The sequence below is a fragment of the Saccharospirillum sp. genome (assembly GCF_039982735.1).
Classification (GTDB): domain Bacteria; phylum Pseudomonadota; class Gammaproteobacteria; order Pseudomonadales; family Natronospirillaceae; genus Saccharospirillum.
Window position 1 is genome coordinate 1 of the sequence record NZ_JBDWXV010000001.1, and the last position, 57,671, is coordinate 57,671.

Below are 57,671 nucleotides of genomic sequence, written 5' to 3' on the forward strand. Positions count from 1 at the left end.
GTCAGGTTGGTAGCTCATTTTGACAGCCCGGACTTTGAACTCAGTTGAATACTGCCACGTTTTACGTGGATTAGTGTACTTTGCCATAACCACCTCTAGATGTGTTATCTAGAGGTGTCCACTAAAGTGGGTGAAGTTCACCGAACACTGGAGAACGTAGTTAGCTCAGTTACTGCCTGAACTGGAATTAGCTAGGTTAAGTCCCCCCGATACTGGTAATCTGGCATTTTCTATTTGCATGCAATCAAGCGAGTTTGATAGCTTATACAAGTCTGGGTGGCCTAAAAACTAGGCATGGCATAGTAAAATCAAACATGTTTCAAGTTCATGTGGTTAAGGGAATAACGATAATGAAAAATGGCTTATTCAGTGCTCGGCAATTTGCTAAGCAAGTATTTAGGTTCAAGTGCTTCCTATTTCTAATTTTTTTTTCCGTATTCAGCAATGCTGTCTTTGCTGATATTGAAGAAGCCGAGAATGCAATAGAGCAAGGGGACTATCCTGAAGCATTTCGCCTGCTTTCTTCAGAGACTGAACCAAGCGCAAGAGTCAATTATTATCTTGGGTTGCTAACGTACTTAGGGCTAGGTGTTGAACAGGATACTCAGCGTGGCCTAGAATTGCTGGAAATGTCAGGCTCCGCAGGGTTTAAACCGGCGATGATTAAGCTTGTTGAGATATATCGAGAATCTTATCAAGCAGGCAACCCCAGTGAAATACAAATAGCCATTTGGGTTTCGAATTTGGCCAACACGGAGGATCCTTACTGGCAGCGAGAACTTGGAGCACTCTATCGGCTAGGAATAGGAGTTCAGCAAGATGAAACAGCATCATTCTTGATGCTAGTCCAGTCAGCGCTGAATGGTTATGGGCCAGCAATGCTGGATCTGTATCATGCCTACAACCATGGAATTGGTACTGAAATGGACAAAACGCAGGCTTTGAAATGGTTAAGGGGTGCCTCCAGTAAAGGCGTAGAAGGAGCGCAAGAGTTAGTTGAATATGAAAGGGATATTATCAATTATCAAACACTGGTCTCAAAGAGTCCTTTTGTTCCGAAGGTCATCATTAATTACTCTCTAGCCTGTAACCATTGCGTGGATTTCTTTTACAGCGACTTAACTTACTATTTAGACCAGGCCGAGCAAAGTCGTTTGAGCATCATTCTGCGCGAAATGCCGTTTCGCTTGCAAACCAATAGGCCGGATGAATTTGGCGATCCGTTGCCGGATGTAGTAACCCCATCTTACTATATTCACTGCATACGTTCCTTAAAGGGCACTGAAGTCGCAGCAGAGGCATTGGTGGCGCTATCAACAATTGCTAGAGACAATATTTCACCAACACAAGATGGCTCCCATGTTTTTGACTGGCGTTATCTAGGTCACCCTACAGACGGCTCAGCTATAAAGAATTTCCAATCTAAACAAGTGATGTATGAATCGCTACTAAGTGCTTACTCGGTTGATGTTTCAGAATGTAGCCAGCTGCATTATGCAGATTATGTCGAAAATATTGCAAACGTAAATGTAGGCATATCGGCAAATACATTTGAATTCAATGATCAGAGCTATTCTCCCGGCATACTTGAACTGCCTTCGATGTTGGAATCCGAGAGGCTGCGAGTTGATGTTGAGCACTATTTGTCCAACATCTGAAGCAGTCCGATCTGGAAAAGCACACTCAAGTTAGTGGGCTTTAGAGAACTGGGTTGTTCACCACATGGGTCTTCGTCTACTACGTACCCGAGGCTGAGCAATCTAGTACGCCACACCCCTCGAAGGCTGCGGACCTAACATGGACCCCCACACTGGGCGGCTATGAAGGTCCTGCTTTAAATGCTGATTGGCTATGGTCAACAGTGGGTGATGAGATGGGCGCCCTGACCAAACGGCGTCAATGCGCCAATCTGGTTTTGCCAACTCAGTTAATGGAGGGCGCCCGCATGAAGCCTCTCAGTTCGAGAGGCCGACGCTTTCGGCTCTGTTAAAGCCTTATTCTCAGTACGTGCTTTTGGTTGCAGACCGAGCACTCGGTTTGCGCAGGTAGAGCAATATGCCACCCAGCAGCATCACTCCCCAGCCGGGCAAGCTGCCACAACCCCCGCTACTGGTCGCTGATGTCTCATTGATCCGCTCGTAAGCGCCAATATCACAGTTAAATCCGTTCTACTGGCGAGCGGTGCCGCGTTGATCGGTCAACGGGCAGTATTGGTTGTCAGCTGCGTTGTCTGCCAGGCTACCGGAGGACCTAATTGTGTAGACACCCACTGTTACAGTTTGTAATTGTGGTGGGTGTCCGCTGAATCCCTCTGCGTTATTCCGCTTTCCAGAACACGTATTCTCCGGTATAAGCGACCAACACCTTCTTGCCGATATCGTCGGCTCTGCAGCCGGTATTCGGCGCCGCGCCACCATCCAGATTCAAGCGTTGGATGTAGGTTGTGCCTTTCAGCCAGCCGTCTTTTTCAGAAGGGTTGGCTTCGACCAGCTGATAAGGAATGTTGCCATCACCGGCCGGCGCCGTGGCTAGTTGGGTGCCGGTCACCTTACTGCCATCCATGGCCTCCCAGGTTGCAGGAGGGCCGTAATATGAGATTACCGGTTCGCCATCCTCATCGGATAGCACAGCAGCGGGGCCTGCAAAATTCCAGGCTGCGCCCATGTCACTGTCTTTGCAAACCCAGGCTACTGTGCCCTGAGCCATGGTGGTTAGTGCTTTCTGATTGCCGTCAGGTACTGCCACCGCATCCGGTACCATATGACTGCCAGCCATGGCCGTTCCGACCATCAACGACATCGATACTGCAAACGCTCCAGGGGCATTAAATACTGATAGCTTCATGTTAATTTCTCCTTTATTTGCTTCACAGAGACAGTCTCTGTAAGGAGTAAACTCCTGAGTGGTCGGATTGGATGCAGCAAAACTGTAAATTTTTATGCGTGACCGTATGAAAGCTGGGCGCATTTACTTTTATTACTAGCTGGACTAAGTAGACACCCGCCTTTACAGTTTGTAATTGCGATGAGTGTCCAGTTAGTTGGCAAGTAATGCAGCCAGCCGCAAGTAAAGCACCTACATTGCTGCTATATTTAAATCTTCCCGAATAACGCAGGATGAAGCCCCCATTGGAAAGCCAGCTGTTCGACTACATTGCTCAATACATCACCCTCACTGAGGAAGAGCGGAACGCCATTCATGCGTTGAACCTGTTCAGGCGCTACCCGAAAAACACACTGTTGCTAAAGCAGGGGGAGCGATCGAACAAGAGTTACTTTGTACTGAAGGGCTGTCTCCGTTGCTTCTACCTCCTTGAGGGTGAGGAGAAAACGACTGAGTTCTATACCGAGTCGCAATCCCTCTCCCCCGTCTGCGCTGTCAACAACGAGCCATCGGAGTACTACATTGAGTGTGTAGAAGAGTGCATTCTCAGCATCGGCACACCAGATATTGAGAAGGGCGCCTTTGAACAGTTTCCCCGGCTCAAGACACTGTGCTTGAGCATCAGTGAAGAGAAGCTGGCTGATAACCAGGCATCCTATTCCCGTTTTAAAAATTCCACAGCCGAGCAACGGTATCTGCACCTTGTTGAACACCGGGCTGAGCTTATGAACCGAGTGCCTCAACATCAGATCGCAAGTTACCTGGGTGTTCAACCGGAATCGCTGAGCAGAATACGCAAACGGCTGGCAGGTAAAAAAACAGCCTGAGTTTGTCCTTCACGATCAGGTGAGCCGGACGTCAAAATCTAACACCAAGATTCAAACCGGGTTCAAATAGGAAATAGCGGGGCCATTGATCGTCACGCGCTTCGAATGCGTCAGGTACGTGGGTTCGAACAGGCCAACTCGTCGCGGCGATGCTGGGCTCAATGAAAAATCGATCCTGCGACCAAGACCAGTTGTACCCCAGCCGAGCTGCTGTAAAGAGCTGAAAGCCCTGCTGTATTAGTTCCCCTGCTTCGTCGGTATAGAACTGAACCAGCGGTGTCGCATGCAGTTTGACAAACAGTCTGTGGGTAAAAAAGTGCTTGAAGGTCAGCCCGATACCAAGGTCCCGAACCCGACCCGGGTAGTTCTCGCTGGTGTCTCCAAAAGAGTCACCATAGGGAATGCCAAGGGGCGCTTCATAGGTCCATGTAATGAACTCCAACCCGAGGTACTGGTGGTCGTTCAGTTTCCTGGAGAGCTCCAGGTGCCCATACTCTGGTGAGTCGTCGGTAAAATTGGCCAGGGTAAACAACGAAATATTCACTTCGTTGTCAAACCCCTTTGCTATTGCGGTGGGTTGGAGGCAGACAAGTGCTGCGCTGATCAAAACGATCGTGACGTAAGTTGCTAAACTCAGGTTCATGTCAGTGTCCTTGGTGGTCATTCAAGGAGACCATATCCAAGGAGATGAGTGGTTCGCATTGACTTAGGTTAAGTGGCACTCAGCATTGTTAGCTGGCGAACGGGTCTAATAGCAGCCTGACCGTTTCGTACCCCGGGGCGAGCTAATATGGATTGCCATTCTATTGGGCTATAAAGGGCGTTGATTCTATAGCTTAATGCTATTACAGGTGGTGGGTATCCAGGCTGGACTGCTCTGTTAATATCTCTTAGGGGCAAGTCTTGTGGGGCAATCGGAATGGGCCTTTATTGGCGTTACCTGATTGATCAAGGTAGATGTCTTGTTAAGCAGTGGAGACGAGGGACCTGGCAGGTACTCTTTATTCGGTATGGCATAGGTTGGGTATACTCGGTAATAACCCCTTATTATTGGAGAAGAAATGCGATACGTGATCGGAATTTTGCTGCCCGTTTTGGCTCAAGCCCTATTTGTGATGATTGTCATAGCGATGAACACGGGCAATGGCTCCTGGGCTGGCTTAGCGGCATTGCTGCTTGGTATGTTTGCAATACCAGCAACGGGGCTGGCCAATTTTATATATTTGAGATCGCGCAGAGACCGTCCCATCCTATCTGTTATCGTACCTTGTTTCTTAATAGCGTTCGTCATGCCGTTCTTATTAATTATTCTACTAATGGTAGGTTGACCAGGCTCGCTAGAGTTATGAGTAGAGAGCCGAGCGGCTATTTACAGACTCACTGTAGTGGCTCGGTTGTAGAATCAACTGGTCAGTCGAGGGTGCAGCAGTAACAAATGGTAGATATATGGGCCTGCGTGGAATGGACGCCATGCGTTCCTGTGTGTAATTGCATTGGGTATTCAGAGAAGAGCATTTATTCTTATCGCATCGAACCGGCGATGACCTGCAACGAGTACGAGTCATGGCGTGAGCAATCTGACGGCTTCCCGTCCCTGCGGGGTGTTCTTGTTTATAAACACCGTAAACGGAAGCATCGCGAGTTGAACCGACATATGCAGTGCTTCGGGGTTTTGTGCACCTATGGCAACGCCATCTATTCCGACACCCAACACGGCGTCTACGCGCCCTGCTCGAATCATACGATACCCCTGATTTAATGAATCGACTTCAACGATAACCGCGCCCGCCATTTCCATTTCTCTGTGAAAACCGCTGCGCGAATTGGTGCGAATTGTAGCGATTTTCAGGTTACGTAGCGACGTCATGGACGCGTCGTTTGTGAACACGCCATAGCTTACTTCCGAGTTGCTGTATTCTATGACGGCAACGTTTGGTGTTAGGGGTATCGATACGAGTGTTGCTTGCCAGTTATCGCTGTCGACTTGCGAGAAGATACGGGCGGTGGGTCGGTAAACGGGGCTCACTTGAACGCCCTTGGCGGAGGCAAAGTCAGACAGGGCAGACCAGGCGATACCGCCGTCTTCTGCGTTGGCGTCCACAAACAGCGGGAACGACGTTACCAGTACTTCCAGGTTTTGCGCAACGCTTTGGGTACTGGTCGATATGAATAACGCCAGTACACAGCATAACAATGGTCTCATCTGTCCTCCTTGGACCCGTTCAATACAAGTACTGTAGTTGAACAAGGCGCAATGCTTGGCCCAATAACTACGAAACGAAGAGGACAAGTGGTTCTTTATTGTCTACCAATCAAATAAAACTATTGCCAGACAATACCTGATAGGTTCAGGGAAGTGTAATCTTGCCCGGTTTGGTCAGCTCGTCAGGCAAGCCACCTCAGTGTCAATTCCGCACTGGGTACTGTGTAATCACCCATCGTTACAGTGTGTAATTTAAATGGGTATCCATCTGGCCCTGCTAGCCCTTTTGTTGGCAGGGTTTTCCCATCACTCGCATTGTGTCCGGTGTTTTAAACACCAGTTTGAAATAGCTCCCGAGCGCACAGGAGTACAGGTGACGGTAGCCTGCGTTAGCAGTTATGGGTACGCCCAATCCAGTGATGGTTCGTGTCCGAGTTGAAATATGACCTACGTCGCCTAGACTGCGTGAAGCACGAGTAGGCGTTAAAAAGGGAATTGAGTATGCCATGTGAATTGAGCATCACTGCTGCTTTCCGTACGAAGTTGATGAGCGCGCTTTGGCTGGCATTGGCTTCCGTCATACTGTTGTCCGGTTGCGAGCCGAGCGAATCCAACAGCAGTGACACGACAGACGCGTCTGATGACGACAATTCAACGAGTTTGACGAGCGAGGTCACGCTCTCTTCTAACAGTCTGGATTTCGGCACCGTTGCCTCTGGTCTGATGTCCGAGAGAACCGTGTGGGTGACCAATACCGGAACTGAGGAGGTTACCGGCTTTACCGGCGGAATACCCAACAGTGGTCGATATTCCCTTGATCAAACCTGTAGCCCATTGTTACCGGGTGCGAGTTGTGCGCTTACTTACACCTATTCACCGGCCCTGAATGGCCGTAACGATGCTGAGTCCACCCTGGATAGCAGCGCAGGCGCCGTTGTCGTAACGTTAACGGGCGCAGCCGTTGGCTCGCCACTGTGGGTAGATACACAGCAATTGAACTTCGGCCCCCAGGGTGTGGGGAGTATGAGTGATGTTCTGAGTATTACGCTGACTAACCAGGGTAACGAGGTCATTGACTCATTTGCGGGCGGTGGTCCGTCTAATCGTCATTTCACTGGCAGCCAGGATTGTGCAGGAGGATTAGCACCGGGTAACAGTTGCTCGTTCAACTATCGGTTTACACCTGAGAGTGTCGGTGAAATAGAAGGCTTCACCAGTATTTCAACGTCGGTTGGCAGTATTTCACTGGACTTCAGAGGTACCGGTGTTGGGCCTGAATTATGGGTTACTCCCAGAGTTATCGACTTTGGACCGGTCGAAGTTGGAGCCACGCTGACTCGAGAGGTTGCAATTAGCAACGTAGGAGCGGCAGACCTGTCAGATTTTGCAGGGGGCGGTTTTGTAAGCTCAGCTCCGTTCTCGGCCACTCAAAATTGCGCCGGGGGTGTTTTGCCGGATAGTAGTTGCCAGTACCAATTTACCTTTGAACCCACCGAGATCGGCGAGGTTATTGCTACGTCCAACTCGTCAACCAATGCCGGATCCTTTTCCATTGAGGTGAGAGGTGAAGGCGTGCCTGCGGGCAGTCTCCCCACGGAGGGAGCTGACATGCAGGCTTCTCCCCTGGTGTTGGATTTCGGGCCGGTTCCGGTTGGCGATGTAAGCCCAGCGCAGAGCGTGAGCATAGAAAATATGGGGGATGCGATTTTGTCCAACTTCGCCGGCGGCGGAGTCAGCGGAGCAAACTTCAATGGCTTTCAGAACTGTGCGGGTGGCTTAGCACCGGGTAACACCTGTGAATTCACTTATACTTTCCTACCCGATGAGGAAGGCGAGTTTTCCGGTTCTACGTCGATCTCAACCGACGCTGGTACTGTAACCATCGAAATGAGTGGGCGTGGTATCGGGCCTGAACTGCGGGCGTCTCCCTCGGTGTTAAATTTTGGCACAGTGTCTCCGAATAGCACCAGCGACACGCTATCAGTCGTTATCACAAACGTGGGCGCGACTACGTTGAATGACTTCGCCGGTGGAGGTGTCTCTGACAGCAATTTCTCTGGCAGTCAAAACTGCGCAGCGGGGATTGAACCCGGGATGAGCTGTCAGTTTAACTACACCTATTCGCCTTCGTCTCCCGGTTTTCATGAAGCCTCTACGAGTATTTCCACCAACGGTGGCAGTGTATCCATTAGTTTAAGTGGTGGCGCAGTCGGGCCTTAGCACAGTGTTTGATTTCAGGAGTTGACCTGGGTATCCGAAAACAGTGTCTACACTTTCTCCAGGGCTTTCGATGTGCCAATTCGGAGGTGAAGAAACGATCAGCATCATACAGTGGGTTGAGCCTTGAACTTTTTTGATGTGGTTCCTGGGTATTAGTGATTTACTTTGGAACGTTTAGTTTTTTGTTCAATGTATATCTGAATGGGCTTTCAGGGACGAGGTAAGAGGGGCTCTTTAAAGCGCGAACCTGTAAAGGGCGCTTTGCAGGTTACCGATTCCTCGATAGAGGTGAAAGATGACATATTTCAAGAAATCTCAGTCGATTGTCAGGTGCGGCAGGGAATTAAGGCATCTGAGTTTTGCGATTTTGCTCAGCATGCTTTTGGTCAGCTGCGGTAGTGAGGGAGACGAGAACAATAACAGCTCGCAGACAGATGGGGAAGCCGCTGTTTGGGGGGAAAGCAATTGGGGAGAAACCCGGTGGCAGTAGCCATCGTAGCGAATGTTCAGCATTCAAGGAGTTAATATGCCTATACGTATTCTACTGCTGTTTTCCTTTTTTCTAACTACGGTCAGCTTTGCAACCGACCTGACGATTCCACATGAGTTTGTAAGCGGTGAACCTGCACTAGCGTCAGAAGTGAATGAAAACTTTTCGGCCACAGCCTCAGCAGTCAGTGATAATGATGCGCGCCTTGATTCACTGGAAGCCGCTGTTACTGCATTAACGACACGCGTCGATGAGATCGGGCCCAGCGTTGTTGGGTACTCAAAACATTACGCGACGGATCTGATATTCCTTAGAGATGACGGTGTGTTCGTTATTCCCTATACCGGTGAGCCAGGACAACAGAGCGTACCGACCCCCGGTGATGCGGTAGTAGAGGATGTCAATTACGAGTTCACTGCCATCCCGGGCCTGGACACCGTGTCGTTCGAGGTTTCAAACGATAATTCCTTAATTATCTTCCAAGCCAATGGCCGCGCATATAATTCTGAGTTTTCTGCAAAAACAAGTGTGGAGGTCGCTCTGTATATAAATGGGCTAAAGCCTGAAACTGGAGCCAGTCAGCGATTGTCTATTATCGGAGACGACACCCTTTCAGGAGATAGTCATGATTGGAATATATTTTATACGACAGAATTAGACGCAGGTACGCACAACTTTTCGGTCATGGTGAAGGCGTTTAATCAGAATGAAGCAAACGTAGGTATTGACGGACGGTCGACTGAAGGGTTTGAAGGTAGAGTGAAAGTTGACATTATTGAACTTAAGTTACCTGACTAGCGAGGGCAATAAGGACACTCAAGTTAGTGAACTTGAGTGTCCTTATTGGGAGGGCTGCGGGCAAACAAAGGCATTTCGCCTCAGTGTTATCTCACGTTGGCTTTCGCGATAGCAGATGCGCTACCTCGCAGAGCGGTCTGGCTCTGTATCCAGGTATCTTGCTCAATGGCAGAACTAACATGGACATCTATACCAATGATCACACCCCCGTTTCGCTCATTGCCCCCCGGAACGGCTTGCCCGATAAAACCACCAGTACCCCCATCATGATTAACGACACGAGTACAACGGTTGACGAAAATGCCAGAACCGGCTCCAGTGTTTCTGGGGGAACCAGCCCCTGGTACATGAAGAAAAGGCCGCTGAGCATGCCCAGCGTTCCAAGGTGGTGCAGTATGAACTGCCATTGGCTGAGGCTTGTTGCGCTGCCGGGTAACCAGAGTTTGTGGATTATGGCGTAGATGACCGACAGGAGAAAGCCGACCAGCATGATGTGCGCATGAGTCACGTGTTGCACATGGATGTGGCTGGCCGCCATATACAGGCCGAGGCACATTCCGAGTGTGCCGTACACCAGTCCGCTGAGTAGAAAGGATCGGTCAAGCTGTTTCATGTCGTGCTCCTTGTTACGTTTTAAAGGGGTTTTCACCTGATTTTGAGGGCTCTAGGGCAGTAACATTGCTAACCGGAGCCTTGCGCTATACTGACCTAAAGGTCATTGCAGCGCTGGTCAAAACTGGCATTGAGTTTGTGGTAAATGTGCACGGAGGCTTTACAGTGACGACACTGGAGTGGATAAATTCGGCGGATATTCCGTCGAAAGATCGTTTCGATTATGTTCGGGAAGAAATTTGGCTCAAGCGCAATGGTATGGATGTTGCGGTCGCGGCTCCCGAACAGATTGACTTTCAATGCCTTGCGCTGGCTTTGCCCGGCCTGCATGTGCAGCGAGTTGCCATGAGTGCCGCTGAAATCTACCGAACCCGATCTCAGGCCATTCAAAGCCACGATTCCATGGCACTGGTTTCCTGGAATGTTGGTCCGGTACTCATTGAATGCGATGACAGCCAGGCCCGGTTGCAGAAAGGCCAGGCCATGTTGCTGGCCTCTACGGTTCGCAGCCGGTCGGTTATGCCAGCCTCGGAATTCGTTTGCCTCAGCCTGGATACAGAACGGCTCTGGCGCTTGTTACCACGGCCGCCATTGCCCGGCGTCGTGGCATTGGAAACCTCTCCTCTGTTCTGCTTGCTAACACAGTACCTCGGCGGTTTGCTGAACAACGACTCATTGATGCAATGCCTCGAGACCCTGGAGCAGGACATGGTTGCTGCGCAGGTGTTTGAGTTGGCGGCAGCCTGCCTTAGCCGGGGGACGCGAGATTGGCATGAGCGATTCAGCGACGCCATGCACCTGGAGCACTATCAGCTCGCACGCCGGTTGATTGAGCAACGGCTGGCCGAATCGGAATTGACGGTGGCTGACATTGCTAGGCAATTGGGGGTGTCGTTGCGTTATCTGCAAGGGGTGTTTCAGGAGCGCGGAGAGACGTGTCGGGGCGTCATTCGTCGAACTCGGCTAGCGCGTGCTTGTGAACGACTGCACATGGCCGAGTGGCAGTCTGCTTCGATCACCCGCATTGCCCTGTCGGTTGGCTTTTCTGATCACTCACACTTTACCAAATGTTTTAAGCACCAGTTTGGGCTCTCTCCGCGAGAGTTTAGGGAAAGACATAAAGAATGAATAAAAAGAATGAGCAGAGATAAGGACATCCAACTTAGTAAGAATTGACAGTGCTCTTGCGGCACCCACATTTAAAGCCTATTAGCGCATCGCTTTTGATAGCTTAGATTAATGAGCGTGGGCCCAGTTATCGCTTGGCCAGGGCGTCCACCCCATCACCCAAGTAAATGAACTTTAGTGTTCAAGTGGGTTTCCTGACAGATGCCTCAGTCCAGCCATCGTCGGTGAATAGGCTGTCGCCTCCAGGGCCTAGTCTCCATGTGAGCGCCCTGGTCAAATACAGAAAGACCCATCAATGACGCTTTAAAGATACCCGGCCCCTACATCTGTAGGGTTGTCCGGTCGGTCAGCTAAATCTACTGTCTCTCTCCAACTGACGAATGAACCGAAACCTGTTTTTGCCCCCTTTTTGGGGGCTCAGCAGAACCATCTGCCGCATCGGTGCTCTTTTTATTAATAAATGAAGGGTTTGCATCCAAACCCCATGGCTCTTTCGTCACCCAGTAGCCAATACTCATTGCAGAGAGACCAGCATGGAACCCATAAAACGGATTCAAATAAAGAATCTTGTCCAACTCGTGTTTATTTTAAGCGGCAGCATAGCCTTATATGCCTGCAGCTCCGGAGGCAGCAGCACCTCCGATGGCGATAACACGCCGTCAACGGGTTCATTGCCACCCCCATTATTTCAGGAGCTGGAAGATCTGACACTGATCCGGGGGCAGATCGTAGAGGCCGAGCTGTTCAACATTGGTGGTGGAAGCCTTACGAGTTGTCTGTCCGATCTGCCACAGGGCTTTACCGTCTCTGTTTCAGCCAATGGTAATACCTGTGTCATTAATGGCACCGCCATCGAAGCTACCGATTTAGAAAGTGTCCAGATAACGGCCAGGAACAGAGCCGGCGAAGACACCATCACGGTGACCTATCAGGTTGAAGAACCAACAGCCTTTGTGACCACCTGGGATACCGAGCAGGTATCGGGCCTCAGCGCCAACGATGAGATCACTCTACAGACCAACCCAGACCTCGACTACAGCTTCACCGTGGACTGGGGCGATGGTGAGACCGACGAAGGCGTCACCGGGGATATTACGCACCAGTATGTTCAACCCGGCACGTACACAGTCACCATCACCGGGGTGTATCCGGCGCCATACTTTGACTATGACTTTGATGCCTTTGAAGATAACTCCGACGCTACCAAATTGCTCAGTGTTGAGCAGTGGGGTAATCGCTTCTGGTCTTCTATGGAGAACGCCTTTGTCAACGCTGACAACCTGGCGATCAACGATCTGAGCACACCCAGCTTTTCGCAGGTGACCAGCTTTCGCATGATGTTCCTGCTGAACGACGCCTTTGACAGTGATGTCAGTACCTGGGATACCTCGGCTGTGACCGACATGACGTATGCGTTTGCCGGTTCTGTGTTCGATCAGGACGTGAGCAACTGGAGTATTGACAAAGTCACTGACATGACCGGGCTGTTTCTAAAAGGTAGTTTGTCGATCGACAACTACGATCGGTTGTTGCTCAGCTGGTCGCAACAATCGGTTCAACCCAACGTGACTCTCGACGTGTCCTCTCGTTTTAACCCAAGTGCAGAATCCGCCAGATCCACCCTGATTGACCAACATGGCTGGGTTATTAGCGATCTGAACTCGACTGTCGAACTGATTCCAAAGGTCGACGATCAGGCCATTGAGTTTTATACCGGGCAGACCTTCGAGTCCTTTTTGAAAAATAGCGGCGGCGAAATTGATGAGTGCATAGCATCGGGGTTGCCTGAAGGCATAACCGTGTCGCTTTCTGGCAATAGTATGACCTGTAAGCTCAATGGCGTTCCGACAACGGTGGGTTTCTCACAATCCGTCGTTACGGCGACAAACAGCTTTGGTGAAGACAGCGCGATCATCGATTTTACCATCGCTCAGGAAACGCCTTATGTCACCACATGGAAGACCGACAATCAGGGTTCAAGTGAGAATGACCAGATCACACTGAGTACATCTGATGGTACTACCTACAACTTCACCGTAGATTGGGGTGATGGTTCAATTGATGACAATGTCTCGGAGACAATCACGCACACTTACAGCACACCTGGCACCTACACCTTGTCGATAACTGGAGATTACCCGCGCCCATCCAACAGCGACAGTAAGAAGTTACTGACCGTCGAACAATGGGGCCAACGGTCTTGGGAATCCATGGACTATGCTTTCTTTAATACCGACAATCTGGAAATACTCGCCACTGATAACCCAGACCTGTCACGCGTAGACTCCATGGAAGGGATGTTCAGAAATGCCAAAAACTTTAACAGCGATATTTCAACCTGGGATGTTTCTAGCGTGACAAGTTTTAATGAAACGTTTATGGGAGCTAACGCGTTTAACCAGCCGATTGGTCTGTGGGACGTCAGCAGTGCAACCAACATGCGAAAAATGTTCCAAAACGCGAGTGCCTTTAACCAGGATATCGGTGATTGGGATGTTTCCAGCGTCATCAACATGAGAACCCTGTTTTTCTTGGCAGGGCAGTTTAATCAGGACATTGGTGACTGGGATGTCTCCAAAGTTCGGGATATGAATGCGGTGTTTAAAAATTCGTCATTCAACCAAGACATCAGTCAATGGAATATAAAGAGTGCGCAAATTGCCACCAATTTTTTTGAAAACAATAATGATTTCTCAACCGAAAACTATGACAAGCTGCTCATCGCCTGGAGCCAGAACCCGGATCTGGTGGAAGACCTGGAAATTGAGTTTGGCGCGGTTCAGTTTTCCGCTGACAGTAAAGTGGCCCGTGATATCCTGATAAATGACTTCAATTGGAGCATTAATGATGGGGGTGAACTGCCGAACTGACCGGATATTGAGTCACCATGAAAGAGACAGTTCAGTGAGCTGAGCTCTCTCAGCATACGTTTACATAAGAGCTCGTTAGAGCTCTCCCAGACGTGGCCGGTGCACATACCTTAGGCGTTGGCCTGACGCGTCAGTCTGTACATCGGCGACCTCCCTGTAGCCGGTGTGCCAAGTTCAGCCGATGTCGACCAGGACCTCACCAGGGGTCACCCGGTCGCCCTTGGCGACATACACCCCCTTAACGGTGCCAGCGACACTGGCGTTGATCTCGGTTTCCATTTTCATGGCTTCGGTGATCAGCACCGCCTGGCCTGCTTCGACCACATCGCCTTCGCTGATGAGCACCTCCACAATGTTGCCCGGCATTGCGGCTGTTACATGCCCGGGCTCGGAGGCTTTTTGTCGGCCGCTGCTTCGTCCATCGGCGACGTATTCGTTCAGGCTTTCGAAGACGACCTCCTCTGGCATTCCATCCAGCGATATATAGAGTTTGCGTTTACCGCTGCCAAAGTCACCCACCCCGGTCACGGCCACTTCGTACGTCTCGCCGTGAACGTCCACCTTGAATTCCGTGGGCGTAGCGCCTGAGGGTTTGTGTGCCGCCGCTGATTCTGGTGGCAGCAGCGGTTCGGGAACCAGTGTGCCTTCGGCGCGCTGCTTCAGGAAGTCGCGCCCCATGTCCGGGAACATGGCGAAGGTTAAAACATCTTCCTTGCTCTTTGCGAGGTCGCCAATGTCTCGGGTTAGCTTTTCCAGTTCCGGTTTCAGCGCATCGGCTGGACGAGCGTCCGAGACGCTTTCGTTGCCGATGGCTTTTTTCAGTACCTGGGCATTGACCTCCGCCGGAGGCTTCCCGTAACCGCCCATAAAGTAGCGCTTTACTTCATTGGTGATGGTTTTATAGCGTTCACCGGCCAAGACGTTGTAGACCGCCTGGGTGCCTACGATCTGGGACGTCGGCGTCACCAACGGTGGGAACCCCAGGTCTTCGCGTACGCGTGGAATTTCATTGAACACGTCACGAATGCGATCGAGTGCGTTCTGTTCTTTTAACTGGTTGGCCAGGTTGGACATCATGCCGCCCGGGACCTGATTGATTTGCACCGAGATGTCTTCGCGAGTGAATTCGCTCTCAAACTGGTGGTATTTTTTACGCACCTCGCGGAAATAATCGGCCACTTCCTGTAAGGCGACCAGATCCAGACCGGTTTCCCAAGGGGTGTCTTTCAGCGCTGCCACCTGGGTTTCCGTGGCCGGGTGGCTGGTGCCGCCTGCAAACGAAGAGATGGCAGTGTCGATTCGGTCTGCGCCGGCCTCAATGGCTTTCAGCTGGCACTGGGCTGCCAGGCCAGCGGTCGAGTGGCTGTGAATGACCAGCGGCAGGTCGACTTCGGCTTTGATCGCCTTGACCAGGTCGTAAGTCGCGTACGGCGTGAGCAAACCGGCCATGTCTTTGATCGCAATGGAGTCAGCACCCATGTCGCGCAGTGCGCGGGCCTGTTCGGTAAACATGGCCAGTGTATGCACCGGGCTGGTGGTGTAGCAGAGCGTGCCCTGGGCGTGTTTGCCAGCTTTTTTCACCGCCTTCATGGCTACTTCCAGGTTACGCAGGTCGTTCAGCGCATCGAATATGCGAAATACGTCGATGCCGTTGTCGGCTGCCGACTGAACAAAGGCTTCCACCACGTCGTCGGCGTAGTGCCGGTAACCCAGCAAGTTCTGGCCACGCAGCAGCATTTGCAGCCGGGTTTTTGGTAGTGCGGCTCGTAGTTGGCGTAAGCGTTCCCAGGGGTCTTCTTTCAGAAAGCGTACGCAGGCATCAAAGGTTGCACCCCCCCAGACCTCCAAAGACCAGTAGCCGATGGCGTCGAGTTTTTCGCAAATGGGCAGCATGTCTTCTGTACGCATGCGCGTGGCGATCAGCGATTGGTGGGCATCACGCAGGGTGAGGTCGGTCACTTCAGTCGGTTTCATCTTTTTCTCCTGTTGACCGGTGGTGGTTACCAGCCAGCGTGGGCGGCAATGGCTGAGGCCAGAACCAGCGCTATTTCACTGGGGTGACGTTTGGTGGAATAGTCCAGAAGTTCCGGGTGCTCGGGCACGAAGCTGGTGTTGAAATCGCCTTGCTGAAAATCGGGGTGCGCGAGAATTTGCTGGTAGTAGTTGGATGTGGTGCGTATGCCGTGCAGTCGCATGTCATCGAGCGCGCGGCGACCGCGAGCAATGACGTCATCCCAGGTCAGGGCCCACACCACCAGTTTCAGGCACATCGAATCGAAGTAGGGTGGGATGTCGTACCCGGTAAAAATAGCCGTGTCGACCCGAACCCCCGGCCCGCCTGGTGCATAGTAATGGGTGATGCGGCCGAAGCTGGGCAGGAAGTCGTTTTTGGGGTCTTCAGCGTTGATGCGAAACTGTATGGCGTAACCGTGCAGTTGAATGTCTTGCTGGTCGTAACGCAGCGGCAGGCCAGAGGCAATTCGCAGTTGCTCCTGAACAATATCAACGCCGGTCACTTGCTCAGTGATCGTGTGCTCCACCTGAACTCGGGTGTTCATTTCCATGAAATACACTTCGTTTCCGGTCAGCAAAAATTCAACGGTTCCGGCATTTTCATAGCCCACGGCCTTGGCGGCCCGAACCGCCAATTCGCCGATATACTGGCGCTGTTCCGGCGTGATTTGCGGGCTGGGGGCAATTTCGATCAGTTTCTGGTTACGACGCTGAATTGAGCAGTCGCGTTCGAACAGATGAATCACATTGCCCTCGGCGTCGGCCAGAATCTGGGCTTCGATGTGGCGCGGGTTAACAATGCATTTTTCCATGAACACATCGGCTGAGCCAAAGGCTTTGGTTGCCTCGGAAATAACACGGGGGTACTGCTTTGTCAGCTCGTCGGCGGTATCGCATCGCCGTATCCCACGGCCTCCGCCGCCAGAAGTGGCCTTGAGCATAACCGGGTAGCCAATGGTCTCTGCCAATGCCAACGCTTCGTCCAGGTTGGCCAGGTTGCCGTCTGAACCGGGCGTGACGGGCACGCCTGCGGCTCGCATGCTGTCGCGCGCCGACGTTTTGTCGCCCATGCGGGCGATGACAGTGGATTTGGGGCCGATGAAGACAATGCCTTTTTGCTCACACAGCTGAGCGAAGCGGGCGTTCTCTGACAGAAAGCCGTAGCCCGGGTGGATGGCATCACAGCCGGTTTCCAGGGCGAGATTGACGATGCGCAGCGGATCGAGATACCCCTCAAGTGGGTCCTCACCCAGTGAATAGGATTCATCGGCCCGTTTGACGTGAAGGCCGTAGCGGTCCGGTTCGGTATAAATGGCCACTGAGCGGATGCTCAGTTCCGAACAGGCGCGAATGATGCGAACGGCGATTTCACCGCGATTGGCTATGAGCACCTTTTTCAACACAGGTTGTTCTCCCTCTATGGGTCGATGTGATTAACCTATCCCAGCTTTTTCATAATTTAAAATTGATATAATTTATGTTTTTCATAAGCTATAGGTTATGGATGGTGTGAAACATAGGGGTTATCGTGAGACTAAGCGTTCAAAAACTGATCAGTCGGCTCTCATTGCGGCAGTTGGAGGTGTTTTTGGCCGTTTATGAAGAGCAAGGCTATGGCAAGGCGGCCAATGCACTGGGGCTTACTCAGCCGGCAGTCAGTTCTCAAATCAGGCAGCTGGAAAGCGCCCTGGGTCAGACGTTGTTCGAATACATTGGCCGCCGTCTGTACTGCACCGCGACGGGGGAGCTCGTGGTCGCCAGTGTACGTACCCTGTTCGCGGAACTGGGCCGGTTGCAAAGCGACATTCATGGGCTGGAGGGGCGCATATCGGGTGACCTGAAATTGGTCGCCGTGAATACCGCCCAGTATGTGATGCCGTACTTGCTGAAACCCTTCGTGGATTTGTACCCGGAGATCAATGTGTCGGTGCAGGTGGTGAACCGGGCGCAGGCCATCGAACGGTTGTCAGACAGCAGTGATGACCTGATGATCATGGGCATTGTACCCAGCGATCGCCCGTTATCGTCGGTGCCTTTTCTCGATAACGAGTTGATTCCGGTTTTGCCTGCCAACCATCTTTTGTGTGATCGGGCCGATGTGACGCCGCAGGCATTTCTGCAGCAAAATTTTCTGGCGCGTGAACGCGGCTCGGGCAGCCGTCTGGCATTGGAACAACATTGTCACCAGCAGCGGCTGCGCATGGTTCCGAAAATGGAGGTCGGTTCAAACGAGGCACTGAAGCATGCCGTTATGGCCGGTATCGGCGTGGCGATTTTGCCTCGCCTGAGCGTATTGGCGGAGTTAAGGCTGGGCAGTTTGAAAACGCTGCCGCTTGAGGGGTTCCCGATCCGCCGGTCCTGGTGTCTGGTGTACCCGACGGGTAAAAGCCTGTCACCGGTAACGCGGCGTTTTGTAGAGTATGTTCAGGCCAATCTGGCTGACATTGACCGGCAGTTTCGGCACATGGCCAATGCCGGTACGCCAGTCTGACAGCGGGTTAGCTCCCTGCCATCAAGCCCTCTACCAGGTAGCCGGTGGCAAACGCCAGCCCTGCGGCTGCAGTTCCAATCAATAAGGTCCGCACTCCGGATCGCCAAACCGGCTGGCGATACACCGCACTTTTGAGCATTCCGATGCCCAGGAAAACGAGTGCGGCCAAGCCAAGGCTGGCGAGGAACTGCTGAATGGTTTCCAGGCCGGGCAAAAGGTAGGGTATTAAGGGGACAGTGCCCACCACCATGAACGAGACAAAGGTCGTGATCGCAGCCCTCAGGGGGCTGAGCCCTTCGGTTGAAAGACCATACTCTTCTCGCAACATGGTTTTTATCCACACTTCCTTATTGCTGCTCAGGGTGTCTACAACGTCTTCAAGCAGTGCGCCTTCAAACCCTTTGGCACGAAACAGTTGTCGAATCTCCTCGCGCTCACCGTCGGGCACCAGCGTAATGTGCTCGCGCTCGGTCCGTTCGGCACTGGCATGACAAAACCTTCTGACCGTTTTATAGGATAGGGAGTGTGCTGTGAGTATAGGCGCTTTTTGGATACGCCCAGTCGAGCTATTCAGGATTGAGCGCTGTCTAAAAGGAAACGGGTCTGCAGGTGATGTGATCGGCGATGAGGGTTCTCCGCGCAGTAGGCTTTGTCAAAGGTGGGCTGTGCAGAAGGCGGGCTGTTTGTGTGAACTGGAACATCCCAGTAGGCCGTTTATTTTGTATTGGATCACGATAGGTTGAGTGTTACGTGAACGGAAAGAACGAAAAAGCCGTCGCGAGCGACGGCTTTTTATTGTCTGACAGCAGGGCGTGTTACTCGAACAATTCGGCGAATGCCTGCTCGTTGCCCTGGTCGTTGAAGTTGAACTCAATCTCGTTGATGGCCGTGGCATCGCGCCCTTCAGACGTATTATTGATTTCAGAAATCACAAACGCCGTAAAGTCTACTGAGCTGTCGGCATCGTTGCCGTTATCGCTCATCTGCATCGACGAGCCGCTGTCTGCACACCCCAATAGCGCGAGACTGAACGCCATGGCTGCGGTTGCACTGAGTATGGGTTTCATGGCAACTCCTTAGTTGGGCGAGCCTGCCAGTGGCGTCGCGAGGTAAGGGAAGGTGGTTTGCAGTTCGCTGGCATCCAGTTGCACACCATCGGTGTAGTCCAGCTGGCCATCCGGTGCATCGGCGGCATCGGCCAGTACGCCCATGGCGACTCGCAATGAAATGTCGACCGTGTCATCAATTGGGCGACGACCATTCGGGAAGCCTGCGTTGTCGCCTGCCAGCACACCCAGGTCGCTCTGGCTTGCGGCGTCGGTCGCTGCAATGGCGGGGTTCAAGCGAAGCATTTCAGAGGCAGTACCACCAACGGGCATGTTGACGGCGGGAACGCCGGTCAGGAACGCCGTGACCAGGTCTTGCCGGGGGAAATTATTCGGTGCGGTAACACCAAACAAAATCTCCACCAGTTCCGGTAAGGTCGGGTGGGTAACGTAGTCAATGAACTGGCCGTCGTTCATGGGTTCGCTGGCGTTGAACGCGTCTTTGTCTTTCAGGCCGATGACCACTTCGTTTACCAGTGGCATACCCAGGCGAGATACCTGTGCCCAGGCACCGCCTTCGACTGTTGCACCCTGATCATTGGCCATGGGCTCGGGGTTGATCACACGCGCCTGGCGCACACTGGCGGTTGTCCAGGCGCCGATAACCGGGTCGTCGTTACTGGTGGCAGCGTCGCCGGTCAGGCAAGCGGTGGGTACTTCCATCGCCAGTGAGGTGACGTTCTTGTCGGCCAGGTCACCCGCACCTTCGCCATCACGGGCACCCAGAGGGTTGGTGTTGACCAGGTCAAATATTTCGCCCAGGTTAACGGCGAACGCTTCTTTGCGCTGGCCAACAAATACCTTGCCGTCAACAGTGCAGCCGGGAATCGCCATGCTGAAAATGTGCGCATCGGAATATGCCTGATAGTCGGTGAACGACTTGCCACCGATGTTGTCGAGTGGTTTTCTAAACGTGGTGGTGCCGGTGGTACTGTTCATCACCGTTTCATGCATGCCTGTACGACGGTCACCTCGAATGACGGTGATTTCATACTCTTGACGAACCTGCACATTGTCGGTATCCATCGCGCCCGGCCCAATGGCGCCAATGTTTTTCAATGGCACTGAAACCGATTTAGTAGCACCACTCTCTCCGACGTCGAGTTGCAAGTCGGTCTTTACGTCAGTGAATTTGAATTGGAAAGTGATGTCTTCCTGAGCATTGCCATCGTTATCGATGTGAATCTCGTAGATGGCATCGGAGTCGAGGTCAAAGTAGTTTGGGCCGCCGTAGGCGTCCTGTAAGGGCAAGTAGTTGGCGATCATCGTGACGTAGTCTTCACGACCGGTTTCATAGCTTCTGAACATATAAAAGTCGGACGCATCGACTTTGGGTATTTCAGTAATGTAAGGGGCTTCGCGGTGGCTGGCACCGTGGCTCACGGAAGCGGTGAGGCAAATGCCTGCAATGGCCGTCGCCAGGGTGCAGTGTTTGAGATGTTTGTTCATTTTTCTCTCACTTGTTCGTGGTGGGTTGCATGGGTTGAACGAGTGGGACACGAGTTGGGATGCAATAGATAGGCGATTTTTTTTCTTTTTTTAGGACCTGCATCCAGACGTGTTAAGTGAACGTATCGTGGTGTTGGCTTGCTGAAATTTACGCTGACGCAGTAGCATCAAGTAAGTGGGTACGTTACAACGGTGCAAGGCAGTGTGTCCGGTCTGTGAGCCGAGTAACCCCGTCTATTTGGAATCCGCGCTAAGAAATTTTGGTAAAATTGCACTGCTCCGGATTCAGGTGTCCTGTTGGCAAAGAAAGAAGCCTTGTAAACAGCATGTGCCTGAAAGACCCAGCAGCGACTTTTTGCAGAGACTCGGTTATGGTTGTCGGGTCGCCCGGTTACGCGCCCTAGGACTTTTCCATTGAGTAAGATCGCCCTGTTCGTCGATGTCCAGAACGTCTATTACACCACCCGGGAGGCCTATGGTCGCCGGTTCGACTACAACCGCTTCTGGCGCCAGGCCACAGCCGGTCACGAGGTAGTAGCGGCCTTCGCCTACGCGATTGATCGTGGGGATGAAAAACAACGGCAGTTTCAGAACATTTTGAGTGCTATTGGCTTTAAGGTGCGCTTGAAACCCTATATTCAGCGCCAGGATGGCTCGTCGAAAGGCGATTGGGATGTAGGAATAACCATTGATGTGATGACGGTAGCGCCCATGGTAGACCGTGTGGTGCTGGTCTCAGGCGATGGCGACTTTGGCTTGCTGGCGGAGAAAGTTCGGCGAGACTGCGGTGTGCAGGTCGATGTTTATGGTGTTCCCGGTCTGACAGCGCGGTCATTGGTACAAGCCGCCAGTCGTTTCATGCCCATTGACGGTGAGCTTTTGCTGCCAGTGTCCGGCTGGAGGCTTTAATTGGAACTCTCAGGCCCGACGCCCGTGTCCCCTCTTGATTTGACGGTCACGTAATCCGTCTGCTGTGCTCGTTTTCTCGCTTTGTAATACGAGCTCACATCACTGAACCCCAGTAGCTCGTACAGTTCAGTCGCTTTCAGGCCGCTGTGTTGAGTCATTAGCTCGGCCCGAATCGCATCCCTGATGCTACTAAAGCTTGTGCCCTCCTGGTTGAGCTTTCTATATAAGGTTGCACGACTCAGGTGCAGGGCTGAAGCGACATGGTCGCTGTTGCTGTAGTGCGCCATGTCCTCCCAGAGCAAGGTGGTGACTCTGTTGGTGAAGGTTGGCGTAAGCAGGGTGTCAGCTTTTTCGTTGAGCTTCGTTTGCAAGCTCATTCTCAAGAGGGTTGTCAGATAGGATTTCCCCTGCGTCAGCGATGTGTCCAGCAAAGCAGACGGGGGTTGGAGTGGCCAGTCCATTACCTCAGCGGGAAGAATGAGCGAGTTACAGGATGCAGAGAATGCTACGTTACACCCGAAATAGGCTTCCAGAAGCGCTTGGTATGCGGGTGCTTTTCTTTGAAATTGCACGCTGTGCAATGGGAGCTTTTTGCCATGTAAGTAGCACCCCATCGCATACATGGCGGTAATGCTTCGTTCGACTGCGTTACTCGGGTATGGCTTGTTCCGGGGGTAGCTGAATGCCAGGGTAATCTGGCGGCCATTCTTTGAATAGTGCCACTGCTCCGATTCATTGACGTACTGAATGTTTTGCAGGTAAGTCGTGACTGCCTGGCCCAGTGTATCGCTGAAGCGAATTAACCCTGACAGCACGCCATAGGCATCCCGGACGATGGTTTTTCCGATCAGGAAACCGGTGGGGTTCTCAGGGTGATTCTTCTGCGCTTCCTGCCAGAGCGCAATGATCCAGGATTCGGGGAAGAAGGCATCGTAGGTGTGTGTCACGTCGCCCTGAGCGTCAAGCTTATTCACGCTCTCCAGCAAGGAGGGGTCGATGGCCCGAATGGATGCGTTGTCGATTAGCCCGTGTGCTCTCAGTCGGCGTGCCAGTTCAATGGTGCCAATGGCCGATACTTGCTGGATTCTACTCATTCTTCAGTAACCCGGATAACATTCACTCAGCTCCATCGTGCGGTATTAGGGTTTGCGCCAGTCCGTTCGCTGGCTATTGTTGGCAGCCCTCGTTGAAAAATGTAACGGATTTCCCGAAAACTGCAACGCCATTCCACGAGAAACGAACCGCAGCTCTTTAAGATCAAAGGCCTACACGCAAAAAACCGCCTTTTCATGTAAGAGAAGAATAAAAGGATTCAACCTATGAAAACTAAAGTGTGCCTGTTCCTGTTCCGCAGTATCGCCTTCTTGTCATTGGCCGTCACCGCGATGGCGCAGCAACAAATTGGGGTTGGCTACGCCTATCAGGATGTCGAGGATCATGAAGACCCTGGGGGCAGTCTGGTATTGAACTATTCTGTGTATCTGACCCCTTCGGTTGCACTTCAGGGTGAAGTCACCCATTCGGTTGTCTATGCCGAGCAGGAAGTATTCAACAGTTCAGGTAATTCGGTTGGGTTTCAGGATTTTTATGCATTGAGCGCCGGGGCTTATGCCGTTTATCTTCTGCCCTTGGGTGAGCGGTTTTTTATGCTTGGCCGAGGCGGCGCCGTGGTGCTATCCAGTGAAGCAGAGACCTGTGTAGTGGGTGATTGCGAGGTTGACGAAAACGACCCTGAAGTCAGCCTGAGTTTCGGCGCGGGCGCAGGCTTTCAGTTCAGCCCCGCCATCGATGTGCAACTGCACGCCACGCAGCTGTCAGCGGAGGTGCGCCATGTCGGCGTATCGTTGGGGTGGTCATTCTAAACTGAAATAAAGAGCTGTAGGCTGGGGTTGATAAAATGGACTCAGGGTGCCGGCCGGCATTCCTGAATGGCCATATTGAAGGCTGTTTGCAGGCTGGTATTGTGTTTATTCACATATACCCCTCCCGGCAACTGTGCATACTCATACGGTACCAGCCCGGCGAGTTCTTCGGTCATGGCGGCAGCGGTGGACTCGGGTATGACCGCGCCATGGGCCCGGCCCCGCCTGACCATGCCGATGGCCAGTTCATGGTGGTCAACCGGAATAGCCTCGTGACCAAGGGCTTCAATTAGCACAATGGATGCACTGGACCAGTTAACCGCAATCTGGATTCTATGTTCGCTTTTCTTCAAGGCAGCACCCGGAAGGGTATACAGCAAGTACCGAACGGTGAACAGGGGGGTGGCGAAGTAGGCATAGTCGTCCCGTTCACCCGATTGGGCCATGGGCACGACCATGTCGATTTCGCTATTCTGAAGCATGCGCAGGGCTCTGACCTGCGGCAGAATTGATACGGTGAAAGGTTGGTCTACGGTGTCGATCGCGCACTGGTAAAGCGGCGCCAGGTGGCCCGTGAACTGGCCGTCGTGATATGAGAGGGCGCCTGCGTTCGCATCCGTTACTGCAATGGAATAGGCTTGTACCGTAGCTGTTGCGGAAAGGGCTAGCACGCCAATTAGCTCGAATCCGTTCATCTGACTACCACTTTTTTCGAAGCTCTTCGAACCATAGCAGATGTCCCGCATTTCGCCCACTTTGTGTGCCTTCACCCGGTACGTTGAAGGGCTACATGCACTTTTATTACGCCGCGTCAGAAAGTAATAACATTTGGGTTATTCGGGTCTAGGTGCAGCACGACCGACCATAATTTCGCGTTCGAAAACCTTTGAGACGGGTATCTGCTGCGGTCTTTGCGCAGCAACCAGTGCCTGGGCGTGTTCGAATAACAGCGCCTCCTTGAAATAATGGCGCTGCAACAGCTGTTCAGTACAAGAATGGAGTGAACACTGATTGCGGCTACGCCTGTTCTGCGCCTGCCATGTCCGTCGCTACCAGCTCCTGGCGATACCAGGCTTCCCAATCCTGTTTTGCCAGGGCCGGCTGGGCCAGTTCCAAGGCAGCCTGAGGTGACAGCGCATACAGGCCATCGGCATCGCCGACAACGAGGTCGCCGGGCTCAATGACGGTATCTGCCAGGCGAACAGTCTCATTCAAATGCCCACCGCCATTGACCGGGCGAGTGGTGATGGCACTGATACCGGTCGCATACACCGGAAAATGCAGCTGCTTCAACGCTGGAATATCAGTAGCGCAACCGTTGGTAACCACACCCGCCACCTGTTTATTAAGTGCGGCCAGAGTGCGCAGTTCGCCCCAGCAGGCGCGGTCGGTATCCTCCCCCATATCAATAACCAGTACGTCGCCTGGTTGGGCACTGGCAAGGGCTTCCCGGATCATGCTGCCATCCACCGGGGGCAGCGTTACGGTGATAGCCCGGCCAATAAGACGTTTGCTGGGCGTTTGGGCGGTGATGCCTTTCAGGTAACCGGTGTCTGTGATGTGTCCCAGTGTGGAGGTGGCAATGGCCCTATAGGTATCGACCAGTTTCCGGGAGAGGATTGAGGTTTGCATAGGCATGTGACCTTTTCAAAAAAGAAGGCTCCCGTCTGATGCGGGAGCCTGAGGATTTCAGCTTTGAATACCGAAGTGAGTATAGAGCTGGTCCATCATATTGTTCGCACCGATAATTCCGCCGGACATCAACCAGGCGACAAGATCGACGTCATAGACCTGGTTGTTTTGAGTAGCATCGAGGGTCTGCCATAAAGGATGATCGGACCAGGCCTGGTAATTCTCATGCACTGAACCGTCCTGCGACTGGAAAATAATGAACATCACATCGGCGTTCATACTGGGGATATTTTCCTTGCTGTTCAGCTTTACTCCCCAGGTACGTTGTGCAGACATCGGCGGAAACTCGAATCCAAGGTCGTGCAGTACGGTGCCCGCGAAGCTGTCCTCAAGATAGACCCGTAAATGATCATTGCGGACATTGGTGATCGCTACCTGCAGTGGCCATTGGTCGCCAACTTGGGCTTGCAGTTCGGTCTGCAGGGTGGCAACCCGCTGGTTCCAGTCAGCCAATAGTTGGTCTGCCTCGGCTTGCTTGTTCAGGGCTTCCCCCATCAGTTGAACCGTTCCTTTGAAATCGAAAACAGTATCTTCGGCAACCGTGGGCGCGATCTGGGAGAGCAGGGTGTAGATGTCTTCATGCCGCGCTTTGTTGGCGATGATGAGATCTGGTTTAAGTCTGGCAATTTCCTCCAGGTTAGGCTGGGTTTCCAGGCCTACATGGGGAACATTCGCCAGATCATCCCGCAAATAATGATACATGGGTTTTTCAACCCAGGAATCGACCAACGCGATCGGGGTGACGCCCAATGCAACGGCGGTGTCGTTAGCGCCCTGGTACAGGGTTACGATGCGCGTTGGCGTGCCCTGAATCTCGGTTACCCCCAGGGCATGTTCCACCTGGCGGGTTGTTTCTTCCGCCTGGGTCGCGGCGGCCAGTGTTAACCAGCCAGCCAGGAAGGCAAACAAGGTTCGTTGTTGAAAAATGCGTTTAACAAGTCGCATGACAGTATCCTTCTTTTGATCATTTCGATAACAATAATGATTTATATTTACATTATCAAATATCAAGCGGGGTCGCTGATGTTCTCCGGTTTGATGTCTGCCTGCACACTAGGTGCAACGGTTGCGTCAGGCGGTGTACCCAAGCGCTTCAACGGGTTAACCGTCCACCCTTTGCCAAAGGGCATGCTGCCGGGGCCACCGGCACGCTCCAGCATGGGCCGAACCAAGAGCTTGAGTGGCCAGTGCTCCTGCTCAAAGCAAACCCGGTGCAACAACTCCCGGGCTTCAGCGGAAAACGCTATCCGGTCAATTTGCCGGATCAGGCTGTAGCGCAGCGCTAGCCAGAGTCGCTTTTCTTCAATGCGATAGCGTTGTGCCAGGGTGTCTATAATGGCCCGCAGGTTGACCTGAATACCCAGCGAGAGCAGGTAAAACAGCAGGTCTTCGGCGGTGTCGTGATAGAGCGTATTGGCGACGCCTTTTTTTAAACAAAAGACCGGGTCGTCAAGGCCCGCCTGGTTCAGCCAGGGAACAAAGAGGCGCAGTGAGTCGTGGTCCCGCAGGAGTAGTCCGTCCACCCGGTTATTTCGCCACACCAACACTGCATTCTGGCCATGTATTTCGGGCATGATGCCCAGCCGGAAGAGGCGTAAATTCAGTTCCAGAAAGGTGTCGCAGACTTCCTGAAAGAGGCCGAGCACTGAACTTTCCGTGCCGGGTAGCCGGCGATGCTCGAGCCAGTGGTCAAAACAATGATCCTGATGGTCCGGTAACAGGGTGCCAAGCGCGGACATGGGCACCAGGCGACATTCCGGGTCCTGTAGCAATGCTTCGGGGTAGCGTCGCACCATGGCGGAAAGGTGGCGCGGATAGTCGTCAAAGAGGCTGCCCTTGGGCGGCATGAAAGCCCACCAATGTGATTCGTCGCAATAAAACACCTGGTGTTCGAGCACCGGGTCCAGCGTTATCGCTTTTGTCAGCAGCCCCTGGGCGATGACGCTATTCATCATTTTTACGGCCGGTAAATAACGCGACGACCCGAGCGAGTACAGGCTCATAGGCAGTTTCAGATAATTCGCACTTTCCGTCAGCGGCGCCAGTGAGCGAACGGACGATGTCGATTTCATTGCCAACCCCTGAAACGCCAGGGGCACCCAGTGTTTGTGGGTCGCTTCGTGTTGCAAGGCTTCCGGCAACCCCTGGTCGAGTTGCCAGGCCATTACCGGAATGGCCAGGTAATATTTCAGGCCGCGCTCCTGGATTTCCAGGTCCAGTTCCGCTCGCTCGTGGTCGTTGAGAAGATACTCTGCCGGGCTGGTGTTATGGGCATCTACTGGCTCACTCACCAATAGATGATCGCGACGAATGGCCACCCACTTCAAGTAAATATTCTGGTCGAACTCTGCCACATAGTGGTGATAGTTCGCCTGGTTTAAACCGATTTTGGCTTTTGCAGCAGGGTGGTAAGGGCGGTCCCGTAGCGCGCCCCATTGTTCCATGGCCTGGAAATACTGACCCGGAGAACGCGACAACAGACCGGTTTTCGAAATGTTGTGTCGATAAGACCAGGTGGTTTGTTCCAGGGTGTGCTGCAATGCCTCTATGAATAACTCGACCCCTTTCGGGCTGCCGGGCATTCGGTCGCCGAGGCTTTCGTTTACCAGCGTCATCATATCGATGGCATTCAGGGTTTTAATCTGGCTGCTGTGAGTCATCGCATAGACCGGCGCGCCGGCAACGCTCAGTAACGCCTGTGCAATGCCGGGCCGGGCAGGTACCCATACCTGCCTGATGACCGGATGTTCGGGATGCCAGGTCCATACTTGTTCAATGGGCCATTTTTCCTCTGCCTCGCGAGCTTCCATGTGACAGTTTTGCCAATGCAGCGGTGGTTCGAGCGCGGTGTTTTCAGCGTCGAAAAAACCTTCCGACCACAAGCATTCCAGTAAATCCTGCATAACCTGCTGTTGCGCCAGACGCTGGCAATCATGCTTGGAGAGAGTCATTGCGCTGTCTCCTTTTATAGGCCGCCAGGGGGTTGCGTACGGTTTTGATGCGCGGCTGAGCATCGCCGAATAACCGGCGTTTGGTCAGTTCTTCGATCTCAAAACACCCGGTAAACACATCGAAGCATTCGAAGCGTTCCCGGTGCTCCGGGTGTGCCGCCTGATAGTCATGAATAACCTCGGCAGTCATTTGCCAGAACGTCTTTTCCGGTAACTGATAGCAGTCGTTAAGAAACAAACACACGTCCGATAGCGCGATAAAGAAGAACGCATCCAGCGAATAATCGCGAACGTCATTCAGATCGTTTGTCAGGATGTAGGAGTTGGGGTTGATCTGTGCATGGGTGGGTGGCACCGGAAACAGCTCAGGGCATTGGTCCGGGTGGGTGAGGTGATCACGGGAGTACCGAACGCCATCGTGAAAATCCTTCAGAGCGATGCGTTTGGGCCAGCCATCTTCGTGAATGAGGATGATATTTTGCCCGTGAGATTCCATGCCAATGCCATGACCAAACAGCATATGAATGATGGGCCCTACGGCTACTGTCAGCAGTTGCCGCGTCCAGGCTTCCAGCCCGTGACGCTCAATCCAGCGCTCGATCAGCGGTTCGCCGTTACCCTGTTGGTGGCTCAGGCCATTGAACGGGATGGCATCCTCACCTGGCCGCAGGTAGGTGTGCAGGCTTTCACGCCACACCACACCCAAATGCCCGTAGGCACTTAACCGCCGCGCGGCGGGCAGGCGTTCGTAATCGCAGGTTACGCCCAGCACTTCCCGCAGGATGACAAAATCCATATCCCGGGCAATGGGGTCCTGCCCGATCAACCGTTGCAGCCAATCTGTGATGACCGGTCCATTAAGGCAGGTATGGGCCGCCATGATGCGGCTGGTTGAGGTGTTGGTAATGCCGAGTGACACTTTGGCGTAGGGTTTTTCCGGGTAATCGGCATTGGCCAGGGTACGAATGGATTGTTGCGCGCGCCAGGCGTCCTGCCCTTGCCCAAGCCATATCAGATCACCCGTTGCCAGTTCGGGGTAAAACTCGGTCGCGATGCGCTCGTTCCATTGCCAGGGGTGAACGGGAATCAGCCGGTAGTCGTCTCTGTTCTTGCCTAGGGCATTCAAATGCGTCTCAAAGCGGCTCAGGTCGTGGTCACCCAGAACCGACCGGAGAAATTGATCGGAATCCAGCGATTCCGAGGCGTTTAGTCGCGTTTTGTTTTTGTGCAGGGCCACCCAGTACAACGGCAGGCGCTGTTGAAACTCCGGACCATAGCGCTGGTTCTCCGCCAACGAAAAACCGAGGCGTGATTTGTAGCAGGGGTGATAGGAATGAGCATCCATTAAATGCCCTTCCAGGGCATCATAGTAGCGCTGGTCAGCAGTCAGGGTGCCAGGCAGGGCGGTCGCCTGCGCCTGAACATCTTTTACCAGAGTGTGGGTCAATTCGTTCATGAACGCATTGAGGCGGGTTGTATCCGGCAGGGCCGCCAGCACGTCGGCAGAAAAATCCGTCAGTGAGGCTTCGCAAGGGGTGCCCCCGTTTTCTACCCGCATCACCGGCCGCCGACTCAGCCGCAACAACCCGTAGCTTTCCTTGAATTCGCCTTCGGCAAGGTAACGGACCTTTTGCCCGTTCGCATCGGTACCGGTTAACACCACCAGGCGGGAGTCTGAGTGTCGGGTGTGGTCTTCGTAATCGAGTACCTCTTCAAACACCAGGGCCTGAATGAGCTGGCGCAATACCCTTTGCTCTACGTTAGCGAGATGAGGCGAACGCAACGCGGCGACCCATGCCACCGTATCGATTTGATTGACGGTAGGTTCAATTAGGTTTTCGATGGGGTTCAATACAGTCATGGCAATACCTTTTGTGCAGTATGTTTCGTCCCGACATTCCTTTGCGGGGTGGTTAACGAGGAGCTGGGGTCTTCAGCGACGGGCTCGGCACGCGGGTTTGGCAAGCGCAATGCCAATGGCAGAGTGGCCAGCAACAGCAAGCCGATGAGGGTAAACAGTTCGTTGATCGCCATCAGCCCGCTGGTCTGCGGCGAAAACCCCTGAGATGAAAGTGCGAAAGAGCGCCACTCATAAAAAAGCGAAACAACGACGATCACAGTAGCCGCGCTAACACGCCGAAGAATGTTGTTCATGGCGGCTCCCTGGGAGACCAGCTGTTCGGGGATAGCATTCAGCCCTGCCGTGGTGACAGGCATGTAAGACAGCCCGATACCGGCACCGCGAACCAGGGTAAGCCCGAGGATGACCCAGAGCGTGACCTCCGACTGCAGCTGACCCAGTGCCAGCGTTGCGATGGCGGTCAAACCCAACCCAACACTGACCACCCCGCGAGGACCACGGGCATCCAGCCGCTTACCGCCGATAGAGACAAAGAGGCTGGACATGACGGCCGTTGCTACCAATACCAGGGCTGTGTTCATCACACTGAAATTCAGTACGTTCTGCATTAACAGCGGTAATAACAAGAGGCTGCCAAAGATGCCAATGGACTGAACCACGACGATGATCACGCTCAGCCGATAGGCTGGTTCGGCAAAAAGATGCAAATTCAGTAGCGGATATTTGCAATGCAATTGATGGCGTATAAAGAAAGCCATGCACAACAGCGCCGATAGGCCAAGCAACAGTGCCAATAATGAGTAAACAGTACCGGTCAGCAGACTCAGGGCCATTAGCAAACCGCCAATCCCCACGGCGGAAAGTACAAAACCGAGGCCGTCAAAGCGGGGTGTGTTTTCATCGGGAGGGGATACCAGGCTGTAATAACCCATCATCCAACCCAACACCCCGACCGGTATATTCATCAGAAACAACACTGGCCAGGAAAACACTTCGAGCAACAAACCGCCCACGGCCGGACCGACCGCCGGTGCCAGCATGACCACCGTGCCCCAAAGGCCCGTGACCCGGCCACGTTCGTTTCTGGGATAGGCTTCGAAGATCAGTGGCAGGGAGAGGGGAATCATCAGCCCAGCTGCCACGCCCTGAACACACCGTGCCAAGACCACCAGCGCCATATTGTCCGCCAGGGCACCCAGTGTTGAACCGGTAACAAAGCCGGCCAGGCCCAACAGATACAGCGGTCGCTTGCCGATTTTATTACCCAAAAAACCAGTGATCGGCATGGTGATACCCATGCTCAGCATGAAGCCGGTCATCACCCAGCTTGCCCACAGTGGGCCTATGTCGAAGGTCGACATGAATACCGGAATCACCGGGTTTAATGCACTGTTATTCAGGCTGACGGTGACCGTGCCCAGCATGACTGTGCACAGCACCCAGGTTGGTTTTCGCGCCCTGGTGGTCATACCGCCTCCAGTGCCAGGGTGTCATTAACCCGGAGCGCGCCGGGCCGGATAAACTGCTGTACCGGTCGCGGGTGACACAGAAAATCGGCATGGGAAATGTTGTAGCCGTAGGCCCCCGCCATGGGCAATACCAGTAAGTCACCCCGCTGCGGGTTTACCATGGGCACACCACGTGCCAACACATCCTTGGGGGTGCACAGTTGCCCTACCACGGTTAAGGGTCGCGCTTCGCCCTCACAGGCATTCTGCGGTAAATGAACTACCGGGTGGCTGTGGCCTTGCGCTACAGGCAAACGAAAGTGATGCGTTCCTCCACGGCAGACGGCGAAGTCTTCACCATGGTTGTGCTTGAGGTCGATGATTTGCATCACATAGTAACCACAGTGCGCCGTAACAAAACGACCAGGTTCGAAGCGGATGCGCGGTGGCTCCGGTAGCCAGGCTAGACGACGGGCAAGATGCCAGCACAGCGTTGGCCAGTCGAACTGGTCGATACCCTGGTAGTTCACGCCCATGCCTCCTCCCAGATTCAACTGAGTGACCTTGGCCGGCTCTTCAGCCAGAGCACGCCAGATCGGCCACTTGTCGAGGAGGCTGTCCAGCAAGCCGAGATGGCGGTATACATCGGTCTGGTGCGACATGGCATGAACATGAAAACCGCAGAGTTCCAGATACTCGCTTTCGTCTACTTGTATCACTGCATCGGTAAGCTGGCGTTCTTCCAGGCCGAACGGTGTCGGCTGACCGGCCATGGCAAGCTTGGTCGACAAGGCGTCTGGCAGCGTTGGATTGACACGGATCAGCACCCGTTGACGACGCCCGGTTTCCGCCGCGATGGTATTCAAACGCTGAATCTCATCGTGACTTTCAAGGTGTATCTGCTCCACTCTGGCTTCCAGTGCCAAGCGAAAATCGCTGTCCAGTTTTCCAGGGCCGGAAAAAATAAACGGCTGCGTTATATCGTGTTCGATCAATTTTTGAATTTCGCCGCCGGACGATACATCAAACCCATCAACCCAGGGTGCCAGTGTGCGCAGCACAGCGGGTTCACTATTGGCCTTGATCGCGTAGAACAAGTCGACACCGTCTGGCAGGTGAGAACGCAGCCATTGGATATGGGTTTCGAGCGCGTCCAGATCATAAATAAAGGCAGCCAGCGGGTCGGCTTCCTGTTCAGCCAGGCGGCGAGCACAGGCTGCGATGGGCTCTGGAACCATGAGTGGATTAGGTGGCATATCATTCATCTCCATTACACCACCTCATCCAGTTCCAGCGGCGAATGGTGCACGCGTTCAGCATGCGCCCGACTGATCGGGTTGGCGGTCATGACATAGTTTGCCTGGCGGTCTGCCTGCTTGCGAAAACGCACCAACAGATTGGCCTTGTTCGGCAAATAGGCGGACGCCAACAGCGCTTGAATGCGATCTCGCCCCTCGGGCAGGCGGCTACAGAGGTCATCCAGGTGTTCAGCGACAGCGCGCCACAAACTGCGCTCCAGCAGCTCATCATCACCGCTGATGTAAAATATTGCTTGCGCCAGCGTATTTAGAAACAGGCAATAGCAGACTCGCTGCCAGCCTTTTTCCGTATCGTAAAAAAGGCTTTGCCGGGCCTGGTCCGATAGCGTGGGCAAGCGTTGTTCGGGCCAGTGCTCGGGCAACAACTTGGTGCCTTCGAGATCCCGATAATAATAGTGAACTGGTAAGTGATTCTTTAACCCGACCAAGCCATTTTGCAGATGAGGTTCCAGTACGACACCCTGTTCAAAATAAAGCCGTAACGTAGGTTCAACCATGACTTCCAACAGGGCGTTAAACCACAGCAGGGCTGTATTGAAATAGCTGGTTTTCAGCTGTTTGCAGGCGGCTGAAATCTCTTCCACAATTAACGGTTGGACACTGGGCCGGGGTGAAAACAGGGCACCCGTCATGACCGGGCGATGCCCGAGCCGTTCATCGCGGATGGGGTTTTCCCGCGCGATAAAGGAGAACCCTTCCATCATAAAACGGCTGGCGCCACCTTGTTGATTCAGTGCCTGATAGGCCGGTTCACGCATTATGCTGAAGCCGTGGAACTTCAGCGGTTCGCACGTATCGTGGAGTATTTCGCTAAGAATAACGGCCGTGTCCAGTTCATAGAGGGCGTTCTTGCGAACGCAGTTGGTTAACCGGAGATGGAGCGACCCCTTCACAAAGAAATCCAATTCGGGGTGGTAGCAGGTTCGTAGCGATGACGTGGCCACCAGAGGTAGACCCTTGGCCCCATGGTCGAGCAGCAACCCCTTTGCCAGCCACTGCTGAACCTGCGCATCTTTTTTCAGGAAAAGCGCCTGCCAGGGATGTACCGGCAGCAAAGCCCTGTCGGCTGCAGCGGGTAGTTCCGGCATCCACTGATCGCGGATAAACCGCTGCAGGTCCGGTTTGCCCCTGGTTAAATAATGTTGGTCAAGCGGTATGGAAAAACAATGCCACTGGAAGCGTCCGCCATGCTCAGGGGAATAGGCGTGTAGTTCTGTTTCGCTCATTCCCTGACGGGCTTTGGGGGTGGGGTGAAAGCGATGCCCGACCGTCAGCGCCTGTTCGCTTTGAACGAAGGCGTTCACCACACCATTCGACAAAGGCCCGGGGCGGGAATGCCGCAGAATATCGGCCATAACACTGCGACTGCAGTGTACCTGCTCCCGCAATTCCGAGTAATCGGTCTGATGTTCGAGATGGCACAGCTCCACCAGCAAAAGATCCGCAAGCTCCGACAGGCCCAGCCTGGGGCCTGATGGCTGGTGGGATGGCAGGCTGAGATAGTGATAGTTGCTGGTAATGGATACCGAATGAACGAAAAAAAACAGAGAGCGCTGTTGAGTTGTCAACGAAAGCTCCGCCAGATAACCCTGTCTCGGCGTGTGCCGAAACGACAACCATTGGTTGGGCAGTGCTACTTCCCTGAGATAACAATTGAGTAAGGCTTCGATGGACAGTATGTCCGCCTGGGTGTGATGACTCATCATCGGAAGGAGCTCCTTGTCCGAGAAGAGCCCACACACTACATTTAATGATAATGATTCTCAATACAGTTCATGAAGATAATCTTAGGAATGTTCGTAAAAGAGACTCAGTAGACAATTTCCGCTAAACAGTAAACCGTGCTGCTTTTCCATCCAGTTCCAACAGGTGCCCTGATACCTCTTCTACCTGGCTGCGTACCCGCTGCAGGGCATCGCTGTCTCTGTGGATGCTGGTGGCAACACCTTCCATGTCGCGACTGATCTGACGCGCCGCCTTGTCGACTTCCTCTACCGAGTGCAGCATCTGGTCGGCGGCTACGGTGCCCTGGCGCGCATCCTCTTCAATTTTCTGAATGGCCTGCTCGGCTTCCTCGCTGTGGGTTTCGACAGAGGAGAGATGGGTGCGGCCGGTTTCGGTAACGCTAATGGCTTCGCGGGTGAACCCCTGAATGTCATCGACAATGCCATTGATGCGGGATGTGGCTTCCACCGTGCGCTCAGCGAGCTGGCGTACTTCATCGGCGACCACTGAAAAACCGCGCCCGGCATCCCCTGCACGGGCCGCTTCGATGGCAGCATTCAATGCCAGCAGGTTGGTTTGTCCGGCCAGGTTGTTGATCATGTCCAGTACCGAGTCGATGTCGGCAGAGAGGGCATTTAGCTGGTTCAGTTTTTGTTCAATGTTAGCAACAACCTGTGACGTTTCCCGCAGACCGGTGACCGCCTGATTCAGTGTAGCAGTGCCCTGGCTCGCAGACGCCAGTGTTTGTGCAACCTGTCGGGACAGGGTTTTGGTGGCGTCAGCGATACCAGAAAGCGTTGCGGAAATCTCCTCAGTACTGGCCGCGACCGACTGGCCCTGGTCGTTAATTTGCTGGTTGCTCTGATCGAGCTGCTGGGTCTCGTGGGTCAGCTGTTCCATCATAGTCGCAGAGTGTTGGGCCGAGTCGGCGACCTGCCGGACCAGGGAGCCCAGCCCTTCGGTCATCACATTAACGGCACGGCTCAGTGCATCGAACTCGTCGTTGCGGCGTTCGTTGACCGGGAGGCGGGCGCTGAGGTCGCCATCGCGAACCCGGTTCAGATCGGTGGTGATGCCAGTCAATGTCTGTTTAACGCTTCGGGTGATCCAGCCGACAACCACCAGCATGGCCAGTGCCATCAGCAAGCTGACTGAGAGCAGCAGGGTACGAGCAGTCTGGGAGCTTTCGCTGGCGTTGGCCCGGGCCTCGGAAATCAGGTTGTTGAGGCTTTCTCTTACCGATTGCTGAGCGGTGCGCATGGCCGTTAGAGCTTCCGCCATGGTATCCCGACTTTGTGTGAGCAGGCGAGCCTGCTCGTAGTGGCCCTCCAGGCTGGCGAGGTAGTTCTGGTTTACTTCGACGAACGGTTCTTCCATGTTGTTCGACGCCAATTGCTCGATGTAGCGGTCGTAGGCCACCCTGAGGGCCTCAAACCGCTCTGTTGTCGGGCTGTTCACATAGGCGACTTCCAGATTACTGATTTCGGCCATGTTCTCTTGAACGAATGTCATAAAGCCGGCTCTTTCGTTCATCGCGTCACGGGCGGCGTTGAGGGTGGCATTCCAGCCTGAGTCGGCATCCAGCCCAACCACAGCCGCCTGTTCAATGCTGGCCAACACCGCGTTCAGGTAGCGCTCGAATTGTTCGAAGAACGTTTGCAGGCCGATGTCGAGTTCCAGACTCTGAGCGCGCAGGCTGGCCAGGCGTTCGAGTTCGGCATTCACATCGGTGACCACCGCATCGCGATTGGCGGGCGACAAACGGGAGATTCGATCACCAATCTGCATGGCCTGAAGCGTCAGCTGATCGAGCTGACTGGATTGCCGGTTAAGTTCCTGTAGCCGGTTATTGGTGCTTTGCTGTAATTCGATACCGCGGTACGCGACGACATAGAGCCCGGCCAGCCCGATCAGCGCGGTTAGCAGAAGAATGGACAGTTTCATGCGGAAGGTCAGGTTGTTTATCATAGTTATCCCGTTCTTGAAGGCCGAGCTGTGCGAAATGTCAGTGATCTGTTATTTAGCGGCTGAATGAGAATACAGTGAAGTCCATAAATCTGAACGCTGCGTTCCTTGGAGAATTGGGGGCAATGATCATTCATTGTAGTTGGCGATGACTGCTATGGCAGTTGGTAACAGTCTTTAATGCTGTGAGAGAGAGGTGTTTTTTCTTATTAAAGTAAGTTATCGAAAGGGCAGGCTAACGCCTGCCCGCATGGCGGCCGGATTATAACTTGAGCGTCAGCTTCACCCCTATTGTTAATGTGTCGTATTCCAGGCCATCGAGCTCGGTTTCTTCAGTGCTGGTCGCCATCAACACAACGCCACCTTCAAGGTGATCGTTTATTTCTGCGCCAAGACCCACCATTGAAGCGCCACCAATGCCCTCAAGGTTGGCCTCATCCACCGTGAAATCACCCAGCCCAAGGCCACCTTCTATGTACAGGCCACCCGACGTATCGAAGTAATAGGTGCCGCCAATGCCTGAAAGGCCTGCAACTGCGCCAGTGCCTTCTTCATCATCAAAGAAAGATGCTTCTCGCTGGTAGTAGAGCGCGAAATTAGGATTAATGTGCCCACCAATTTTAAAGGAGGTCAGGATGCCTCTGTAACCACTTTCAGAGGCTGAGTCACCCGCATAGGAAGCCTCGAACGTATTGGTATTCAGGCCAATGCCACCGGCCAGGAAGAACCCTTCACGGTCATCGGCGAATGCGAAAGATGAACCCAAAGTAACTACTACTGCTGAAAAGCCTACTACTGCTTTATTCATTCTATTTACCACTATTTCACTTTTTCAAATTTATCTAGCACGCTAGATTCCACTGCAGTCTATATAAATCAGACGGTTATATCTCACCAGGGGTGTCGTTTGTGTCCGCTTTTGGCGATATTCCGAGAGATAGACGTGTAGTGATCGAAGTTCGTACAGTGAAACCGGGTTGCAAATGCGAACACCCACTGCCGTAAACTGTTATTGGATATTGTTGGTTCAATTTCTCCTTTTAGTCGGTTTTTTTAACCTGGCGTGCTATTTGGAGGCGATTAATTCAGCCAGTTTAGCCCGATTCGCCCTGGCTCCAGGCGTAGCATGATGGTCAGGCCCCGGCCTCATTTCAGCCCGTTTTCTGTTATTCATTACTGGCTGAGTGGCGGGGAATGATGATCGCACAGAGGGAGACGCAGACGATGAGCAAAAAGCTGAGTTTTACCACACGCACCATCCATTCCGGGTACGAGGCGTCTGAGAACGAAGGGTCTTTGAATCCACCGGTATATATGACATCTACTTACTGTTTCGACAATGTCGAGCAGGGCGCAGCCCGGTTTGCCGGGGAAGCACAAGGCCATGTTTACAGCCGTATCTCGAACCCCACCCAGGCGGTGCTGGAAACCCGCCTGGCAGACCTTGAAGATGCCGAAGCCTGCCTGGCAACAGCGTCTGGCATGGGCGCGATCACGGCCGCTATCTGGACACTGGTACACCCCGGCGATACCGTTATTGCCGATAAAACGCTTTACGGCTGCACCTTCTCTTATTTCCAACATGGTCTGACCCGGTTTGGCGTAAACGTCACCTTCGTCGATTGTACCGATGTCGACGCCGTAGCTCGCGCGTTGTCTGCCCAGACCCGGGTGGTCTACTTCGAAACCCCGGTCAATCCAACCATGAGAGTCATCGACATCGCCGCCATTAGCCAGCGGGTACATGATTTCAACCCCGCTATCACAGTAATGGTTGATAACACCTATTGCACACCGGCCCTGCAACGGCCGTTGAACCTGGGGGCTGATCTGGTTGTGCATTCGGCCACCAAATACCTGGGCGGGCACGGCGATCTGATCGCCGGGGCAGTAATGGGCAAACAGAGCCTGATTGATGAAATCCGGCTCTTTGGTCTGAAGGACATGACAGGCGCTGTGATCGCGCCGTTAACAGCGTTTTTGATACTGCGCGGTCTGAAAAGCCTGTCACTGAGAATGGAGCGACACTGCAGTAACGCCCAAACACTGGCTCATCGGTTACAGCAGCACAAGGCCGTGGCGGCTGTCTATTACCCCGGCCTGGAAGGTAGCCCTCACTTCAGCCTGGCGTGCCGCCAGATGAAAGCCCCCGGTGGGATGATCGCGATGGAACTGCAAGGTGGTTTCGAAGCCGGTGTTACCTTTATGAATCGTCTGAAACTGATCAAACGCGCCGTGAGTCTGGGTGATGCCGAAACCCTCTGCCAGCATCCGGCCAGCATGACGCACTCGACCTACACGCCGGAAGAACGAGCAGAGCATGATATCAGTGAAGGGCTTGTGCGGTTGTCGGTTGGCCTGGAAGATGTGGATGATATTTACGCTGATCTGGAGCAGGCCCTGGCAGGAGTTTGAACATGACCTGTGTCAGCCATCGTTTTGGGTGGCGCGGGTCAGGTCGGAAGCCGTAGCCAGCCGCATCGCCCCTTTTATTTGTTAAATGCTCAAGCCATTGTGCCAACTGCACAGGGTTCAGGCAGAACAGCCAACGCAGCGCGGCGTTGCCGCAACGTTGAGTGTTCGGCCTGTTATCCCTGCCAATCAGAACCGAAGGAAGTTCTTGATTTGCAGGCTTAAAGTGTTGGTCGCATTGGCGTTTTCGCCAGCCAGCGTCGTGGAGTAGCCCAATTGGAATTGGGTAGGCAGTGCCCACTGAGTGAAGAACACGCTCATACTGGGTTCCAGCGCCAGGCTGTAGGATTCATCGTCTTGACCGTTGCCATCGACCTCGGTCTCACCGGTCATGGTGTAGCTGACAGGAAGGCCAAAGCTCAGTTGTACACCGTTTCCGGCGGACATCGAATAATTCGGTTCGACTTCGAAGATGGCTTCGGATCCATACTGCACGGTTACGTCAGACGTTGTGACTGTGTAATCCTGATCTGTTTCCAGAAAGAAAGAGGACTGATTGTAGATGTTGATGTAGAAATCCGGAGTGATCAGGTAGTCGAATGAGAACCTGGCGCCAAGACCCCAAGCCCCACGATCGGTTCGACCCGGTTTGAAGTCGTCGCCTCCCAGAAAATTATCGAGTTGCTCTTGACCGTCATATTGCGATATGGGGATTTTTAGGCCTGGTGTCACCGCAAAGCGGAGCGTATCGCTGCGGGAGTAACCCTGGGCACCCAAGGTCTGGAATTTGGCACCGACGAAAAGGTCGTTCGAGCCAGATAAGTCGACGTTATCGTTACCATCAACCTCACCGGAAAGAATGTAACCAGGCGCCCATTGCACGCCAGCTGTAATCCAATCGTTGATACCGTACTCAAGCGCTATGGATAACGTGTTAACGGATACGGCATCGGTATCCTGGCGTTCGCCATCGGCATCGAAGGTTTCGTCAAAAGTTGTCAGCGAAGGGACCAGGGTGGTTCGTAGTACGCCTTGTGGCAACACCTTGGCATCGTCTGCAAACACGGGTATGACTAGGCCAGCCAGCAGTGGCAAAGCTATGGCTTTCTTTAACATGGTTGTTCTCCAGGCTTTTCTTATTATTTGATTCGATCAAAGCGGCAACCGTTTCGATCAAGGGCTTGCATGGATCATCAGTGACCATAGCCCATGCGCGAATTGCTGATCAAAGTGGCTGTGTGATTACCCTGCTGTGTGGCAATAATGCCCCTATTCAGTCAGGCATGAGTGAAATTTAGGCTACAGAATACGGTTTGCGCGGCCGCTCCGAGCGGCAGTGGGGCTGTTCAATGAACGGCGGAATCAATCCAGCAGTATGGGGCACACTGGCTATACTCCGGCTCTTGTACTGAATGCTTTGCTGGCGAGCGCCATTTCTGTCAGCCTGAGCGCATCATTCAACCGGATCAGGAGGCAACATGGCAGAAGACAAGCGTCGTCGTTATTCATCGCAGGTGGTCGATGGGCTCGGCAAGTCAGCCAGCCGGGCTATGCTGCGAGCTGTTGGCTTCAGTGACGAGGATTTCCGTAAGCCCCAGGTGGGCATCGCCTCTACCTGGAGTAACCTCACACCGTGCAACATGCACATCAACCGGCTGGCGGAAGAGTCGGCAGCAGGTGCCGATGAGGCAGGCGGAAAGTCCCTGATTTTTAACACAATCACCGTATCCGATGGCATTGCTAATGGGACGGAGGGGATGAAGTACTCCCTCGTTTCCCGCGAGGTCATTGCCGATTCGATTGAGACGGTCGCCGGCTGCGAAGGCTTCGATGGCCTGGTCGCCATTGGCGGTTGCGATAAAAACATGCCCGGCTGCATGATGGGGCTAGCGCGGCTGAACCGGCCTTCGGTGTTCGTTTATGGCGGCACCATACTGCCGGGCGAGAATCATACCGATATCATTTCCGTGTTCGAGGCTGTGGGCGCGCATGCCCAGGGCAAGCTGGAACTGATTGACGTGAAACAAATAGAAGAAACCGCCATTCCCGGAGCAGGGTCGTGCGGGGGGATGTATACGGCCAACACTATGGCGTCAGCCATTGAAGCCATGGGCATGAGCTTGCCGGGCAGTTCGGCGCAGAATGCGGTGTCGGACACTAAAGTAGCGGATTGCCGGGCCGCTGGAGCCGCTGTAATGAACCTGCTGGAGCGGGATATCAAACCTTCCGACATCATGACCCGGGAAGCCTTTGAGAATGCGATTACCGTCGTGATCGCGCTTGGGGGCTCAACCAATGCGGTTCTGCATCTGTTGGCCATGGCCAGCACAGTCGGCGTTGAGTTGTCTCTCGAAGACTTTGCGGAGATCGGTAAACGGGTGCCGGTGCTGGCCGACTTGCGCCCCAGCGGCCATTACATGATGTCGGAACTGGTTGCTATCGGCGGTATTCAACCGCTGATCAAAATGCTGCTCGAACGCGGGCTGGTTCATGGCAATTGCCTGACCGTTACCGGACAAACACTGGCCGAGAATCTGGCCAGCGTTGAGCCTTACCCCGAAGCTCAGGACATTATTCATGCGTTCGATAACCCTATAAAGGCCGACAGCCACTTGCGCATTCTCTATGGCAACCTCGCCCCTACAGGCGCTGTAGCGAAAATCACCGGCAAGGAAGGCACGCACTTTACCGGTCGGGCCCGGGTGTTTCATTCGGAAGAAGAAGCACAGGAACGTATTCTGGATGGCACTGTGATCGCCGGTGATGTGTTGGTGATTCGCTACGAAGGCCCCAAAGGCGGGCCGGGCATGCGCGAAATGCTCAGCCCGACCTCGGCGATTATGGGCAAAGGACTGGGTAGCGATGTCGCGCTGATTACCGATGGCCGTTTTTCCGGGGGCAGCCATGGCTTTGTGGTTGGCCATATCACGCCCGAAGCCGCTGAGGGCGGTCCCATCGCGCTGGTAGAAGAGGGCGATACCATCACCATCGATGCCGTCAGTAACCGGATTGAGCTGGGTGTGTCCGATCAGGAGCTGGAACGCAGGCGGCAGCTCTGGCAACCACCCGGCCCACGGTTCACCCGGGGCGTGCTGGCGAAATATGCCCGCACGGTGGGGTCTGCTTCAACGGGTGCGGTGACCGATTTGCCCTAAGGTTTCTAGCGGCTTAGCGGTTCTGCGATAGCGAAGTGAATAGACAGACAGTGGGCCGGAATGTGGCTTTTTCCCCCACGAAAAGCTGTTGCGGTTGTGCTGATTATAAAGTGCTAAAGGCGCTCTTCGTCTCTGAGCGTCAGCACTTCAAAGCCGTCTGAGGTTACGGCTATCGTATGCTCCCATTGGGCCGATAACTTTTTGTCACTAGTTACGACGGTCCAGCCATCGTTCTTTTGCTTCACCTTAGCTTTGCCCTGGTTAATCATCGGTTCAATGGTGAAGGTCATGCCTTCTTTCAGAACCAGGCCTTTTCCCTGTTGGCCGTAGTGCAGTACCGACGGTGCTTCATGCATCTCACGACCAATGCCATGGCCGCAATATTCACGGACGACGGTGTAGCCGTTTTTTGTGGCGTGTCGCAGTATGGCGTGGCCAATGTCGCCCAGGGTAGCCCCCGGTTTAACGACACGTATGCCTTCCCACATGGCGTCGTAGGTTTTATCGACCAGGCGTTGTGCCAGTGGTGTCACGTCACCGATCAGGTACATTTTGCTGGAATCGGCGATGTAGCCGCCTTTTTCCAGCGTAATATCGATATTGACGATGTCACCGGGTTTCAGCGTTTGAGTCTCCGAGGGTACGCCATGGCACACCACATGGTTGACCGAGCTGTTCAATACGTACTGATAGCCGTACTGGCCTTTGCTGGCCGGGCGCGCCTGCAACTGGTCGATGATGTAGCGCTCAGCCAGGTTGTTGATATCCATGGTTGTGATGCCAGGCGCTATCTGACCATCGAGATACGCAAAAACGGAGGCGAGCAGGCGGCCGGATTCTCGCATGATCTGCAGTTCCGACGCGGATTTCAGGATAACCTCAGACACTGGCGATTTTCCTCACCTCGACTTCCGCTTCCTTCATTTGTTCGCTCACGATTTCGTTGAACGATTTGCCCGGGTTGGCTTCGGCCAGCATGCCGATTTTAATCCAGTATTCGGCTTGTGCGTTGATGGAGCGCACCATGAATGAGCTGGCTTTGCGAATGTCTTCGTGTAGGTCGTCGTTGATTTTGACAATGCCCATGATGAACTCCTAATATATGATGTGTATACGAATCATATATTGGCTGTCCGTGGGCTGTAAATACCATTACCGGGTTTATTCAGTGACCGGACTGTAATATCTGGGCTGGTTGTCCCGGGCCAGATGCACCAGATTCAGCCCATAGCGACGGGCACGGTCTACCGCCAGGGTGCTCGGGGCAGCTAGGTTAACCAGCGTAGACGCCCCGGCAATAACGGCCTTGTTGACCAGTTCGACACTGCAGCGGCTGCTCATCACCAGAGTGTGGCCCGTTAGTGAGTGTTCACGGCGCAGGGCATGGCCGATCAGCTTATCGAGGGCGTTGTGCCGGCCGATGTCTTCGCGACAGGCGAGCAGGGCGCCTTGAGGGTCGATCAGTGCTGCGGCGTGAATAGCGCCGACCTGCGGCCCCAGCGTTTGGGCTTGGGCGAGCTGGTCGCGCAACTGGCTCAGTTGTGCCAGTGGCAGCATTGGGGCGGGCTGCAATGCCTCCAGCGGCACGAAGGCGCTTTCCAGTGAATCGCTGCCACACAGGCCGCAGCCCGTTGCACCCATCATCTGCCGTTGCCGGCTGCGGTATTGCGACTGGCGGCGCGCACTCAGGGTGGCATCCAACAAGTAGGCGGGCAGGCCATCGGGTGTGTGAGTGGTTGTTAACGACCAGTCCAGCAAGTCTGCCGCGCGGCGGATCACGCCTTCACTCAGGCTGAAGCCCATCAGAAAGTCGTCGAGATCAGTCGGCGTCAGCATCATGATGCCGTGAGTGATATCGCCATAGCTGATCGAGACCGGGATCTCTTCGATCAGATCGGTTTCGGCATCAGTTTCAGCCTTGATCTGAGTGCTGAAAGAGCGCTTACCGGAAGCGGGTGGGAGCGACATCAGGGCTATCCCGGTTGCTGTGGAGTGGAGGCTCGATTGTACCGGAATGTGGGCTGAGTGTGTGCCTGTGAGCGACGTCCGGGGTGTTTAGTGGCAATGGTCCGCTTCGACTACCGGTGGTGTCTCTGCGGGGTCGGCGTGAATCCTTCCGTGGCGGTCCGACGTCTCGGGCCTAGACCGAAACATCCCTGTTTCGGACTACCCCGCAGAGGCACCACCGGCATCCGTCGCTCCCAGAGTGCAAGTCCCGAACCTTGAGTACTGTGTAGAGGGGGTTACTCGGGTATCACCGCTGTCGCTTCGATCTCGACTTTGGCTTCATCTTCAATCAAATCCGCCACCTGCACCATGGTCATCGCCGGGAAATGCTTGCCGAGCACGGCGCGATAGGCTTCGCCGACTTCGGTGAGGCGGGTCAGGTACTCGGCTTTGTCGGTGACGTACCAGGTGAGGCGGACCAGGTGTTCGGGTTCTGCGTTGGCTTCGTGCAATACGGCGACAATGTTGCGCAGTGCCTGTTCGATCTGGCCGACGAAGTCATTGGTTTCGAATATCTGGTCGGCATTCCAACCGATCTGGCCACCAACGAACACGGTTTTTCCTTCGGCCAGCATGCCATTAGCGTAGCCGACCGCGCGTTTCCAGCGGCTGGGGTGAAGCAGTTGGTGGGGGTTGGATGCAGTCATCAGGAGGATCCTTTTTCAGTCGCGGCGGCGGGGGTTTCCCGGTCGCGTTCAAATTGGTGGCGCATGGCTTCTGGCCAGCGCTGAGGTTTACCGCTGGTCATATCGACATAAACGAGGGTGGATTCGTTCGTCAGGCGTAGGTCGTTCCCGCAGTGGGCGGTGATGCTCAGGGTCAGGCTGGCGTTGCCAGTCTGGGTAACAGTCAGCCGGAAGTCGAGCCAGTCGCCAAGGCGGCTGGGGGCTTTGAAATCGGTGTTCAGGTTTACCGTCGGTACGCTGGTGCCGGATTCAATGTGCAGGCTGTTGAAGTCGCGGCCGACGACGTCGGCGAACCAGTCTTCCACCACGGCGTTAATCATTTCAAAATACCGTGGGAAGTAGACAATGCCGGCCGGGTCGCAGTGGCCGAATCGAACCTTGTGTCGGGTCAGGTACGCCATGATTATACGCCCAGGTAGCGGTCTTTGAGGCCGTCGGTCAGGGCGTCGGGTTCGCCGGCCCAGACGGTCTGGCCTTTTTCCAGAATCAGGCAGTGACTGGCCAGCGGCAGCACTTCTTTCAGGGTTTTGTCGACCAGCAAAATCGACAGCCCTTCCTCCTTCAGCGTGCGGATGGCGCGCCAGATTTCCTGACGGATCACCGGGGCCAGGCCTTCGGTGGCTTCATCGAGCACCAGTAACTTGGGGTTGGTCATTAGCGCCCGGCCGATGGCCAGCATTTGTTGTTCGCCGCCGGAGAGGGTGTTGGCGCTCTGGTCGCGCCGTTCGGCCAGGCGCGGAAACAGGGCTTCTACCTTGGTTTGATCCCAATGGCCGGGGCGGGCCGTGGCCAGCAGGTTTTCACGTACCGAGAGGTTGGTAAAGCAGCGGCGGCCCTCCGGCACCAGGCCGAGCCCCATCTGCGCAATGCGAAAACCCTGGGCCCGGGTGATGTCCTTCCCTTCGAATTCAATGGAGCCAGCCGAGGGCGGGGTGAGCCCAAACACTGAGCGAATGGTGGTGGTTTTGCCCATGCCGTTGCGGCCCATCAACGCCACCAATTCACCGGCGGCAATCGAAAGATCAACACCAAACAGGGCCTGGGACGGGCCATAGAAGGTCTCGAGGTTATGCACTTTCAGCATGGTCGTCTCCCAGATAGGCTTCGCGAACGTTCGGGTCATTGCGGATAGTGTCACTGTCGCCGTGTGCGATGACTTCACCGGCCACCAGTACTGAAATTCGATCGGCCAGGCGAAAAACCGCATCCATATCGTGCTCGATCAGCAAAATGGGCACCTGGTGCTTGAGCGTTTCGAGGAGGGTGGTCAGCTTGGCTGTGCCTTCCGGACCAAGGCCTGCCATGGGCTCGTCCAGCAACAGAATTTTGGGCTTCAGCGCCAGAGCGCAGGCGACTTCAACCTGGCGGCGCTCACCATGAGACAGCTCGGCCACCGGCGTATCGGCGCGGTGGCCAAGGTCCATTTGCGCCAACACCGCATCGGCCGGCTCGCGCAAGCTGGCATCACTGTTTACCGGTTTCCAGAAACGGAAACTGCTGCCCTGTAGGGCTTGTACCGCCATCATCACATTGCGCCGTACGCTCAGGCTTTCGGCCAGTGACGACACCTGAAAGCTGCGCCCCAGCCCCTGGCGGGCACGTTCCGCGACCGACAGGGAATCGAGTGATTGTCCGTCGAGCCAGAGGGTGCCGGAGTCGGGTGCCAAGGTGCCAGCGATTTGGGCAATCAGGGTCGATTTACCGGCCCCGTTCGGGCCGATCAGCGCATGAATTTCGCCCGGCATCACGTTGATGGAGACGTCTTTTGTGGCGTGCAGGGCGCCAAAGCGTTTGTTCAGGTTCTGTATGCTGAGGACGGCCTCATTCATGACGCGACCTCCCGGACAGCAGACCAAAGACGCCACCGCGCGCGAAAAGCACGACAGCCAGCAACACCAGACCGAGAAAGAACTGCCAGTATTCGGTTAAGCCGCCGAGCCAGAATTCCATGGCAACAAACAGCATGGCACCCGCTACCGGTCCATAGAGCCGGCCGACACCGCCGAGAATCACGATCACCATTATTTCACCGGAGCGATGCCAGTCGAGCATCGAGGTACCGACAAAGCCGTTCAGGTCGGCAAAGAGTGCCCCGGCCAGGCCGGTGATCATGCCGCTGATGACAAAGGCCACCAGTTTGACCGGACGGGGTTCAACGCCCGAGGTTGCAAGGCGAACCGGGTTCAGACGCGCCATTGTCAGAGCCGCGCCGAAGCGCGAGCCAAGCAGGCGATGGCAGAACGACAGAGCCGCCAGCAGCAACCCGAAACACAGAAAAAAGAAGACAAGACTGTTGTTGGTATTCAGCCCCCAGAGCTGGTTGCGAATGTAGATTGGCAGACCATCTTCACCGCCGTAGGTCGGCCAGGAAATGGCGAAATAGTAAATCATCTGGGCAAAGGCCAGAGTGATCATAATGAAGTAGACGCCAGAGGTGCCGAGCGACAGTCGGCCAATGCCATAGGCCAACAGGCCACACAGGGCGATGGCGGTTAACCAGAGCGGGATCATCTGGTCGCTGCCGTTGGGCAGAAATGGAATGCCGAGCGCCGGGGTCATGTCGAAGGCGTGAAAAGCGCCGATGCCTGCGACATAGCCGCCGAGGCCAAAGTAGGCGGCATGACCGAAACTGACCATCCCACCAAAGCCCAGTGCCAGGTTAAGGCCAACACCGGCCAGGGCGATGATGACCATGCGCGAGGCCAGGTTCACGAAAAAGTTCTCGCCGGCGAGGTAAGCGACCGAGGCGCCGACGACCAGAATCAATAGCAGACCGAGGCTGATCCAGCCTTCCCGGTCGAGCCGGAAACGGGCCGGTTGTGCCGGGCCTGTTGCGGTAAGGGAATGCGATTGCGTCATAACCGGCCTTCTCAGTGTTTGACGGCAAAAAGGCCGTTGGGTTTAAAGATGAGGATGATTGCCATCAGGATGTAGATCAGCATTGAGGCAATGGCCGCCCCAACGCCGGAAGCGGCTGACGCTTCCATAAAGAGTTTGAATAAATCAGGCAGCAAAACCCGGCCCAGGGTATCCACCACGCCAACCAGCAAAGCCCCGACAAGGGCACCCTTGATGGAGCCAATGCCACCGATGACGATCACTACAAAAGCCAGAATTAACACGGGCTCACCCATGCCAACCTGAACCGACTGCAGCGCGCCGATGGTGGCACCGGCGAGGCCAGCGAGACCGGCGCCCAACGCAAATACCAGGGTGTACAGCGTGCTGATGTCCACGCCAAGCGCACCGATCATTTCGCGGTCGTTCTCACCAGCGCGGATGCGCATGCCCAGGCGGGTGCGGCTAATCAGCAGATACAGGCCAATGGCAATCAGCACACCCATGCCAATAATGGCGAGCCGGTACAGCGGATACTCGACGCCAAAGGGCAATATCACAGACCCCGCCAGACTATCCGGCACATTCAGCCACAGAGGCGATGAACCGTACAGCCAGCGGGTGCCTTCGGAAAAAATAAGGATCAGCGCGAAGGTGGCGAGCACCTGGTCGAGATGATCCCGATGGTAGAGCCGTCGGATCACGGCAAATTCGACCAGAGCTCCCACGGCCGCAGCCGCCAGCGTACCGGCCAGCAAACCCACCCAGAAATTACCGGTGGTGCCGGTTACCCAGGCTGTTACAAAGGCACCGGTCATGTAAAACGACCCGTGTGCCAGGTTGATCAGCCCCATGACGCCGAACACCAGCGTCAGGCCACTGGCCATCAGAAACAGCATGGTGCCCAGCTGCAGGCCATTGAGCAGTTGTTCAAAGAGTAACGACAGGGTCAAACCGGAGTCCTCGTAAGCATTAGCAGGTTATTGAAATTCGGAGAATTTCGGTGGCCTGCTTTTTTCAACAACCTATTAGCAGGGGGAGCGAGCTCCCCCGGTCACTCACATGCTGCATTGATCGACGTAAACGTCTTGCATGTCTTCAACAGCCACACCGACCAGCTGGTTGGTTACGCCGTCGCCGCTGGCCACGATCTCACGGACGTAGATGTCCTGAATCGGATGGTGGTTGGTGCCGAAGCGGAAGTCGCCGCGAACGGAGTCGAAATCGGCTGCACGCAGGGCTTCACGGAAGGCATCGGCGTCATCCGGGTGGGCGTCGTCGAGGGCGGCGAGAATCAGGCGGGCGGTATCGTAACCCTGAGAGGCATACAAAGTCGGGGTGCGACCGTGCTTCTCCCGGAATGACGATACAAAGGCCTGGTTGGCAGCGTTGTCGAGGTCATACGCCCACTGGGAGGTGTTGCGCACACCGATAGCGGCTTCGCCAATCGCACCGATGATGATTTCATCGAAGGAGAAAGCCGGGCCGTAGACCGGAATGTCGACACCGGAGCCTGCATATTGCTTCATGAAGGCGATACCCATACCACCCGGTAGGAAGTAGAACACACTGTCGGCGCCGCTGGCGCGGATCTGGGCGATTTCAGCGGCATAATCGGTCTGCCCCAGCTGGGTGTAGACTTCGTTGGCCAGCTCTCCGGTGTAGCGGGCTTTGAAGCCTTCGAGTGCATCGGTACCGGCCGGGTAGTTGGGAGCCAGAATAAAGGCGTTTTCAAAGCCCTCGGTGCTCATGTATTCGCCCATGGCCTCGTGCAGGCTGTTGTTCTGCCAGGCGACGTTGAAGTAATTTTCATGGCATAACCGACCGGCCAGATCAGACGGGCCCGCGTTCACCGACAGGTAAAAAGTACCCTGGCGCACAACACTGGGTACCACGGCCATGGCCAGGTTCGACCAGATAATCCCGGTCATGATGTCAACCTCTTCGCGCTGAACGAATTCATCGGCCAGGCTTTTGGCGACATCCGGTTTCTGGGCGTCGTCCTGAATCAGCACTTCGACATCGTCACGACCGGCCTGTTCAATGGCCAGCATAAACCCATCCCGTGCATCGACACCCAGGTGCGCGCCGCCGCCGGACAGCGTAGTAATCATCCCAATCTTAACGTCTTCAGCCTGCGTTGGTGCTGCAATGGCGGTCGCCATCAACAGTCCCAAACCTGCATTCATTACCTTCTTCATGGTCACACCTCCTGGTGTTTTTCTCGTTATTGTTTGACTCTTCGGTAAAACTTAGCGTGTGCCAATGGTTCGCATCCACCGTCGGATACGACCCCGGCGGGTCGCTGCAAGCACGTCCATGTAAGCTCGGCGGCTCCCATCCATGGGAGCCGACGCCCCGCCGGTGCCACACCCGGCAGCCGATGCTTGGGCTGTTGGTTGCTTTGGCGAGGTGAAAACCTTTCTACTACTCGGGCACACCGCCTACAATGTAAAGACTTTTTCGTTCCCGCTAAACACTTGTTTTACGTTGGGTGAACTCTGGTTCTGATTAAAGCTCCTCTTTCAAACGGAACCGCTGAACCTTTCCCGTCGCCGTTTTCGGCAATTGCTCGATGAATTTGATTGAGCGCGGGTATTTGTAAGGGGCGATCTGGCTTTTCACGTAATCCTGCAGGCGCTGGATGCAGTCGTCGTCGGCGACCAGACCCTCGGCCAGTACAATGTGGGCCTGGACGATCTGGCCGCGCTCTTTATCGGGCGTGCCAATGACCGCGCATTCGAGGACGTCCGGATGGCCGAGCAGGCAGGCTTCGACTTCGGGGCCGGCGATGTTGTAGCCGGAACTGATGATCATGTCGTCGGTGCGGGCGGCGAAGTGGAAGTAACCGTCTTTGTCCTGACTGAACGCATCGCCGGTGAGGTTCCAGCCGTCGCGTACGTAGTTGAGCTGGCGGGCATCGTTCATATAGCGGCAGCCTGTTGGCCCGCGCACGGCAAGTTTGCCGACAGTGCCCCGGGGCACTTCGTTCATCTCGTCATCGACGATCTTTGCCTCGTAACCGGGAACCGGGGTGCCTGTGCAGGCGGGCCTGGCGTCGTCGAGGCGGTTGGAGATGAAGATGTGCAGCATTTCTGTGGCACCGATACCGTCAAGCATGGGTTTGCCGGTTTTTTGTTGCCACTCATCGAAGACCGGGGCGGGCAGGGTCTCACCAGCTGAGACTGCCGCGCGCAAACTCGACAGATCTGCGCCTTCGTCCATCGCTTTAAGCATCACACGGTAGGCCGTTGGGGCGGTGAAGGAAATGGTCGCTTTGTAGCGCTGTATAATGTCGATCATGTTCGGTGGCGAGGCGGTTTCCAGCAGGGTGGCGGTGGCACCGAAACGCAGTGGGAAAATGGCCAGGCCGCCGAGGCCGAAGGTAAACGCCAGTGGAGGTGAGCCGACGAAGACGTCGTCTGGTGTGACCTGCAGAACTTCTTTGGCGTAGGTATCGGCCACGGCCAGCAGGTCGCGGTGGAAATGCATGGTGGCTTTGGGTGAGCCAGTGGTGCCGGAGGTAAAGCCAAGCAACGCGACGTCGTCGGCGCGGGTGGGTGCAGCGTCGAAATGCACCGGCTTTTCCAGGGCGGCGTGGTCGAGTTCGGCATCATGGTTGGCGGTGCCGTCGAAGCCAATAACAGATTTTAGGAATTTGCTGTCAGCGGCGCAGCGTTTTATTTCGTCGAGCAGGCGGGTGTCGCAGAGGGCGTGGCTGATCTCGGCCTTATCGACAATTTTGGCCAGTTCACCAGCGCGCAACATGGGCATGGTGTTGACGGCAACAGCGCCAATTTTGGTAACAGCGAGCCAACAGGCAACAAAGGCCGGGTTGTTGGCGGATCGAATCAGGACTCGGTTCCCGGGCTGGATGCCGAAGTCGTCAATCAGGGCATGTGCCAGTCGGTTGGTCCAGTCCGTCAGTTCTTTATAGGTGCGGCGACGGCCATTGCCGATGAGGGCGGTCCGATCACCGAGGCCCCGTTCGACCAGGCGGTCGGTGAGTTCGACGCCAGCGTTCAGTAGCTCCGGGTAAGGTACGCGGTCGAGCAGGAACACCGGTTGCTGATCGGCCGGCGGCAGATGATCGCGACAGTAGGTATCGGTGTGTGCTGACGGTACTGACATAGTTGCCTCTCTTTATTGTTGTTCGTCAAACTTCGGCGTTTTGGTCCGCTTTGTGGCATTGGCCCGCTGCGGATACCGGGTATGCTCCTGTGGGGTCGGCGTGGATCCATCCATGGAGCCTAGGCCGCAGGATATGAATCCCATCCCTAGGATTCACCCTTCGGGCTCGCTGCGCTCATGCTAAAACGCTCCTGGCGTTTTAGTCCCTGCTGCGGACTACCCCACAGGAGCATACCCGGCACCCGCTGCTTGTCCTCCTAGCTAACTTCGAAGTTTTAACTATTAGCCTGAACTCAACGCACTGCGTGCAATCACAATTTTTTGTACATCCGACGCGCCCTCATAAATTCTCAGTGCGCGAATTTCCCGATACAGACTCTCCACAATGTGGCCTTTGCGTACGCCATCGCCGCCGTGTAATTGCACGGCCTTGTCGATAACGGATTGTGCACGGTCGGTGGCGTAGAGCTTGGCCATGGCCGCCTCGCGGCTGACGCGGGCGGCGCCCTGGTCTTTGGTCCAGGCGGCGCGGTACACCAACAATGCAGCGGCGTCGACATCCAGTGCCATCTCGGCGATGTGGCCCTGTACCATTTGCAAGTCGGCAAGAGGTCCGCCGAACAATTCCCGGTTTTGGCAACGGGTCAGGGTTTCATCGAGTGCGCGCCTTGCAAAGCCGAGGGCGGCGGCGCCGACGGTGGAGCGGAATACATCCAGTACCGACATGGCAATTTTGAAACCCTGGCCAGATTCGCCGATGCGATTGGTGGCTGGAATGCGGACGTTTTTAAAACCGATTCGTGCCAGCGGGTGGGGGCTCATGGTGTGCAGGCGTTCGCGAATGTCGAACCCGGCCCGGTCGGCTTCGACCAGGAAGACCGATAGCCCTTTGGCGCCCGGGGCATCGCCGGTGCGTGCGAAGACGGTGTACAGGTCGGCGATGCCGCCGTTGGAAATCCAGGTTTTTTCGCCGTTGAGAATGTAGTCGTCACCGTCGCTGATGGCCTCGGTGGTGATGTTGGCGACATCGGAACCGGAGGCCGGTTCGGTCAGTGCGAAGGCGGAAATGATTTCGCCAGCACGGGTTTTATCGAGCCATTTCTTTTGCTCGTCGGTGCCGAACAGACTGATGGCACCGGTGCCGAGGCCTTGCATGGCGAAGGCGAAGTCGGCTAAACCATGATGGCGGGCGAGGGTTTCGCGGGCCAGGCACAGGGTGCGTACGTCGATGGCGTCGCCGGCTGTCGGTTGCAGAAAACCGGCTTTGCCGAGCGCGCGAACGAGGTTGATGCACTCGGCATCGGTGTCGGTTTCATTGCTGTGCTGGCTCAGGTTGTCGATGCACCAGGCGTCGAGTTCTTTGGCCCATTCGCGGTGGCGGTCTTCAAAAAACGGCCAGGTGAGAAAGCTGGTATCGCTCATCAGTCGCCTCCAAAAACAGGTTTTTCTTTAGCGACGAAGGCTTTGTAGGCGCGTTCGAAGTCTCGCGTTTGCATACAGATTGCCTGCGCCTGGGCTTCGGATTCGATGGCCTGGTCGAGGCTCATCGACCACTCCTGGTTGAGCTGGGTTTTGGTGATGCCGTGCGCGAAGGTTGGGCCTTCGCAGAGTTGTTGGGCATACGCTATGGCTTCGGCTTGAATCTGGTCGGCCTCGACCAGGCGGTTATAGAAGCCCCAGTTATGGCCTTCTTCGGCGCTCATGCTTCGACCGCTATACAGTAGGTCAGCGGCGCGGCCCTGACCGATGATGCGCGGCAGCATGGCGCAGGCGCCCATGTCGCAGCCAGCGAGACCGACTTTGGTGAACAGGAAGGCGGTCTTTGAATCCGGTGTGGCAAAGCGAATGTCTGAGGCCATGGCGATGATGGCGCCGGCGCCGACGCAGATACCTTCGACGGCGGCGATAACCGGTTTGTTGCAGTGGATCATGGCTTTGACCAGGTCGCCGGTCATGCGAGTGAAGGCAAGCAGGTCTTTCATGTCCATGCCGACCAGTGGCGCGATGATGTCGTGTACGTCGCCACCGGAGCTGAAGTTGCCGCCGTTGGCTGCAAACACCACAGCATGAATGTCGTCGGCGTATACGAGGTCACGAAAGGTGTCGCGCAGTTCGGCGTAGCTCTCGAAGGTGAGCGGGTTTTTGCGTTCAGGCCGGTTCAGTTGAATGATGGCGATCGGGCCTTCCGTGCGCCAGATAAAATGCTTGGGTGCGTGGTTGGCCATTTTCATGGGGTATCTCCCTGGGTCGTCGATTCGGGACTGTCCGGTTCTGGCCCGGCTTCGGTGGGCAGGTGCGCGAACAGTTCATTCATGTGGTGCGTTTCCTGGCTCGACAGTGAACTGAACAGTTCGTCGACCCAGTGCTCGTGGGCCTGGGCCATCTGATGAAATTGTTCGGAGCCGGTTTTGGTCAGCAGTACCCGTGTCGCTCTGCGGTCGCCTTCGATGGCGATGCGCTCCACCCAGCCATCGTCAACCAGGCGGCTAATGATGCCGGTGACGTTGCCGTTCGAGACTTTTAATTGCTGTGATAGCTCGTTCATTTTTAACCCGTCCGGGTGACGTGATAGCGCGGCCATCACATCGAAGCGGGGTAGGGTGGTGTTGAACTGGAGGCGCAGCCGTTCACGCAGCTCGGATTCAACTCGGCGGGTCGTGCGCAATAGTCGCAGCCAGAGTCGCAGGTGCTCTTTGCTGGTGAGATGCCGGTTTGGGGCGATGCTGGCCGGTTCGCTCATTACAACTCCCCTCCGGCAATGGCGATGGCCTGGCCAGTAATCGCCTGGGCGGCGGGGCTGGCAAGCCACAACGCGGTCGCCGAGACATCCGATGGTTGAATCAAGCGCCCCTGGGGGTTGGTGGCGAGCAGTTGCGCCCGGGCTTCTGAATCGCTAAGCCCGGTTTTAGCGCTGATGTTGGCCAGGCTTTCATCGAGCAAGGGGGTTTCGGTGAACCCAGGACACAGAGCATTGACGGTGATGCCCTGTTTGGCGGTTTCCAGGGCCAGCGCGCGAACGAGCCCGATTACGCCGTGCTTGGCTGCACAGTAGGGCGCAACATAGGGGTAACCTTTTAGGCCGGCGGTTGACGCAACGGCTAGTAACCGGCCGCCGTCAGTCAGTTTGGTCAGCCCGCCTTGCAACGTTAAAAAAACCCCGGTCAGATTCACATTGAGCATGCGTTGCCAGTCTTCGAGGCTGGTTTTGCGCAAGGGAGCACTGCTGGCGGCACCGGCATTGGCGATGACGATGTCCAGTGAATCGATATCACTGAACAGGGCGTCAACTGAGGCCGGGTCAGTTACGTCGGCGACCCGGTATTCTATCCCGGAATGCGCCGCAGCAACCTGCTGAAGTTTGGATTCGGTGCGCCCGGCGATGATCACTCTCGCGCCGGCATTGGCGAAGGCTTGCGCCAGGTCGGCACCAATGCCGCTACCGCCGCCGGTGATCAGAACCTTTTTGTCAGCGAAGCTGTTGTCTTTCGAAACCGATGGCATGGGTTAAATCAGTCCTTCATCGCGTTCAGCCAGGCGCAGCAGTTGATCGCGCCCCGCATAGTATGGTTTGGGCCAGTTCTGGTGGTCGTTGCCGATTTTGGCGGCGGCGTGCAGGGTCCAGTAGGGGTCGGCCAGGTGCGGCCGTGCCAGGCAAACCAGATCGGCGCGTCCAGCCATTAGAATGGAATTCACATGGTCCGGGTCGTAAATGTTGCCGACGGCCATGGTGGGTATTTTCAGATCGTTGCGAATGCGATCGGCAAACGGGGTCTGGAACATGCGGCCGTAAATGGGCTGCGCGTGCACCGAGGTCTGACCCGCAGATACATCGATCAGGTCAACACCGACGGCCTTGAATCGTGCTGCGATTTCGACGGCTTCATCGGGTGTAATGCCCTCATCGCCGACCCAGTCGTGGGCTGAAATTCGCACGGACAGCGGTTTGTCTTCAGGCCAGGCTTCGCGCACCGCCTTTACCACTTCGAGCGGATAGCGCATTCGGTTGCTCAGGCTGCCGCCGTATTCGTCGGTGCGGTGATTGGTCAGTGGGGTAATAAAGCCCGAGAGTAAATAGCCGTGTGCGGCGTGCACTTCGAGCATGTCGAAGCCAGCTTCTTCAGCCAAGTGGGCAGCTTTCACAAAGGCGTCCCGAACGGTATCCATATCGGCGCGGTCCATGGCTTTGGGCAACGCGTTGTCCGGTGACCAGGGCTGGGCCGTGGCCGCCATGATGGGCCAGTTGCCTTCTTTAAGCGGCGCATCCATGGTTTCCCAGCCGAGCTGGGTTGAGCCCTTGGCGCCGGAATGACCCAGTTGCATGCAGAGTTTGGCGTCGGTTTCAGTGTGTACAAAATCGGCCAGGCGTTTCCAGGCCGCAACCTGTTCGGCGTTATACAGGCCGGGGCATCCGGGTGTGATTCGGCCTTCGGGGGTGACGCAGGTCATTTCGGTGTACACCAGGCCAGCCCCACCTTTGGCGCGCTCGGCGTAATGCACGAAGTGCCAGTCGGTCGGGCAGCCGTCGACGGCTTTGTATTGCGCCATCGGTGACACTACCACTCGGTTTTTCAACGTCATGCCGCGTACTTTGTAGGGCGCAAACATAGGTGCCTGATCGGTTTCGGCGCCGGCCTGTTGCTGGAACCAGCGCTCGGCTGACTGCAGCCAGGCGGGGTCGCGCAGGCGCAGATTTTCGTGGCTGATGCGTTGTGAACGAGTCAGCAGGGCGTAGTTGAATTGGACCGGATCCAGATCCAGGTAGCGTTCTACCTGCTCAAACCATTCGGTGGAATTACGTGCTGCTGATTGCAGGCGTAACACCTGCAGTCGTCGCTCGGCTTCGTAGCGTTCGAAGGCGGCACTGAGCGTTGGTTCGGATTCAACATACTCGGCCAGGGCAATGGCGGATTCCAGCGCTAGCTTGGTTCCGGAACCGATGGAAAAATGCGCGGTGGCCGAGGCGTCGCCCATCAGTACCACGTTCTTGTGGCTCCAGCGTTCGCACAATACCCGCGGGAAATTGATCCAGGCTGAGCCGCGAATGTGGCGGGCGTTGGTCATCAGTGCATGGCCGTCGAGATGATCTGCGAAGATACGTTCGCAGACGGCGATTGATTCGTCCTGGTTCATTGACCCGAAGCCGAAGGCGTTCCAGGTTGCTTCTGAGCATTCAACGATGAAGGTCGCGGTGTCGTTATCGAATTGATAGGCGTGCGCCCAGACCCAGCCGTGCTCGGTTTTCTCGAAGATGAAGGTAAAGGCATCGTTGAATTTCTGATGGGTGCCGAGCCAGACAAACTTGCAGGCACGAACGTCGATATCGGGTTTGAAAATGTGCTCGAAGTGCTGGCGTATCTTGGAGTTGATGCCATCGGCCGCGACCACGAGGTCGAAGCCACTCACAAAGGCGTCGATGTCTTCAAAAGGCGTTTCGAAGTGCAGGGTGATTCCGAGTTCCCGGGCGCGTTCCTGCAGCAAAATGAGTAATTGCATGCGGCCGATGCCGCAAAAACCATGGCCGGTCGAGGTGGTGCGCACGCCGTTGTGAACCACGGCAATGTCATCCCAGTAGGCGAAGTGCTCGCGAATGCGTTCGGCACTAACCGGGTCGTTCTGCGCC

General features: G+C 54.9%; 49 protein-coding genes (1 of these 49 running past the window's edge). 12 read left to right on the forward strand and 37 right to left on the reverse strand.

Annotation, left to right across the window (positions count from 1 at the left end; translation table 11 throughout):
• The first annotated feature begins 350 nt into the window (after positions 1-350).
• A complete protein-coding gene (locus tag ABJT94_RS00005; RefSeq protein ID WP_348476722.1) occupies positions 351-1,658 on the forward strand; it encodes a tetratricopeptide repeat protein in 1,308 nt (435 codons plus the stop codon).
• Positions 1,659-2,316: 658 nt separating this feature from the next.
• Here the strand turns inward: ABJT94_RS00005 and ABJT94_RS00010 are convergent.
• The gene (locus tag ABJT94_RS00010; protein ID WP_348476723.1) at positions 2,317-2,844 is read right to left on the reverse strand and encodes a DUF3455 domain-containing protein; all 528 of its coding nucleotides are present in this window, start codon (positions 2,842-2,844) and stop codon (positions 2,317-2,319) included.
• A gap of 272 nt (positions 2,845-3,116) precedes the next feature.
• On the opposite strand from ABJT94_RS00010, the gene ABJT94_RS00015 reads away from it, so the two are divergent.
• The gene (locus ABJT94_RS00015) at positions 3,117-3,710 is read left to right on the forward strand and encodes a Crp/Fnr family transcriptional regulator (RefSeq protein ID WP_348476724.1); all 594 of its coding nucleotides are present in this window, start codon (positions 3,117-3,119) and stop codon (positions 3,708-3,710) included.
• Between the two features lie 31 nt (positions 3,711-3,741).
• Here the strand turns inward: ABJT94_RS00015 and ABJT94_RS00020 are convergent, their stop codons facing one another.
• Complete coding sequence (locus ABJT94_RS00020) at positions 3,742-4,353, reverse strand: hypothetical protein (protein ID WP_348476725.1); 612 nt, start codon at positions 4,351-4,353, stop codon at positions 3,742-3,744.
• 418 nt (positions 4,354-4,771) lie between these two features.
• On the opposite strand from ABJT94_RS00020, the gene ABJT94_RS00025 reads away from it, so the two are divergent.
• Entirely contained in the window at positions 4,772-5,038 is a 267-nt protein-coding gene (locus ABJT94_RS00025) for a hypothetical protein (protein WP_348483121.1), read from the forward strand.
• 233 nt (positions 5,039-5,271) lie between these two features.
• On the opposite strand, the gene ABJT94_RS00030 is transcribed toward ABJT94_RS00025, so the two are convergent.
• Positions 5,272-5,913 (reverse strand): transporter substrate-binding domain-containing protein, encoded by a 642-nt coding sequence (locus ABJT94_RS00030; protein ID WP_348476726.1) that lies wholly within the window; start codon positions 5,911-5,913, stop codon positions 5,272-5,274.
• 501 nt (positions 5,914-6,414) lie between these two features.
• Between ABJT94_RS00030 and ABJT94_RS00035 the strand changes: the two genes are divergently transcribed.
• Positions 6,415-8,133, forward strand: coding sequence for a choice-of-anchor D domain-containing protein (locus ABJT94_RS00035; RefSeq protein WP_348476727.1), 1,719 nt, complete (start codon positions 6,415-6,417; stop codon positions 8,131-8,133).
• Positions 8,134-8,659: 526 nt separating this feature from the next.
• Positions 8,660-9,421, forward strand: a complete 762-nt coding sequence (locus ABJT94_RS00040; RefSeq protein ID WP_348476728.1) for a hypothetical protein — start codon at positions 8,660-8,662, stop codon at positions 9,419-9,421.
• Between the two features lie 199 nt (positions 9,422-9,620).
• Here the strand turns inward: ABJT94_RS00040 and ABJT94_RS00045 are convergent, their stop codons facing one another.
• Positions 9,621-10,034: a TonB-dependent receptor gene (locus ABJT94_RS00045; RefSeq protein ID WP_348476729.1), complete on the reverse strand. Its 414-nt coding sequence runs from the start codon at positions 10,032-10,034 to the stop codon at positions 9,621-9,623.
• A gap of 164 nt (positions 10,035-10,198) precedes the next feature.
• On the opposite strand from ABJT94_RS00045, the gene ABJT94_RS00050 reads away from it, so the two are divergent.
• Both ABJT94_RS00050 and ABJT94_RS00055 read left to right on the forward strand, forming a co-directional pair.
• Complete coding sequence (locus tag ABJT94_RS00050; protein ID WP_348476730.1) at positions 10,199-11,161, forward strand: helix-turn-helix domain-containing protein; 963 nt, start codon at positions 10,199-10,201, stop codon at positions 11,159-11,161.
• Between the two features lie 533 nt (positions 11,162-11,694).
• The gene (locus ABJT94_RS00055) at positions 11,695-14,031 is read left to right on the forward strand and encodes a BspA family leucine-rich repeat surface protein (RefSeq protein ID WP_348476731.1); all 2,337 of its coding nucleotides are present in this window, start codon (positions 11,695-11,697) and stop codon (positions 14,029-14,031) included.
• A gap of 174 nt (positions 14,032-14,205) precedes the next feature.
• Here the strand turns inward: ABJT94_RS00055 and oadA are convergent, their stop codons facing one another.
• Both oadA and ABJT94_RS00065 read right to left on the reverse strand, forming a co-directional pair.
• Positions 14,206-16,005: a sodium-extruding oxaloacetate decarboxylase subunit alpha gene (gene oadA / locus ABJT94_RS00060; RefSeq protein ID WP_348476732.1), complete on the reverse strand. Its 1,800-nt coding sequence runs from the start codon at positions 16,003-16,005 to the stop codon at positions 14,206-14,208.
• A gap of 26 nt (positions 16,006-16,031) precedes the next feature.
• Positions 16,032-17,447 carry an acetyl-CoA carboxylase biotin carboxylase subunit gene (locus ABJT94_RS00065; RefSeq protein ID WP_348476733.1) on the reverse strand — a complete coding sequence of 472 codons (1,416 nt, stop codon included), beginning with the start codon at positions 17,445-17,447 and terminating at the stop codon, positions 16,032-16,034.
• 125 nt (positions 17,448-17,572) lie between these two features.
• Between ABJT94_RS00065 and ABJT94_RS00070 the strand changes: the two genes are divergently transcribed.
• Positions 17,573-18,535: a LysR family transcriptional regulator gene (locus ABJT94_RS00070; protein WP_348476734.1), complete on the forward strand. Its 963-nt coding sequence runs from the start codon at positions 17,573-17,575 to the stop codon at positions 18,533-18,535.
• A gap of 7 nt (positions 18,536-18,542) precedes the next feature.
• Here ABJT94_RS00070 and ABJT94_RS00075 read toward each other — a convergent pair whose 3' ends face one another.
• The 3 genes from ABJT94_RS00075 to ABJT94_RS00085 form a co-directional block, all read right to left on the reverse strand.
• Positions 18,543-19,178 (reverse strand): VIT1/CCC1 transporter family protein, encoded by a 636-nt coding sequence (locus ABJT94_RS00075; RefSeq protein ID WP_348476896.1) that lies wholly within the window; start codon positions 19,176-19,178, stop codon positions 18,543-18,545.
• A gap of 172 nt (positions 19,179-19,350) precedes the next feature.
• On the reverse strand, positions 19,351-19,602 hold the full coding sequence (locus ABJT94_RS00080) for a hypothetical protein (RefSeq protein WP_348476735.1): 252 nt from the start codon (positions 19,600-19,602) through the stop codon (positions 19,351-19,353).
• 9 nt (positions 19,603-19,611) lie between these two features.
• Entirely contained in the window at positions 19,612-21,090 is a 1,479-nt protein-coding gene (locus ABJT94_RS00085) for a DUF4331 domain-containing protein (protein WP_348476736.1), read from the reverse strand.
• Positions 21,091-21,504: 414 nt separating this feature from the next.
• Between ABJT94_RS00085 and ABJT94_RS00090 the strand changes: the two genes are divergently transcribed.
• Positions 21,505-21,999 (forward strand): NYN domain-containing protein, encoded by a 495-nt coding sequence (locus ABJT94_RS00090; RefSeq protein WP_348476737.1) that lies wholly within the window; start codon positions 21,505-21,507, stop codon positions 21,997-21,999.
• On the opposite strand, the gene ABJT94_RS00095 is transcribed toward ABJT94_RS00090, so the two are convergent.
• A complete protein-coding gene (locus ABJT94_RS00095; protein ID WP_348476738.1) occupies positions 21,996-23,093 on the reverse strand; it encodes an AraC family transcriptional regulator ligand-binding domain-containing protein in 1,098 nt (365 codons plus the stop codon). The two genes, ABJT94_RS00090 and ABJT94_RS00095, sit on opposite strands and share 4 nt — an antisense overlap.
• Positions 23,094-23,318: 225 nt before the next feature.
• Between ABJT94_RS00095 and ABJT94_RS00100 the strand changes: the two genes are divergently transcribed.
• Positions 23,319-23,861, forward strand: a complete 543-nt coding sequence (locus ABJT94_RS00100) for an outer membrane beta-barrel protein (protein ID WP_348476739.1) — start codon at positions 23,319-23,321, stop codon at positions 23,859-23,861.
• 41 nt (positions 23,862-23,902) lie between these two features.
• On the opposite strand, the gene ABJT94_RS00105 is transcribed toward ABJT94_RS00100, so the two are convergent.
• From ABJT94_RS00105 to ABJT94_RS00150, 10 genes are all read right to left on the reverse strand, one after another.
• Positions 23,903-24,556, reverse strand: coding sequence for a transporter substrate-binding domain-containing protein (locus ABJT94_RS00105; protein ID WP_348476740.1), 654 nt, complete (start codon positions 24,554-24,556; stop codon positions 23,903-23,905).
• A 322-nt stretch (positions 24,557-24,878) separates the two neighbouring features.
• Positions 24,879-25,493 (reverse strand): RraA family protein, encoded by a 615-nt coding sequence (locus tag ABJT94_RS00110; protein WP_348476741.1) that lies wholly within the window; start codon positions 25,491-25,493, stop codon positions 24,879-24,881.
• Positions 25,494-25,550: 57 nt separating this feature from the next.
• Positions 25,551-26,498, reverse strand: a complete 948-nt coding sequence (locus ABJT94_RS00115; protein WP_348476742.1) for an iron-siderophore ABC transporter substrate-binding protein — start codon at positions 26,496-26,498, stop codon at positions 25,551-25,553.
• A gap of 62 nt (positions 26,499-26,560) precedes the next feature.
• Positions 26,561-28,504: an IucA/IucC family protein gene (locus ABJT94_RS00120; protein ID WP_348476743.1), complete on the reverse strand. Its 1,944-nt coding sequence runs from the start codon at positions 28,502-28,504 to the stop codon at positions 26,561-26,563.
• Positions 28,485-30,365, reverse strand: coding sequence for an IucA/IucC family protein (locus ABJT94_RS00125; protein WP_348476744.1), 1,881 nt, complete (start codon positions 30,363-30,365; stop codon positions 28,485-28,487). The genes ABJT94_RS00120 and ABJT94_RS00125 overlap by 20 nt, the downstream gene beginning before the upstream one ends.
• The gene (locus ABJT94_RS00130; RefSeq protein WP_348476745.1) at positions 30,362-31,834 is read right to left on the reverse strand and encodes a DHA2 family efflux MFS transporter permease subunit; all 1,473 of its coding nucleotides are present in this window, start codon (positions 31,832-31,834) and stop codon (positions 30,362-30,364) included. The genes ABJT94_RS00125 and ABJT94_RS00130 overlap by 4 nt, the downstream gene beginning before the upstream one ends.
• Complete coding sequence (locus ABJT94_RS00135) at positions 31,831-33,069, reverse strand: type III PLP-dependent enzyme (RefSeq protein ID WP_348476747.1); 1,239 nt, start codon at positions 33,067-33,069, stop codon at positions 31,831-31,833. The genes ABJT94_RS00130 and ABJT94_RS00135 overlap by 4 nt, the downstream gene beginning before the upstream one ends.
• Before the next feature lie 14 nt (positions 33,070-33,083).
• Entirely contained in the window at positions 33,084-34,838 is a 1,755-nt protein-coding gene (locus ABJT94_RS00140) for an IucA/IucC family protein (RefSeq protein WP_348476748.1), read from the reverse strand.
• 121 nt (positions 34,839-34,959) lie between these two features.
• Entirely contained in the window at positions 34,960-36,825 is a 1,866-nt protein-coding gene (locus ABJT94_RS00145) for a methyl-accepting chemotaxis protein (RefSeq protein WP_348476750.1), read from the reverse strand.
• A 259-nt stretch (positions 36,826-37,084) separates the two neighbouring features.
• Positions 37,085-37,630 (reverse strand): hypothetical protein, encoded by a 546-nt coding sequence (locus tag ABJT94_RS00150; protein WP_348476751.1) that lies wholly within the window; start codon positions 37,628-37,630, stop codon positions 37,085-37,087.
• A gap of 416 nt (positions 37,631-38,046) precedes the next feature.
• On the opposite strand from ABJT94_RS00150, the gene megL reads away from it, so the two are divergent.
• The gene (gene megL, locus ABJT94_RS00155) at positions 38,047-39,237 is read left to right on the forward strand and encodes a methionine gamma-lyase (RefSeq protein ID WP_348476752.1); all 1,191 of its coding nucleotides are present in this window, start codon (positions 38,047-38,049) and stop codon (positions 39,235-39,237) included.
• A gap of 186 nt (positions 39,238-39,423) precedes the next feature.
• Here the strand turns inward: megL and ABJT94_RS00160 are convergent, their stop codons facing one another.
• The gene (locus tag ABJT94_RS00160) at positions 39,424-40,350 is read right to left on the reverse strand and encodes a hypothetical protein (protein ID WP_348476753.1); all 927 of its coding nucleotides are present in this window, start codon (positions 40,348-40,350) and stop codon (positions 39,424-39,426) included.
• A gap of 362 nt (positions 40,351-40,712) precedes the next feature.
• On the opposite strand from ABJT94_RS00160, the gene ilvD reads away from it, so the two are divergent.
• Entirely contained in the window at positions 40,713-42,389 is a 1,677-nt protein-coding gene (ilvD, locus tag ABJT94_RS00165) for a dihydroxy-acid dehydratase (protein ID WP_348476754.1), read from the forward strand.
• Positions 42,390-42,502: 113 nt separating this feature from the next.
• On the opposite strand, the gene map is transcribed toward ilvD, so the two are convergent.
• From map to ABJT94_RS00245, 16 genes are all read right to left on the reverse strand, one after another.
• Positions 42,503-43,276 carry a type I methionyl aminopeptidase gene (gene map / locus ABJT94_RS00170; RefSeq protein ID WP_348476755.1) on the reverse strand — a complete coding sequence of 258 codons (774 nt, stop codon included), beginning with the start codon at positions 43,274-43,276 and terminating at the stop codon, positions 42,503-42,505.
• A complete protein-coding gene (locus ABJT94_RS00175) occupies positions 43,269-43,475 on the reverse strand; it encodes a ParD-like family protein (protein ID WP_348476756.1) in 207 nt (68 codons plus the stop codon). The genes map and ABJT94_RS00175 overlap by 8 nt, the downstream gene beginning before the upstream one ends.
• Before the next feature lie 75 nt (positions 43,476-43,550).
• Positions 43,551-44,357 (reverse strand): formate dehydrogenase accessory sulfurtransferase FdhD, encoded by an 807-nt coding sequence (gene fdhD, locus ABJT94_RS00180; RefSeq protein WP_348476757.1) that lies wholly within the window; start codon positions 44,355-44,357, stop codon positions 43,551-43,553.
• A 275-nt stretch (positions 44,358-44,632) separates the two neighbouring features.
• Entirely contained in the window at positions 44,633-45,043 is a 411-nt protein-coding gene (locus ABJT94_RS00185; RefSeq protein WP_348476758.1) for a RidA family protein, read from the reverse strand.
• Entirely contained in the window at positions 45,043-45,483 is a 441-nt protein-coding gene (locus ABJT94_RS00190) for a thioesterase family protein (protein ID WP_348476760.1), read from the reverse strand. The genes ABJT94_RS00185 and ABJT94_RS00190 overlap by 1 nt, the downstream gene beginning before the upstream one ends.
• 2 nt (positions 45,484-45,485) lie before the next feature.
• The gene (locus tag ABJT94_RS00195; protein ID WP_348476761.1) at positions 45,486-46,166 is read right to left on the reverse strand and encodes an ABC transporter ATP-binding protein; all 681 of its coding nucleotides are present in this window, start codon (positions 46,164-46,166) and stop codon (positions 45,486-45,488) included.
• Complete coding sequence (locus tag ABJT94_RS00200; protein WP_348476762.1) at positions 46,150-46,911, reverse strand: ABC transporter ATP-binding protein; 762 nt, start codon at positions 46,909-46,911, stop codon at positions 46,150-46,152. Before ABJT94_RS00200 ends, ABJT94_RS00195 begins: the two co-directional genes overlap by 17 nt.
• Entirely contained in the window at positions 46,904-47,941 is a 1,038-nt protein-coding gene (locus ABJT94_RS00205; protein ID WP_348476764.1) for a branched-chain amino acid ABC transporter permease, read from the reverse strand. Before ABJT94_RS00205 ends, ABJT94_RS00200 begins: the two co-directional genes overlap by 8 nt.
• Before the next feature lie 11 nt (positions 47,942-47,952).
• A complete protein-coding gene (locus tag ABJT94_RS00210) occupies positions 47,953-48,873 on the reverse strand; it encodes a branched-chain amino acid ABC transporter permease (protein WP_348476765.1) in 921 nt (306 codons plus the stop codon).
• Positions 48,874-48,978: 105 nt separating this feature from the next.
• Positions 48,979-50,121 carry an ABC transporter substrate-binding protein gene (locus ABJT94_RS00215; RefSeq protein WP_348476766.1) on the reverse strand — a complete coding sequence of 381 codons (1,143 nt, stop codon included), beginning with the start codon at positions 50,119-50,121 and terminating at the stop codon, positions 48,979-48,981.
• 310 nt (positions 50,122-50,431) lie between these two features.
• On the reverse strand, positions 50,432-52,051 hold the full coding sequence (locus ABJT94_RS00220; protein ID WP_348476767.1) for a benzoate-CoA ligase family protein: 1,620 nt from the start codon (positions 52,049-52,051) through the stop codon (positions 50,432-50,434).
• A gap of 282 nt (positions 52,052-52,333) precedes the next feature.
• Positions 52,334-53,473, reverse strand: a complete 1,140-nt coding sequence (locus ABJT94_RS00225) for an acyl-CoA dehydrogenase family protein (RefSeq protein ID WP_348476768.1) — start codon at positions 53,471-53,473, stop codon at positions 52,334-52,336.
• Positions 53,473-54,282: an enoyl-CoA hydratase family protein gene (locus tag ABJT94_RS00230; RefSeq protein ID WP_348476769.1), complete on the reverse strand. Its 810-nt coding sequence runs from the start codon at positions 54,280-54,282 to the stop codon at positions 53,473-53,475. Before ABJT94_RS00230 ends, ABJT94_RS00225 begins: the two co-directional genes overlap by 1 nt.
• Positions 54,279-54,791: a MarR family transcriptional regulator gene (locus tag ABJT94_RS00235; RefSeq protein WP_348476771.1), complete on the reverse strand. Its 513-nt coding sequence runs from the start codon at positions 54,789-54,791 to the stop codon at positions 54,279-54,281. The genes ABJT94_RS00230 and ABJT94_RS00235 overlap by 4 nt, the downstream gene beginning before the upstream one ends.
• Positions 54,791-55,552: an SDR family NAD(P)-dependent oxidoreductase gene (locus ABJT94_RS00240; RefSeq protein WP_348476772.1), complete on the reverse strand. Its 762-nt coding sequence runs from the start codon at positions 55,550-55,552 to the stop codon at positions 54,791-54,793. The genes ABJT94_RS00235 and ABJT94_RS00240 overlap by 1 nt, the downstream gene beginning before the upstream one ends.
• 3 nt (positions 55,553-55,555) lie before the next feature.
• A protein-coding gene (locus ABJT94_RS00245; RefSeq protein WP_348476773.1) for a bifunctional salicylyl-CoA 5-hydroxylase/oxidoreductase crosses the window boundary here: on the reverse strand, positions 55,556-57,671 show its 3' portion. Its footprint extends 161 nt past the window's final position; only the last 2,116 of its 2,277 coding nucleotides appear in the window; the start codon falls outside the window, past its right edge; the stop codon is at positions 55,556-55,558.

What these genes read in the sequence shown, in the direction of transcription:
- ABJT94_RS00160 (WP_348476753.1), bottom strand. Translation starts at nt 40,350, where the DNA reads ATGTTAAAGAAAGCCATAGCTTTGCCACTGCTGGCTGGCCTAGTCATA.
- megL (WP_348476752.1), top strand. Translation starts at nt 38,047, where the DNA reads ATGAGCAAAAAGCTGAGTTTTACCACACGCACCATCCATTCCGGGTAC.
- ABJT94_RS00125 (WP_348476744.1), bottom strand. Translation starts at nt 30,365, where the DNA reads ATGACTGTATTGAACCCCATCGAAAACCTAATTGAACCTACCGTCAAT.
- ABJT94_RS00145 (WP_348476750.1), bottom strand. Translation starts at nt 36,825, where the DNA reads ATGATAAACAACCTGACCTTCCGCATGAAACTGTCCATTCTTCTGCTA.
- ABJT94_RS00175 (WP_348476756.1), bottom strand. Translation starts at nt 43,475, where the DNA reads ATGGGCATTGTCAAAATCAACGACGACCTACACGAAGACATTCGCAAA.
- ABJT94_RS00015 (WP_348476724.1), top strand. Translation starts at nt 3,117, where the DNA reads ATGAAGCCCCCATTGGAAAGCCAGCTGTTCGACTACATTGCTCAATAC.
- ABJT94_RS00200 (WP_348476762.1), bottom strand. Translation starts at nt 46,911, where the DNA reads ATGAATGAGGCCGTCCTCAGCATACAGAACCTGAACAAACGCTTTGGC.
- ABJT94_RS00095 (WP_348476738.1), bottom strand. Translation starts at nt 23,093, where the DNA reads ATGAGTAGAATCCAGCAAGTATCGGCCATTGGCACCATTGAACTGGCA.
- ABJT94_RS00115 (WP_348476742.1), bottom strand. Translation starts at nt 26,498, where the DNA reads ATGCGACTTGTTAAACGCATTTTTCAACAACGAACCTTGTTTGCCTTC.
- oadA (WP_348476732.1), bottom strand. Translation starts at nt 16,005, where the DNA reads ATGAAACCGACTGAAGTGACCGACCTCACCCTGCGTGATGCCCACCAA.
- ABJT94_RS00005 (WP_348476722.1), top strand. Translation starts at nt 351, where the DNA reads ATGAAAAATGGCTTATTCAGTGCTCGGCAATTTGCTAAGCAAGTATTT.
- ABJT94_RS00010 (WP_348476723.1), bottom strand. Translation starts at nt 2,844, where the DNA reads ATGAAGCTATCAGTATTTAATGCCCCTGGAGCGTTTGCAGTATCGATG.
- ABJT94_RS00055 (WP_348476731.1), top strand. Translation starts at nt 11,695, where the DNA reads ATGGAACCCATAAAACGGATTCAAATAAAGAATCTTGTCCAACTCGTG.
- ABJT94_RS00130 (WP_348476745.1), bottom strand. Translation starts at nt 31,834, where the DNA reads ATGACCACCAGGGCGCGAAAACCAACCTGGGTGCTGTGCACAGTCATG.
- ABJT94_RS00035 (WP_348476727.1), top strand. Translation starts at nt 6,415, where the DNA reads ATGCCATGTGAATTGAGCATCACTGCTGCTTTCCGTACGAAGTTGATG.
- ABJT94_RS00140 (WP_348476748.1), bottom strand. Translation starts at nt 34,838, where the DNA reads ATGATGAGTCATCACACCCAGGCGGACATACTGTCCATCGAAGCCTTA.
- ilvD (WP_348476754.1), top strand. Translation starts at nt 40,713, where the DNA reads ATGGCAGAAGACAAGCGTCGTCGTTATTCATCGCAGGTGGTCGATGGG.
- ABJT94_RS00185 (WP_348476758.1), bottom strand. Translation starts at nt 45,043, where the DNA reads ATGACTGCATCCAACCCCCACCAACTGCTTCACCCCAGCCGCTGGAAA.
- ABJT94_RS00045 (WP_348476729.1), bottom strand. Translation starts at nt 10,034, where the DNA reads ATGAAACAGCTTGACCGATCCTTTCTACTCAGCGGACTGGTGTACGGC.
- fdhD (WP_348476757.1), bottom strand. Translation starts at nt 44,357, where the DNA reads ATGTCGCTCCCACCCGCTTCCGGTAAGCGCTCTTTCAGCACTCAGATC.
- ABJT94_RS00220 (WP_348476767.1), bottom strand. Translation starts at nt 52,051, where the DNA reads ATGTCAGTACCGTCAGCACACACCGATACCTACTGTCGCGATCATCTG.
- ABJT94_RS00100 (WP_348476739.1), top strand. Translation starts at nt 23,319, where the DNA reads ATGAAAACTAAAGTGTGCCTGTTCCTGTTCCGCAGTATCGCCTTCTTG.
- ABJT94_RS00040 (WP_348476728.1), top strand. Translation starts at nt 8,660, where the DNA reads ATGCCTATACGTATTCTACTGCTGTTTTCCTTTTTTCTAACTACGGTC.
- ABJT94_RS00215 (WP_348476766.1), bottom strand. Translation starts at nt 50,121, where the DNA reads ATGAAGAAGGTAATGAATGCAGGTTTGGGACTGTTGATGGCGACCGCC.
- ABJT94_RS00020 (WP_348476725.1), bottom strand. Translation starts at nt 4,353, where the DNA reads ATGAACCTGAGTTTAGCAACTTACGTCACGATCGTTTTGATCAGCGCA.
- ABJT94_RS00230 (WP_348476769.1), bottom strand. Translation starts at nt 54,282, where the DNA reads ATGAAAATGGCCAACCACGCACCCAAGCATTTTATCTGGCGCACGGAA.
- ABJT94_RS00025 (WP_348483121.1), top strand. Translation starts at nt 4,772, where the DNA reads ATGCGATACGTGATCGGAATTTTGCTGCCCGTTTTGGCTCAAGCCCTA.
- ABJT94_RS00225 (WP_348476768.1), bottom strand. Translation starts at nt 53,473, where the DNA reads ATGAGCGATACCAGCTTTCTCACCTGGCCGTTTTTTGAAGACCGCCAC.
- ABJT94_RS00150 (WP_348476751.1), bottom strand. Translation starts at nt 37,630, where the DNA reads ATGAATAAAGCAGTAGTAGGCTTTTCAGCAGTAGTAGTTACTTTGGGT.
- ABJT94_RS00240 (WP_348476772.1), bottom strand. Translation starts at nt 55,552, where the DNA reads ATGCCATCGGTTTCGAAAGACAACAGCTTCGCTGACAAAAAGGTTCTG.
- ABJT94_RS00135 (WP_348476747.1), bottom strand. Translation starts at nt 33,069, where the DNA reads ATGCCACCTAATCCACTCATGGTTCCAGAGCCCATCGCAGCCTGTGCT.
- ABJT94_RS00190 (WP_348476760.1), bottom strand. Translation starts at nt 45,483, where the DNA reads ATGGCGTACCTGACCCGACACAAGGTTCGATTCGGCCACTGCGACCCG.
- ABJT94_RS00205 (WP_348476764.1), bottom strand. Translation starts at nt 47,941, where the DNA reads ATGACGCAATCGCATTCCCTTACCGCAACAGGCCCGGCACAACCGGCC.
- ABJT94_RS00235 (WP_348476771.1), bottom strand. Translation starts at nt 54,791, where the DNA reads ATGAGCGAACCGGCCAGCATCGCCCCAAACCGGCATCTCACCAGCAAA.
- ABJT94_RS00110 (WP_348476741.1), bottom strand. Translation starts at nt 25,493, where the DNA reads ATGCAAACCTCAATCCTCTCCCGGAAACTGGTCGATACCTATAGGGCC.
- ABJT94_RS00105 (WP_348476740.1), bottom strand. Translation starts at nt 24,556, where the DNA reads ATGAACGGATTCGAGCTAATTGGCGTGCTAGCCCTTTCCGCAACAGCT.
- ABJT94_RS00120 (WP_348476743.1), bottom strand. Translation starts at nt 28,504, where the DNA reads ATGACTCTCTCCAAGCATGATTGCCAGCGTCTGGCGCAACAGCAGGTT.
- ABJT94_RS00080 (WP_348476735.1), bottom strand. Translation starts at nt 19,602, where the DNA reads ATGAAACCCATACTCAGTGCAACCGCAGCCATGGCGTTCAGTCTCGCG.
- ABJT94_RS00030 (WP_348476726.1), bottom strand. Translation starts at nt 5,913, where the DNA reads ATGAGACCATTGTTATGCTGTGTACTGGCGTTATTCATATCGACCAGT.
- ABJT94_RS00195 (WP_348476761.1), bottom strand. Translation starts at nt 46,166, where the DNA reads ATGCTGAAAGTGCATAACCTCGAGACCTTCTATGGCCCGTCCCAGGCC.
- ABJT94_RS00085 (WP_348476736.1), bottom strand. Translation starts at nt 21,090, where the DNA reads ATGAACAAACATCTCAAACACTGCACCCTGGCGACGGCCATTGCAGGC.